General features: G+C 36.6%; 55 protein-coding genes, 2 tRNA genes, 2 rRNA genes, 3 pseudogenes and 1 riboswitch (2 of these 63 running past the window's edge). Of the genes and pseudogenes, 14 read left to right on the forward strand and 48 right to left on the reverse strand.

The window, feature by feature from the left end; all coding sequences use genetic code 11:
* Positions 1–1,263, forward strand: partial view of an SWIM zinc finger family protein gene (locus AC3WVZ_RS25185; RefSeq protein ID WP_000939146.1) — the 3' portion only. Its footprint begins 357 nt before the window's first position; the window shows 1,263 of its 1,620 coding nt (coding positions 358–1,620); its start codon lies off the left edge, out of view; the stop codon is at positions 1,261–1,263.
* Positions 1,247–4,003 carry a DEAD/DEAH box helicase gene (locus tag AC3WVZ_RS25190; protein ID WP_233935568.1) on the forward strand — a complete coding sequence of 919 codons (2,757 nt, stop codon included), beginning with the start codon at positions 1,247–1,249 and terminating at the stop codon, positions 4,001–4,003. Before AC3WVZ_RS25185 ends, AC3WVZ_RS25190 begins: the two co-directional genes overlap by 17 nt.
* Positions 4,004–4,065: 62 nt before the next feature.
* Here the strand turns inward: AC3WVZ_RS25190 and AC3WVZ_RS25195 are convergent, their stop codons facing one another.
* Positions 4,066–4,551 carry a VanZ family protein gene (locus tag AC3WVZ_RS25195; RefSeq protein ID WP_001080707.1) on the reverse strand — a complete coding sequence of 162 codons (486 nt, stop codon included), beginning with the start codon at positions 4,549–4,551 and terminating at the stop codon, positions 4,066–4,068.
* Positions 4,552–4,662: 111 nt separating this feature from the next.
* Between AC3WVZ_RS25195 and AC3WVZ_RS25200 the strand changes: the two genes are divergently transcribed.
* Complete coding sequence (locus AC3WVZ_RS25200; protein WP_000963861.1) at positions 4,663–4,887, forward strand: DUF1659 domain-containing protein; 225 nt, start codon at positions 4,663–4,665, stop codon at positions 4,885–4,887.
* A gap of 116 nt (positions 4,888–5,003) precedes the next feature.
* Positions 5,004–5,219, forward strand: coding sequence for a DUF2922 domain-containing protein (locus AC3WVZ_RS25205; protein ID WP_001197593.1), 216 nt, complete (start codon positions 5,004–5,006; stop codon positions 5,217–5,219).
* Between the two features lie 21 nt (positions 5,220–5,240).
* On the opposite strand, the gene AC3WVZ_RS25210 is transcribed toward AC3WVZ_RS25205, so the two are convergent.
* On the reverse strand, positions 5,241–5,639 hold the full coding sequence (locus tag AC3WVZ_RS25210) for a DUF4359 domain-containing protein (protein ID WP_000731405.1): 399 nt from the start codon (positions 5,637–5,639) through the stop codon (positions 5,241–5,243).
* Between the two features lie 192 nt (positions 5,640–5,831).
* On the opposite strand from AC3WVZ_RS25210, the gene AC3WVZ_RS25215 reads away from it, so the two are divergent.
* Positions 5,832–6,338, forward strand: coding sequence for a competence protein ComK (locus AC3WVZ_RS25215; protein WP_000997459.1), 507 nt, complete (start codon positions 5,832–5,834; stop codon positions 6,336–6,338).
* A gap of 55 nt (positions 6,339–6,393) precedes the next feature.
* Here AC3WVZ_RS25215 and AC3WVZ_RS25220 read toward each other — a convergent pair whose 3' ends face one another.
* From AC3WVZ_RS25220 to AC3WVZ_RS25240, 5 genes are all read right to left on the reverse strand, one after another.
* The gene (locus AC3WVZ_RS25220; RefSeq protein ID WP_002026588.1) at positions 6,394–6,864 is read right to left on the reverse strand and encodes a sigma-70 family RNA polymerase sigma factor; all 471 of its coding nucleotides are present in this window, start codon (positions 6,862–6,864) and stop codon (positions 6,394–6,396) included.
* A gap of 219 nt (positions 6,865–7,083) precedes the next feature.
* The gene (yknW, locus tag AC3WVZ_RS25225) at positions 7,084–7,764 is read right to left on the reverse strand and encodes a YknW family membrane protein (protein ID WP_000387922.1); all 681 of its coding nucleotides are present in this window, start codon (positions 7,762–7,764) and stop codon (positions 7,084–7,086) included.
* A 114-nt stretch (positions 7,765–7,878) separates the two neighbouring features.
* The gene (locus tag AC3WVZ_RS25230; RefSeq protein WP_000054365.1) at positions 7,879–9,081 is read right to left on the reverse strand and encodes an ABC transporter permease; all 1,203 of its coding nucleotides are present in this window, start codon (positions 9,079–9,081) and stop codon (positions 7,879–7,881) included.
* The gene (locus AC3WVZ_RS25235) at positions 9,078–9,758 is read right to left on the reverse strand and encodes an ABC transporter ATP-binding protein (RefSeq protein WP_233935569.1); all 681 of its coding nucleotides are present in this window, start codon (positions 9,756–9,758) and stop codon (positions 9,078–9,080) included. The genes AC3WVZ_RS25230 and AC3WVZ_RS25235 overlap by 4 nt, the downstream gene beginning before the upstream one ends.
* Positions 9,755–10,948 (reverse strand): efflux RND transporter periplasmic adaptor subunit, encoded by a 1,194-nt coding sequence (locus AC3WVZ_RS25240; protein WP_233936606.1) that lies wholly within the window; start codon positions 10,946–10,948, stop codon positions 9,755–9,757. Before AC3WVZ_RS25240 ends, AC3WVZ_RS25235 begins: the two co-directional genes overlap by 4 nt.
* A gap of 236 nt (positions 10,949–11,184) precedes the next feature.
* Between AC3WVZ_RS25240 and tnpC the strand changes: the two genes are divergently transcribed.
* The gene (gene tnpC, locus AC3WVZ_RS25245; protein ID WP_100910632.1) at positions 11,185–12,588 is read left to right on the forward strand and encodes an IS66 family transposase; all 1,404 of its coding nucleotides are present in this window, start codon (positions 11,185–11,187) and stop codon (positions 12,586–12,588) included.
* Between the two features lie 117 nt (positions 12,589–12,705).
* Here the strand turns inward: tnpC and AC3WVZ_RS25250 are convergent.
* The 8 genes and pseudogenes from AC3WVZ_RS25250 to AC3WVZ_RS25285 all read right to left on the reverse strand — a co-directional run.
* Positions 12,706–13,089 (reverse strand): annotated as a pseudogene (locus AC3WVZ_RS25250) (hypothetical protein); the annotation flags it as partial.
* An 11-nt stretch (positions 13,090–13,100) separates the two neighbouring features.
* The gene (locus AC3WVZ_RS25255) at positions 13,101–13,736 is read right to left on the reverse strand and encodes a major tail protein (protein WP_023521134.1); all 636 of its coding nucleotides are present in this window, start codon (positions 13,734–13,736) and stop codon (positions 13,101–13,103) included.
* Between the two features lie 11 nt (positions 13,737–13,747).
* The gene (locus tag AC3WVZ_RS25260) at positions 13,748–14,125 is read right to left on the reverse strand and encodes an HK97 gp10 family phage protein (protein WP_233935570.1); all 378 of its coding nucleotides are present in this window, start codon (positions 14,123–14,125) and stop codon (positions 13,748–13,750) included.
* A complete protein-coding gene (locus AC3WVZ_RS25265; protein WP_233935571.1) occupies positions 14,125–14,454 on the reverse strand; it encodes a hypothetical protein in 330 nt (109 codons plus the stop codon). Before AC3WVZ_RS25265 ends, AC3WVZ_RS25260 begins: the two co-directional genes overlap by 1 nt.
* Positions 14,444–14,773 carry a hypothetical protein gene (locus AC3WVZ_RS25270; protein ID WP_233935572.1) on the reverse strand — a complete coding sequence of 110 codons (330 nt, stop codon included), beginning with the start codon at positions 14,771–14,773 and terminating at the stop codon, positions 14,444–14,446. Before AC3WVZ_RS25270 ends, AC3WVZ_RS25265 begins: the two co-directional genes overlap by 11 nt.
* Positions 14,754–15,014: a head-tail connector protein gene (locus tag AC3WVZ_RS25275; RefSeq protein ID WP_233935573.1), complete on the reverse strand. Its 261-nt coding sequence runs from the start codon at positions 15,012–15,014 to the stop codon at positions 14,754–14,756. The genes AC3WVZ_RS25270 and AC3WVZ_RS25275 overlap by 20 nt, the downstream gene beginning before the upstream one ends.
* 1 nt (position 15,015) lies before the next feature.
* Positions 15,016–16,326: a phage major capsid protein gene (locus AC3WVZ_RS25280; RefSeq protein WP_233935574.1), complete on the reverse strand. Its 1,311-nt coding sequence runs from the start codon at positions 16,324–16,326 to the stop codon at positions 15,016–15,018.
* 1 nt (position 16,327) lies between these two features.
* Entirely contained in the window at positions 16,328–16,909 is a 582-nt protein-coding gene (locus tag AC3WVZ_RS25285) for an HK97 family phage prohead protease (RefSeq protein WP_233936607.1), read from the reverse strand.
* 70 nt (positions 16,910–16,979) lie between these two features.
* Here AC3WVZ_RS25285 and AC3WVZ_RS25290 point away from each other — a divergent pair, with 70 nt between their 5' ends.
* Positions 16,980–17,237, forward strand: coding sequence for a hypothetical protein (locus tag AC3WVZ_RS25290; protein ID WP_233935576.1), 258 nt, complete (start codon positions 16,980–16,982; stop codon positions 17,235–17,237).
* A 172-nt stretch (positions 17,238–17,409) separates the two neighbouring features.
* On the opposite strand, the gene AC3WVZ_RS25295 is transcribed toward AC3WVZ_RS25290, so the two are convergent.
* The 21 genes and pseudogenes from AC3WVZ_RS25295 to AC3WVZ_RS25395 all read right to left on the reverse strand — a co-directional run bounded on the left by AC3WVZ_RS25295 (position 17,410) and on the right by AC3WVZ_RS25395 (position 28,634).
* Positions 17,410–18,573: a phage portal protein gene (locus AC3WVZ_RS25295; RefSeq protein WP_233935577.1), complete on the reverse strand. Its 1,164-nt coding sequence runs from the start codon at positions 18,571–18,573 to the stop codon at positions 17,410–17,412.
* Positions 18,574–18,588: 15 nt separating this feature from the next.
* A complete protein-coding gene (locus tag AC3WVZ_RS25300; RefSeq protein WP_233935578.1) occupies positions 18,589–20,313 on the reverse strand; it encodes a terminase large subunit in 1,725 nt (574 codons plus the stop codon).
* Positions 20,310–20,735, reverse strand: coding sequence for a P27 family phage terminase small subunit (locus tag AC3WVZ_RS25305; protein WP_233935579.1), 426 nt, complete (start codon positions 20,733–20,735; stop codon positions 20,310–20,312). Before AC3WVZ_RS25305 ends, AC3WVZ_RS25300 begins: the two co-directional genes overlap by 4 nt.
* Positions 20,736–20,818: 83 nt before the next feature.
* Positions 20,819–21,211, reverse strand: a complete 393-nt coding sequence (locus tag AC3WVZ_RS25310) for an HNH endonuclease (protein WP_000872558.1) — start codon at positions 21,209–21,211, stop codon at positions 20,819–20,821.
* Positions 21,208–21,522: a Rho termination factor N-terminal domain-containing protein gene (locus AC3WVZ_RS25315; RefSeq protein ID WP_233935580.1), complete on the reverse strand. Its 315-nt coding sequence runs from the start codon at positions 21,520–21,522 to the stop codon at positions 21,208–21,210. The genes AC3WVZ_RS25310 and AC3WVZ_RS25315 overlap by 4 nt, the downstream gene beginning before the upstream one ends.
* Positions 21,523–21,601: 79 nt before the next feature.
* Complete coding sequence (locus AC3WVZ_RS25320; RefSeq protein WP_088029300.1) at positions 21,602–21,799, reverse strand: hypothetical protein; 198 nt, start codon at positions 21,797–21,799, stop codon at positions 21,602–21,604.
* A gap of 427 nt (positions 21,800–22,226) precedes the next feature.
* On the reverse strand, positions 22,227–22,622 hold the full coding sequence (locus AC3WVZ_RS25325) for a hypothetical protein (RefSeq protein WP_233935581.1): 396 nt from the start codon (positions 22,620–22,622) through the stop codon (positions 22,227–22,229).
* Positions 22,623–22,773: 151 nt separating this feature from the next.
* A complete protein-coding gene (locus AC3WVZ_RS25330; RefSeq protein ID WP_233935582.1) occupies positions 22,774–22,947 on the reverse strand; it encodes a DUF3797 domain-containing protein in 174 nt (57 codons plus the stop codon).
* A gap of 375 nt (positions 22,948–23,322) precedes the next feature.
* Positions 23,323–23,531, reverse strand: a pseudogene (locus AC3WVZ_RS25335) (hypothetical protein); the annotation flags it as partial.
* A gap of 8 nt (positions 23,532–23,539) precedes the next feature.
* Positions 23,540–23,770 (reverse strand): hypothetical protein, encoded by a 231-nt coding sequence (locus AC3WVZ_RS25340; protein ID WP_233935584.1) that lies wholly within the window; start codon positions 23,768–23,770, stop codon positions 23,540–23,542.
* Positions 23,771–23,810: 40 nt separating this feature from the next.
* Positions 23,811–24,242 (reverse strand): hypothetical protein, encoded by a 432-nt coding sequence (locus AC3WVZ_RS25345; protein ID WP_233935585.1) that lies wholly within the window; start codon positions 24,240–24,242, stop codon positions 23,811–23,813.
* A gap of 11 nt (positions 24,243–24,253) precedes the next feature.
* Complete coding sequence (locus tag AC3WVZ_RS25350; RefSeq protein WP_233935587.1) at positions 24,254–25,171, reverse strand: DnaD domain protein; 918 nt, start codon at positions 25,169–25,171, stop codon at positions 24,254–24,256.
* Positions 25,172–25,265: 94 nt separating this feature from the next.
* Positions 25,266–25,604, reverse strand: a complete 339-nt coding sequence (locus tag AC3WVZ_RS25355; RefSeq protein ID WP_016109401.1) for a hypothetical protein — start codon at positions 25,602–25,604, stop codon at positions 25,266–25,268.
* Positions 25,537–25,797 carry a hypothetical protein gene (locus AC3WVZ_RS25360; RefSeq protein ID WP_233935588.1) on the reverse strand — a complete coding sequence of 87 codons (261 nt, stop codon included), beginning with the start codon at positions 25,795–25,797 and terminating at the stop codon, positions 25,537–25,539. The genes AC3WVZ_RS25355 and AC3WVZ_RS25360 overlap by 68 nt, the downstream gene beginning before the upstream one ends.
* Positions 25,797–26,509 (reverse strand): annotated as a pseudogene (locus AC3WVZ_RS25365) (hypothetical protein). The gene AC3WVZ_RS25360 and the pseudogene AC3WVZ_RS25365 overlap by 1 nt, the downstream one beginning before the upstream one ends.
* Before the next feature lie 19 nt (positions 26,510–26,528).
* Positions 26,529–26,963, reverse strand: coding sequence for a replication terminator protein (locus tag AC3WVZ_RS25370; RefSeq protein ID WP_233935589.1), 435 nt, complete (start codon positions 26,961–26,963; stop codon positions 26,529–26,531).
* Positions 26,964–26,989: 26 nt separating this feature from the next.
* On the reverse strand, positions 26,990–27,178 hold the full coding sequence (locus AC3WVZ_RS25375; protein WP_233935590.1) for a hypothetical protein: 189 nt from the start codon (positions 27,176–27,178) through the stop codon (positions 26,990–26,992).
* Between the two features lie 11 nt (positions 27,179–27,189).
* On the reverse strand, positions 27,190–27,954 hold the full coding sequence (locus AC3WVZ_RS25380) for a Rha family transcriptional regulator (RefSeq protein WP_233935591.1): 765 nt from the start codon (positions 27,952–27,954) through the stop codon (positions 27,190–27,192).
* Between the two features lie 14 nt (positions 27,955–27,968).
* On the reverse strand, positions 27,969–28,124 hold the full coding sequence (locus tag AC3WVZ_RS25385; RefSeq protein ID WP_233935592.1) for a DUF6906 family protein: 156 nt from the start codon (positions 28,122–28,124) through the stop codon (positions 27,969–27,971).
* Positions 28,125–28,177: 53 nt separating this feature from the next.
* Positions 28,178–28,366, reverse strand: coding sequence for a hypothetical protein (locus tag AC3WVZ_RS25390; RefSeq protein WP_233935593.1), 189 nt, complete (start codon positions 28,364–28,366; stop codon positions 28,178–28,180).
* A gap of 13 nt (positions 28,367–28,379) precedes the next feature.
* Positions 28,380–28,634: a DUF739 family protein gene (locus AC3WVZ_RS25395; RefSeq protein WP_233935594.1), complete on the reverse strand. Its 255-nt coding sequence runs from the start codon at positions 28,632–28,634 to the stop codon at positions 28,380–28,382.
* Between the two features lie 184 nt (positions 28,635–28,818).
* Between AC3WVZ_RS25395 and AC3WVZ_RS25400 the strand changes: the two genes are divergently transcribed.
* Genes AC3WVZ_RS25400 through AC3WVZ_RS25415 form a run of 4 tightly spaced genes read left to right on the forward strand, consistent with a single transcriptional unit; the run spans position 28,819 to position 30,837 of the window.
* Positions 28,819–29,298, forward strand: a complete 480-nt coding sequence (locus AC3WVZ_RS25400; RefSeq protein WP_233935595.1) for a helix-turn-helix domain-containing protein — start codon at positions 28,819–28,821, stop codon at positions 29,296–29,298.
* A gap of 13 nt (positions 29,299–29,311) precedes the next feature.
* On the forward strand, positions 29,312–29,482 hold the full coding sequence (locus AC3WVZ_RS25405) for a hypothetical protein (RefSeq protein ID WP_425594295.1): 171 nt from the start codon (positions 29,312–29,314) through the stop codon (positions 29,480–29,482).
* A gap of 12 nt (positions 29,483–29,494) precedes the next feature.
* Complete coding sequence (locus AC3WVZ_RS25410; RefSeq protein WP_425594296.1) at positions 29,495–29,743, forward strand: ImmA/IrrE family metallo-endopeptidase; 249 nt, start codon at positions 29,495–29,497, stop codon at positions 29,741–29,743.
* Positions 29,744–29,769: 26 nt separating this feature from the next.
* A complete protein-coding gene (locus AC3WVZ_RS25415; RefSeq protein WP_233935597.1) occupies positions 29,770–30,837 on the forward strand; it encodes a tyrosine-type recombinase/integrase in 1,068 nt (355 codons plus the stop codon).
* Between the two features lie 65 nt (positions 30,838–30,902).
* Here AC3WVZ_RS25415 and guaA read toward each other — a convergent pair whose 3' ends face one another.
* The 3 genes from guaA to groES form a co-directional block, all read right to left on the reverse strand.
* The gene (gene guaA, locus AC3WVZ_RS25420) at positions 30,903–32,441 is read right to left on the reverse strand and encodes a glutamine-hydrolyzing GMP synthase (protein ID WP_000743924.1); all 1,539 of its coding nucleotides are present in this window, start codon (positions 32,439–32,441) and stop codon (positions 30,903–30,905) included.
* 164 nt (positions 32,442–32,605) lie between these two features.
* Positions 32,606–32,707, reverse strand: a riboswitch (purine riboswitch).
* 140 nt (positions 32,708–32,847) lie between these two features.
* On the reverse strand, positions 32,848–34,491 hold the full coding sequence (groL, locus tag AC3WVZ_RS25425) for a chaperonin GroEL (protein ID WP_006920745.1): 1,644 nt from the start codon (positions 34,489–34,491) through the stop codon (positions 32,848–32,850).
* Between the two features lie 38 nt (positions 34,492–34,529).
* Positions 34,530–34,814 carry a co-chaperone GroES gene (groES, locus tag AC3WVZ_RS25430; RefSeq protein ID WP_000917311.1) on the reverse strand — a complete coding sequence of 95 codons (285 nt, stop codon included), beginning with the start codon at positions 34,812–34,814 and terminating at the stop codon, positions 34,530–34,532.
* Positions 34,815–35,203: 389 nt separating this feature from the next.
* Here groES and AC3WVZ_RS25435 point away from each other — a divergent pair, with 389 nt between their 5' ends.
* Together AC3WVZ_RS25435 and AC3WVZ_RS25440 are read left to right on the forward strand one after the other, a co-directional pair.
* The gene (locus AC3WVZ_RS25435) at positions 35,204–35,953 is read left to right on the forward strand and encodes a CPBP family intramembrane glutamic endopeptidase (RefSeq protein WP_000745314.1); all 750 of its coding nucleotides are present in this window, start codon (positions 35,204–35,206) and stop codon (positions 35,951–35,953) included.
* Entirely contained in the window at positions 35,950–36,141 is a 192-nt protein-coding gene (locus tag AC3WVZ_RS25440) for a YdiK family protein (RefSeq protein ID WP_001246201.1), read from the forward strand. The genes AC3WVZ_RS25435 and AC3WVZ_RS25440 overlap by 4 nt, the downstream gene beginning before the upstream one ends.
* Positions 36,142–36,170: 29 nt before the next feature.
* Here AC3WVZ_RS25440 and AC3WVZ_RS25445 read toward each other — a convergent pair whose 3' ends face one another.
* The gene (locus tag AC3WVZ_RS25445) at positions 36,171–36,800 is read right to left on the reverse strand and encodes a redox-sensing transcriptional repressor Rex (protein WP_000372699.1); all 630 of its coding nucleotides are present in this window, start codon (positions 36,798–36,800) and stop codon (positions 36,171–36,173) included.
* A 187-nt stretch (positions 36,801–36,987) separates the two neighbouring features.
* On the opposite strand from AC3WVZ_RS25445, the gene AC3WVZ_RS25450 reads away from it, so the two are divergent.
* Positions 36,988–38,913: an ABC-F family ATP-binding cassette domain-containing protein gene (locus tag AC3WVZ_RS25450; protein ID WP_208105341.1), complete on the forward strand. Its 1,926-nt coding sequence runs from the start codon at positions 36,988–36,990 to the stop codon at positions 38,911–38,913.
* Between the two features lie 480 nt (positions 38,914–39,393).
* On the opposite strand, the gene tsaD is transcribed toward AC3WVZ_RS25450, so the two are convergent.
* The 8 genes from tsaD to AC3WVZ_RS25490 form a co-directional block, all read right to left on the reverse strand.
* Positions 39,394–40,410, reverse strand: a complete 1,017-nt coding sequence (tsaD, locus tag AC3WVZ_RS25455; protein ID WP_000414585.1) for a tRNA (adenosine(37)-N6)-threonylcarbamoyltransferase complex transferase subunit TsaD — start codon at positions 40,408–40,410, stop codon at positions 39,394–39,396.
* The gene (gene rimI / locus AC3WVZ_RS25460) at positions 40,410–40,853 is read right to left on the reverse strand and encodes a ribosomal protein S18-alanine N-acetyltransferase (protein ID WP_000367190.1); all 444 of its coding nucleotides are present in this window, start codon (positions 40,851–40,853) and stop codon (positions 40,410–40,412) included. Before rimI ends, tsaD begins: the two co-directional genes overlap by 1 nt.
* 13 nt (positions 40,854–40,866) lie before the next feature.
* Entirely contained in the window at positions 40,867–41,559 is a 693-nt protein-coding gene (tsaB, locus tag AC3WVZ_RS25465) for a tRNA (adenosine(37)-N6)-threonylcarbamoyltransferase complex dimerization subunit type 1 TsaB (RefSeq protein WP_233935599.1), read from the reverse strand.
* On the reverse strand, positions 41,540–42,013 hold the full coding sequence (gene tsaE, locus AC3WVZ_RS25470; protein WP_000049642.1) for a tRNA (adenosine(37)-N6)-threonylcarbamoyltransferase complex ATPase subunit type 1 TsaE: 474 nt from the start codon (positions 42,011–42,013) through the stop codon (positions 41,540–41,542). Before tsaE ends, tsaB begins: the two co-directional genes overlap by 20 nt.
* A 174-nt stretch (positions 42,014–42,187) precedes the next feature.
* Positions 42,188–42,263: transfer RNA gene (locus AC3WVZ_RS25475), tRNA-Asp, on the reverse strand.
* A 3-nt stretch (positions 42,264–42,266) separates the two neighbouring features.
* A tRNA-Met gene (locus AC3WVZ_RS25480) sits at positions 42,267–42,343 on the reverse strand.
* A 12-nt stretch (positions 42,344–42,355) separates the two neighbouring features.
* A 5S ribosomal RNA gene (rrf, locus tag AC3WVZ_RS25485) occupies positions 42,356–42,471 on the reverse strand.
* 50 nt (positions 42,472–42,521) lie between these two features.
* Positions 42,522–43,972 (reverse strand): 23S ribosomal RNA (locus tag AC3WVZ_RS25490) (it continues 1,471 nt past the right edge of the window).

A 43,972-nucleotide genomic window follows, 5' to 3' on the forward strand; every position in this document is an offset into this window, starting at 1 on the left:
CTTCCTCCTATTCGAACTGCAAGACAAGTATTGCAATCATCAGCTTTTGAAGAAACGGATTATAAAAGTTGGGAATCATATTTTGAAAAAGAATATGAATCATTTAAAAAAGAACAAGCTCGCCTTACTTATAAACAAATGTATTTTCTTATGAGTATCTTTACAGATTTCTATACGAAACTTGAGCGGAAAGCTCCGCGCGTCATCGCCATACATGAATTATTCAGGTTACATGCAGTACTTTACTGCTTTCAAAAATTATTAGAAGAAATTCAGGCATTCGAAGCAAACAAAACGTATTCTTATCACCAACCTGTTAATGTCGTTCGCCTATTTGTAGATAAAGTGGAATCCATCGTTCGGGACTTACAATCAGAAGCGATTCCTTCAGAATCTGAAATAATTTTGCAAGAAACAGCTCGTCTTGTTCATGAAGTATTCTTCTCTACCGACGCTTATACGCAAGAGCGATTTTTCATTTATCGCCACATATGGAGTGAACTTTTAAACAATAAAGAGAAAATGCAAGAGGAAGAAAAACGAATCGATACGAAAATTAATCCACTATCTAAAGCGTTAGCGTCTTCTCACCTTCTCTTTTTAAATGAAGAAGATCTACTAGCGATGGACTTACTAAAGAAACAACCTGCTTCTGTTGTGAGTCTATACTTCTATTGGTTAGAAGAACTATTAAGTGCCATGCAGTGGGATCGTGCGAAAAACTGGCTTTCCTTTACGTATAAACAAGTAAAGAAAACGATCCAAGATCACGAAAATACGATTTTTATAAAAGATATCGTTCGGCTATTTGTAATCATGTATGAAACATACGCAACACATACAAATGAACAAGCTGGTTTTGAAATGATCTTGCAGGAACTATTACCGTATAGTTTCACAAACTATGAACAGTACGTACTCGCGAAAAAACAGTATCGTACATGGGCAGAGCTCCATCTCTTATATGGGTTTGAAGCAATTGAACTGTTAAAAGAACCACTGAAAGATATTGAAAAAGAAGCGCCAGAAGCAGCACTTCCTCTTTATCATCTTGCTGCTGTAGAAGCAATTGAAGAACGAAATCGTAAATCATATAGACGCGCAGTTCGTTACTTAAAGAAATTACGTACATTATATAAACGATTAAAACGCACCGATGAATGGGATGCTTTCATTATTCACATCGCCAATCTCCATTCACGTCTGCGTGCACTACAAGAGGAATTACGGAAAGGAAAATTAATCGATGATCAATCAAACTGAAGTAACAATTAGGCTCCAGCATGTTAGTCAAGGTTGGTTCCTTTGGGGAGAAGATGACAGCGGTACTCCATTATCCGTAACAAGTTGGAAACGACATGCATTCACATGGCACTCCACTTCTTTCTACGGTACGTTTCTAAAAGAAGCAACCTTCGAAGGAAAACAAGGTGTGCTACTAACAAATGCACAAGCCTTTGAATACATTGCAAACAAACCGATGAATTCCTTTGCACATATTCAATTGAACGGCCCTATTACAGCACTTACAAAAGATGCAAATGAATTATGGGATGCCTTTACGAGTGGTAGCTTCGTACCAGATATCGAGCACTGGCCCAAACAACCATCTTGGAAAGTTCAAAATACGCCAATTGAAGATGACACATTAGCATCTCTTTTCTCAGCAGCAGTTAATGAAAGCATATTACAAGATAATCGCTCAAATGACGGCTGGGAAGATGCTAAAAGACTATATGAACATTACGACTTTACGAAAAGACAATTGGAAACAGCACTACATGAAGAAGATTGGCTTCGAAAAATTGGTTATATTGAAGATGATCTTCCGTTTACAATCGGACTAAGACTGCAAGAACCACAAGAAGAATTTGAAATGTGGAAACTTGAAACAATCGTGACACCAAAGCGCGGGGCGCATCGCATATATGTATATGAAAACATCGATTCCTTACCGAAAAGATGGCACGATTACGAAGAACGGATTACAGAAACACAAGAAGGTTTTAGTAAGCTCATACCGTGGTTAAAAGAAGGAGATACATTCCGAAATGAGCTCTTTGAAACAGAAGCTTGGAACTTCTTAACAGAAGCAAGCGATGAATTACTTGCAGCCGGCATTACAATTTTACTACCATCATGGTGGCAAAATTTAAAAGCAACAAAACCGAAATTACGTGTTCAACTGAAGCAAAATACAGTACAAACACAATCGTTCTTCGGTATGAATACGCTCGTTAATTTTGACTGGCGAATTTCGACGAACGGCATTGATTTATCAGAAAGCGAATTTTTTGAACTCGTTGAACAAAACAAACGTCTATTTAATATAAACGGTCAATGGATGCGACTAGATCCAGCCTTTATCGAAGAAGTAAGGAAACTCATGAACCGTGCCGATAAATACGGACTAGAGATGAAAGATGTCCTGCAGCAACATTTATCAAATACGGCTGAAACAGAAATTGTAGAAGATGATAGTCCGTTTACTGATATTGAAATTGAACTAGATGGATATTATGAGGAACTATTCCAAAAGCTGCTTCATATTGGAGATATTCCAAAAGTAGATGTCCCTACTTCACTAAACGCAACACTTCGTCCGTATCAACAACACGGCATTGAATGGTTATTATATTTACGAAAGCTTGGATTTGGAGCATTGCTAGCTGACGATATGGGACTCGGGAAAAGTATTCAAACAATCTCTTACTTACTATATATAAAAGAAAATAATCTCAAAATAGGCCCTGCATTAATCGTAGCGCCGACATCTGTTCTTGGAAATTGGCAAAAAGAATTTGAGCGTTTCGCACCGAATTTACGTGTTCAATTACATTACGGAAGTAATAGAGATAAGGGCAATTCTTTTGAAGATTTCCTTCAATCAGCAGATGTTGTATTAACATCTTATGCATTGGCTCAACTCGATGAGGAAGAACTAACTTCATTATGCTGGGATGCTGTTATTTTGGATGAAGCACAAAATATTAAGAACCCACATACGAAACAGTCCAAAGCAGTACGAAACTTACAAGCAAATCACAAAATCGCTTTAACTGGTACGCCGATGGAAAATCGCCTCGCTGAACTTTGGTCCATTTTCGACTTTATTAATCATGGATATCTCGGAAGCTTAGGGCAATTCCAACGTCGCTTCGTCACACCGATTGAAAAAGATCGTGATGAAGGAAAAATCCAGCAAGTTCAACGGTTTATCTCACCATTTTTACTGCGCCGAACGAAGAAAGATCAAACGGTCGCATTAAAATTACCAGATAAACAAGAACAAAAAGCTTACTGTCCTCTTACTGGTGAACAAGCTTCCTTATATGAACAACTTGTTCAAGATACACTGCAAAATGTCGAAGGATTAAGTGGAATTGAAAGACGCGGCTTTATATTACTTATGCTGAACAAGCTAAAACAAATTTGTAATCATCCAGCTCTTTATTTAAAAGAAGAAGAGCCACAAAATGTCGTTGAACGCTCTATGAAAACAAAAACGTTAATGGAGCTCATCGAAAATATAAAAGATCAAAATGAAAGTTGCCTCATCTTCACTCAATACATCGGCATGGGGAACATGCTAAAACGTGTGCTAGAAGAAAAATTCGGCCAGCGTGTCCTCTTCTTAAACGGTAGTGTGCCGAAAAAAGATCGCGACAAGATGATTGAGGAGTTCCAAAACGGAACGTATGACATTTTCATCTTATCCTTAAAAGCTGGCGGAACAGGATTAAACTTAACCGCTGCCAACCATGTCATTCACTACGACCGTTGGTGGAATCCAGCTGTGGAAAATCAAGCAACAGACCGCGCATATCGCATTGGTCAAAAACGATTTGTTCATGTTCACAAACTCATTACAACAGGAACATTAGAAGAAAAAATTGATGAAATGCTAGAAAGAAAACAATCTCTAAACAATGCGGTCATCACAAGCGATAGCTGGATGACTGAACTATCAACAGACGAACTAAAAGAATTACTTGGTGTATAAAGTGAAACTTTAATCAGTGGAGGTTTTACTCCCCGCAAAAAAAGCGCTAATCTCAAATGAGATTAGCGCTTTTTTCTATTCCAAAACCAATTACTTATTATAATTCCCGTTAATCCGCCGCACGTATCAAGCAATGAATCTTGCCACATTGGTGTGCGGTCTCCCGTATACCATTGGTGAATTTCATCAAATGTTGCATAACCCGCAACGAAAAGAAGGGCATATATAAAACATCTTTTCCTCGAATGACCTGATCGATGAAAAGCGTAATAAATCAATGAACCTAGCATAAAGAACACCATAAAATGAGCACCTTTACGAAGGAAAAACTCAATAAATCCGCCTACACCTTTATTCGCAATACTAACAGGGGTTCCTCCACCATAATCAATAGATACCCATGAAAAATGCTCTTTCACAAATTCAACATTTACATATTGTTCAATATCTGAACGCATATCCTGCTTTTTATATGGTTGTGCCGAAGAATAGAAAATCAGCCCCATCCATAGTAATACAGGAATCCAAAATAACCATTTACGATTCATTATCCAGAATTCTCCTCTCTTAATCTTTTAAGGGTACCAAAAAAAAGAAAAAATTTCACGCCAAAACATGACATTTGTACCCTATTTATAAAGTGAAAGGAGGTGATACACATGGCAATTGAAACAATCGTAATGGATTTAACTTTACGTCTTGTCTTAAACAACGGATTAGATAAGAACGGCAAAACAGTTTTCAAGAGCAAACAATTTAAACGTGTTAAAACAAATGCGAGCTTAGATCAAGTACACAACGTAGCTCATGCTCTAGCTTCCTTACAAGCATCACCACTTCACGCTGTACAACTTGTAAGCACATCAGATCTTTCTAAACTATAAAGTAAAACTCGGATCAGTGGGGATTTTATTCATCCCCGCTGAGTATTAGACCGCAATTTAACCGGCAGACCCAAATCCCATAAATAGCTTGATAAATACAAAGGAGGGAATAACACATGCAAGTACTAGAGTTGATTTTCGCAAAAGAAGATGGAAAAACAGTCGTTTTTTCTATCGATACGCCCATCACACCAATCGATGCACAAGTCGTAAATCAAGTAATGGATACAATCCTCGCCTCATCTGTATTTTCATCCATTGATGAAAATACACGAAAAAAGGGAGCTCGCCTTGTAGAAAAAAATGTATCTGAAGTTCCAATTACTCTATAAAATGAAAAAGGCGAATCTGCATCATTTTGCAGATTCGTCTTTTTTCTTCGGCATTTCAATCGGAATAAAAATCTTTGAGAAACCGACGCATACGTACTTATAATGTTCTTCACCTATATCAAACTCAGTCGTATATGTTGAGAAGAATATATAATCATTTCGCTTCGTATAATGATCAATTAATAACCCAACTTGTGGCTCAACATACTTTTTCGCTAACTTTTTACCGGCCGATGCCAAGTCGCCAAGGAGACCCTCTTCATTCTCTTTTTGAACTTCATCTAGCTTCTTACTCACATCATTACGCTTCATAAACTGCTTCGCTGCCCATTCTGTATATTCGCCCTTACTCGGATTACTGTTTGCTAAATATACTAGGAGAACGACAACTAAAGCCATAATAATATACTTTTTCTTCATACTATATCACCGCCTACTCTTTTCTATTTTCATATATATGTACAAGCGATGCAAATTAGAAAGACTATCACCTATTGATTGTAAACGAATAGCCAAAATTTACAATACAAAACAAAATATTAACACCGAGTTTACTTATTCCGTATATAATTATATTCGAAATATTAATTTCATAAGGGAGGACTTAAAATCATGAATGATGAAAATAACATTATTATTTCTAGTTCTACTATGATGCTTGTTCCATACAATCACCCTTATTATCGTACAAAACTTATCGACAGTAGCGGAAATGATCTTCGTTCCTGCCAAACCGCATTACAACTTATCAAAAAATCTTGCTTAACCCATATTCACTCTACTTATCAAGGTAGACGTAATGCAGTCCAAACAAATTTTAGATTCAAACAAAACGTTCCAATTCCAATTAATCATCGGGAATACATTTGTACTTTTCCAACAGAATCTCCTTCATCTCCAAACTGTATATGGCTATTTTATAACCACATACACGATATAGACTTTTGTCAAAAGATTAAAAAGGCTAAAATACATTTTTCAAATGGCACTACAACAACAATATCTATCAGTCCCCATAAATTGCAGCAACAATTATTAAAAGCTGGATACATACTATCTCGTATGAACATGCAAGATTCACTACAATTTAAAAACCCCTTGTTACATTTACTACATTAAACTAACAAATAGAATGGAAAGCAACATCTCTTGCCTTCCATTCTTATATTAATATTTATCCTCTTACACTATCTCGCATTTTCTCAAGTGCTTGCCGATACATCCATCTTACTTGATAATATGTCATTTCCGTCTCTAAAGCGATTTCTCCCATCGTCTTCCCTACAAAAAAACGTTCAAAAATAATATACTTCTCCTTCTCATCTAACACGCTCATAAAATCCTTCACTCTTATTTCAACATCCTCAAAATGAAAGATATCCTCATACTCACCTACACATACACATCTCTCCTGCACTGCGAACTCTTTCTTCAATCTCTCTAATATATAACCACGCACCGTTACAACTGCATATGCAGGGAAATACCCCTTCTTTGCATCAAATCTTTCATACGCATGCCAAAGACCAATTAAACCACATTGATAATACTCTTCATAATCTTTACGAATACCTAATTTCTTTATTTGATTTACAATCATCCCTTCATACAAAACAACTGCCTCTTTAAAAGTCGCTGGCTTCACACAGTACCCGTTTCTAAAAGGTATACCTTTCTAGTATTCCGCGGTACCTTCACAATATAAAAATAAAGAAAAGATTTCACTGTGAGTCATTTCAAATACTACCGACGGAATCTGAAATTACACTATGTAGAATTTGAAATTCTGTTGGTGGTATTTGAAGTAAGGGTAAAAATAAAAAAGGTGACTCTTGGAAGAGCCACCTTTTTCTAAAAGAATAAATTATGCACCAAATTTTGGAGCTAGACCACTTAAACTAGTAAATCCAACTGAAAGAATAAAGAAAATAACAATTAAAATCGTTGCTTGTTTTTTACTTAATCCAGCCGTAATATGTAATCCTAATCCCATTACAACTAATGTCCAAATATTGAAAACTTCGAATGATGAAGCAGCACCATGAGCAACTGTACCTGGCTCAAATAAAGTTGCTAAACTTGTATAAGAAGTTTCAATATCTCCACCAAGAATCATTCTAATAATAAAGTTCACAATTGCACCTAAAATTGAAATCGTATATGTGTAGACATAAATAGATAATAATTTCATGTATGAAGTATCATTACTCATAAACATCATAATCACTTTATAAATAGCTGCCGCAATGAAGAACCAAATCGCAGTACCAAATAGCCCTCCAACAATACCTGCTCCTATTCCGAAGTAACCAACAACTTTAGCCGTTTCAGCATCAGGCACCTCACTCATTACATCAGGATGATTCATTACTTGATACATGCTAATCCCTGCAATTACAGCTGTTAATATAATGAAAAGGAAAAATGCCCCCCATACTGGACTTTTCGTCTTCATTCTCTCAAATTGCTCACCTGGAGAAGTAATCATTCCTAATAATGATGGCTTCTTCGCACCTACATCTTGCGTATTAATATTTGCTTCCATTATAACGCCTCCTTCTATTTATATAACCCGTTCTAACGGGCGGTTCACTTCCTCACGCAAGAGGCTACGAACCGCCCACTAGAATGGTAATGTGTAGTTCTACTACACTATTAATTACTCATAACGCAATGCTTCAATTGGATCTAATTTCGCAGCTTTGTTCGCTGGAATTAATCCGAAAATAATACCAAGTGTCATCGAGAACAGTACGCCTCCAACGACAACTTCCCATGAAACGAGTGGTGGCCATTTTGCGAATGTAGAAACGATATATGCTCCGCCATACCCAAGGCCAATTCCGATTAAACCACCTAGAAGCGTCAACATAACTGCTTCAATTAAAAACTGTAATAAAATTTTACTACGCGTTGCTCCAAGCGCTTTACGTATCCCAATTTCGCGCGTACGCTCCGTTACAGATACAAGCATGATGTTCATAACACCGATACCACCAACGACTAATGAAATACCAGCGATACCACCGATGATCATTGTCATAATGTTAGTAACTTTAGAAACATTTTCTTGGAATTCTTTTAAATTAACCAGTTCATATTTACCCGGAATTTCACTTGGCTTACGGCTATTTAATACATCAACAGCTTGTTTCCCTGCTGCTTCTAAATCGTCTACATTTTTAGCTTGAATTGCGATACTTTGAATTTCATCTGTTCCGTATAAAACAGGCCATAACGTAAGAGGGATTAACGCTTCTTCCATTTCAAATCCCATAAATTCATTATCAGATGTATACACACCGACAATTTGCATCGGTTGTCCTTTCATCTCAATAATTTGTCCTACTGGATTTACACCCTTAAATAACGTCTCTTCTGTTTTTGTACTAATCATCACAACGTTATTTGCATGAGAAATATCTGATTCATTTAAAGTACGTCCCTTTACGACCTTTACTTTATTAACCGCAAAATATTCATTATCAAGACCAATAACATTCAAATTTGCTTTTTTATCATTTACATCAAGCACCTCTGTCGTCTGGTTTGTCGTAATAACATGTGAAACATCTTTCACTTGTTTTACTTCCAAAATATCCTCTTCCGTTAACTTCGGCATTTCAAATCCACCTATAGCAAACTCATCATTAATATCTGGTTTAAATTGAATTGGCATAAGGTTATTACCACCAGAACCTGCGAATTTCGACTTCAGCATCGCTTCTCCGCCTTGCCCAATTGCAACGACTGTAATAATCGAACCTACCCCGATAATAATACCGAGCATCGTAAGAGCTGAACGTAATTTATGAGCTAAAATAGAAGATAGGGCAATTTTTATACTATCTAGTAAACTCATACCGCACACCTTCTATCTTCTGTAACTTTCCCGTCTCGCAGTACAATGCGGCGGGAAGAATACGCTGCCACTTCCTCTTCATGCGTAACCATAACAATCGTCGTACCTTCTGCATTAAGCTTCGTGAAAATATCCATAACTTGCTCACCAGACTTCGTATCAAGTGCACCAGTCGGTTCATCAGCCATAATGAACGTTGGATTATTTGCAATCGCTCTTGCAATCGCTACACGCTGCTTCTGTCCACCTGATAACTCATTTGGTAAATGATGCACGCGATCTGCCAATCCAACTTTACCTAACGCCTCCAAAGCACGCTTGCGACGCTCCGCTTTCTTCACGCCACCATATACGAGCGGAAGCTCAACATTTTCCACTGCGGAAAGACGAGGTAGTAAATTAAAATGCTGGAATACAAAGCCAATATATTCATTACGAATTAAAGCAAGCTTTGACTCGTCTGCTGTTAAGATATTCACGTCATTCAGCATATATTCGCCTTCTGTTGGACGATCTAAGCAACCAATAATATTCATAAGCGTCGACTTACCAGAACCAGACGGTCCCATAATCGAAACGAACTCACCGCTCTGAATCGTTAAACTAATACCATGCAAAATCGGCACCGCCAATTTTCCTTGATCATACGTTTTAGCAATATGATTTAACGTAATCATTTCTCTTTCACTTCCATTCCGTCATACACATCGTCGGAAGGATTTTTAACCACCTTTTGCCCCACTGTTACGCCTTCTACAACCTCTGTCCAGTCTCCATCAGTAGAACCTTTTTTCACATTTTGTTTACGAAGCTTCCCTTTATCCTCAACATAAACAAATGCATCATCGCCTTTTTCTACAATGCTTTTACTTGGAACAGCAACCATCGTCTTATTCTCTAAGTTTACTTGCAGAGAAACGTGATAACCTGGAGATAAACCATCTTGACTATCAAGGCTAGCTTTATATGTATACTGAGACATATTTTGAGTTGCTTCACCCATGCCGCCAGCTTGCGCCATCTCTGCGCTCGTTGGGAACTCACTTACCTCTGTAATCTTACCTGTCCACTTCTTCTTGCTATTTGCTTTTGCAGTTACAGTGACTGTTTGATCCGTTTGAATTTGTGACTTCTGAAGCTCAGTTAACGTACCTTGAACTTGGAATGGATCTTTAGAAGCTACTTGTAAAAACGATTTTCCTTGACCACCTAACGCTTGAGATGAACTTTGCGCCGCATCTTTATCTAACTTTTGAACAACACCAGCGAAATTACTATAAATCGTAAGCTCTTTCTGCTTTTTACTTAACTCTTCTTTCTGCAACTTCCCTTTTTCTTTCTCAAGATCAGTTGTCTTTTGAGCAATCTCTAATTCGTTTACTTGCTCGTCCATCGGATCTGTTACTTCTTTCCCAGCTCCGCTATCTTTTGCCTTCTTAATTTCTTTCTTGAGCGAATCAATCTTCTTCTTTCCTTGATTATAACGCATATCCGCCATCTTCTGATCAAGCTCAGCTTGCTTCATTTGAAGATTAATCTCTTCATTATCATAAGAGAATAACTTCGTACCTTTCTCTACCTCTTGCCCTTCTTTTACCTCAATATCTTTCACTTTCCCTTTGGCTGGATCTGCATAGAAGCTTTCAATATTACCAGGCTTCACCTGACCAGAAATTAACTTCGTATTATTCAGCTTACGCTCCGTTACCTTCTCAAAACTTACAGCATCAGCATTTGTTGATGCTCCTTTCTTCTTACCTTGCATAACAAAAATATTAATTGCCGCTACAATAACAATTAGTGCAATAACCCCGACAATAATCCCTTTCTTTTTTCTTTTTGGGGTAGAAATAATATTTGATTGCATCATATGTCTCCTTTTTAATAATAAATTTTAATTTTATTAACAATTAAATATATCATAACTTTAAAATAATGACAGGATGAAATATTTTGTTTTTTCTAAAAAATGAATATAAATACATTTTTCATTTAATTTACGTAACTACTCAGCCACCTTTCGGTGTCTTTTTTAAATTTTACTAGTTTCATATGCCTCCCATTTGTAAATACTGAGTATATCAAACAGGGGAGGTGAATCTTATGGTCGATCGAAAAATTATTTTAGATACATATAAAAAAGGACCTGAAGCTGTTATTTCTTTATTTGAAGAAACATTTTCTAAGTTAGAAAAACGTATACAAGAACTAGAAAATGCTTCAAAAAAAAACTCCAAAAATAGTCATAAGCCACCTTCTACAGATGGTTTGGGTAAGCCCGTTACAAAAAGTTTGCGCAAACCGTCTCATCGTCAAACGGGTGGCCAGTTGGGCCACAAGGGACATACTCTTGGTTTGACAGCGACTCCAGATCATACGATTACACATTCTCCTACATATTGTACTTGTTGTCATACTTCCTTGAACCACGAGCCTGTAAAAGGGTATCGCATTCGCCAAGTGTATGACTTACCACCTATTCAGATCGAAGTGACAGAACATAAAGTAGAACAGAAAGAATGCCCACATTGCCATTCTATCCAAGAAGCCCAATTTCCTTCGACAGTATCTCGTCCTGTTCAATATGGTCCAAATATAAAAAGACTGATTCCCTATTTAACGCATTATCAATGCATTTCTTTGAAGCGAACAAAAGAATTCTTTCAGGATTGTTTTGGACATTCTATAAGCGAAGGAACCCTGGTAAATCATACACAGGCTTTCGCTTCTCAATTGCAGCCATTCATAAAAGAAGTAAAGGAAAAGATTCTGCAGTCTCCTGTTGTCCATTTTGATGAAACTGGTATGCGTGTAGAAAACAAAACACAATGGTTACATACTGCCAGTACACCGGAGGTGACATTGCAACATATTCATCAAAAACGTGGAAAAGAAGCAATGGATGCTGGAGAAATCTTGCCATCTTTTTCTGGAATTGCGATGCATGATGGTTGGAAATCGTATGATGCGTATACAGATTGTCGTCACGTTTTATGTAATGCCCATCTCTTACGAGATTTACAAGGAATTATAGATAGTACTGGAGAACAATGGGCACAACAGATGCAGAAATTTCTAACGCAAGCGTTGACGATGAAAAAGCAATCCGAAGGTACCATGCCAAAAGCGACGCAAAAGAATCTGTTTATTATGTATCAATCCATATTGAAAGAACAACAGATTCTTTCCACGAAACAAAAGAAGAAAGGAAAGCAGACGCCTTCTCAAAATTTATGGAATCGCTTCGTCAAGTATTCTGACAGAATTCTAGCGTTTTTAGAACATCCAGCCATTCCATTTGATAACAATCAAGCAGAACGGGATATTCGGATGACGAAAGTAAAACAGAAAGTGTCTGGGACTTTCCGAAGTAAGAAAGGCGCAGAATCTTTTTGTCAGATACGAAGCTTTATGAGTACCATGAAAAAACAAAAACAATCGGTCTTACAAGCGATAAACCAAGTCATAGAAACTAGAACGGTTCCTTGGAATAACACGACTTCATAAGAGAATTTCTCTATTTGGCATAGATTCTTTCTCTGATTGGAGTATTTTCTTTTCATGTTTTCGAATCGGAAACATGTATTTGGCCTGTTTTTTTATTTGAAGAAGCTGAGTAGTTACCTTTTTTTCTTGCTGCAGCTTCTCCATATCAGAAGTTTGGAAAGTTTGTCCACTGAAGATTTCGTATACAACGATGAAGATATCAGGTAAATCATTCATAGGAATGGCACCTTTCAATTCAGCTAATGTACATTCTGTACCGCCGCTACGTACCATCGCATAAATTAATGCACGCATCAATTTCGCTTCATTTTCTCCCAGGCTAAATTGACCTTTTCCTAACATATCATTCATTTCTTGTTCAAATTCATGATAGGGTGTTCCATACGCCTCTTCCACATAAGGAAAAGATTCAAAAGTAAAAACAACAGGGATTGAGACACCCTGTATCTTAATGCTGTTTCTAGTTATATTAACGTTAACTAAATCACTTAAACGTGCCATACTATCACTCCTTATTTCCCTGGTGTCGATGTTCCACCAAGTTGCGTTAATTGAGATTCATCACAAATGACTTGTTTTAGGAAATCTTCAGCTTTCATTCCTTTTGCCTCTGGATCGCCAGTATCCAATTCAGCTTGTGTTACATCGTTACATAACAATGGATCTGCTGTAATTGTGTAAGCAATGTCATCCACAGTCATTTCATCACCTTGTGTTTTCCAAGATTCTTCTACTGGAGCAACTGTACATTTTGGATACCAACGTACTATTTTTGTTCCATCATTTAAAGGAAATACAACACCTACTGCGAACTTTGGATACGCCTTTGCCTTCGCTGTTTCAAAAGACACGCCTTTTTTACGTGTTTTTGCAAAGATTTTATCTTTTACTTCACGATTTAGACCAGCAAGATTAAAAGCTAATCCAAACGCTGTATTTTTGACAATGTTAATCATTTTTTTGTTAGATGCCCACTTTGTAAAATTAGTAGAAGTAGTGGAAATCGTTAAATCCGAAATATTCGTTTGTCTATAAACGATATCCTCATACGTTGGTAGTGCACTAGAAGTTTCATTTCCCTTCATCAAGCACAGATATAAATCTTCAATCCCTACGGAATATTGAATTTCTTTATTTTCAATTGTCATGTATATCATCCTCACATTCTATCCATTATTTTTTGTGCCATCATATCAGCAATTTTGTCACCTTCCGCATCAAAGGTATTCTGGACAAAGTGTTTTCCTTTCACACGCCCCTTACCATTTGCTTTTTTATGGCCATGTTCAACTAAATACCAATACCAAGCTTCATCTTTAAACTCCACAGATACACGATCAACTTTCACAACAACCTTTAGGCTATCTCTTAAATGTGTCCGCTTGTTTTTACTGGATGCTTTGATTTTCGGTTTTAATTTACTAGCAAAATACTTCGCTGCTTCGTCCAATACATCTAGTTCGACCTTTTTATTCATCCGTAATAGCGTATTAATATCTTCTAAAGCTTCAGCAAAACCATTGTTATTTGAAGCCATTACTGGATACACCTCACATACGTTATAAACTGCGTTATGGTATCGTCGTTTTCGTCATAACCCATTCCATCAAATTGAGAATAAGACACGCCTACTTCATTAAAAACAGCCTTTAATGGCTCATAATCTTTTTCAGTTCCATTTGTGATAACTGCAATTTGATAAAGTGGCATATCTTTTAGTACCTTATTAGAAGCCCTCTTATGTTGCTCATTCACAAATTCATACACAATATAAGGGTAATCTATCCCTGTAGGAGCACTATCACGAGAAACTGGAATACCAGATTTCTTCATAAAGCTTCGCAACTGTTCAAAATTAATTTGCATACGATAGTGACACCTCCATCAATCGGTCTTCTTCTTTTACATAAATGCGTTCAATGTTATAAATACGGTCACCAACTTTTACACGATAATTCTTTTGATTGTTTTCAATGTCACGATCAATACGAACTTCAATTTTCTTTACAATGTCATTCGTATCTTTTGTTGTAAATTTGTCAGTAGCCGTAACTCCAATATTGTTATAACGAAGTTTCCGTTCTAAAGGATAGCCCATAACAACTCGGTCATTTTCCGGATCAATGGTCTCTCCTAATTTAAGTAGCTCTCCCATCCATTTGAGTTTATTCGTCTTTCTCTTCATCGACATAAACCTCCTGGACAAAGAACGGTGTTAAAGCATCAAGTGCCTCTTCTAATTCTTTTTCAGAGACTCTGTAATCATAGATGATACCGGCGACCATAATAATTAAATACTCGGTCTGTTTGCCTGTCGCATTCTTTACATAAGTCTTTGCTTGTTCAATATAAAAAGAGAGCAAAGAATCATCCATGCCCTCTTCCCAATGAATATGAGATTTTAATTTCTCAATTAAATCTTCCATATTAAGCACCTGGTGTAGTTTGACCTTTCAAGACGTACTTATAAACTGGAACTTCAAATGGAGAATGAATTAATTGAGCATCTAGTAAGTTCCAGATACGGAAACCTACACGGTTTGTACGTGAGAATAACTCAACTAATTTTTGCACTTCTAACGATCCAATGACATCTTGAATATAGAACTTAGAGAAGTCACCGAAATAGAATACTGGTGTATCTGGTGAATCAGGAATGTCAATTGCATCCTCTTCCTCCACTGGATACCCTAATAATGTATAGCCAATACCGCCTTCCGCTTGGTTAAATGGGCGAAGTAATGGGAAACCATCATCTGTTTTCATTGTTTCAATTTTTGTTAATGCTGCTGTATTTAACACCCATCTTGCTTTTTTACGAATTTCTTTAACCGGTGTATTTTTCATTTTTACTAATGCATCATAGAGATTTTTTTCATCTGTTTTAAACTCAACAGCTTTCTTTGCTAATGCACCATCATTGATGTTATTCGCTTCATCACCATTCACCATATATTGCGTTTCTTTACGAACATAGGCTTTTTTCAACTCGTCCATAACGATTTGTTCAATCGGTAAACCTGTACGTGCTAATAATTTTTTCGTCACTGTAGCCAGTGCATCAAATTCCGTTGGTGATAATTCGATTTCATCGAATTCAATATCTGTTTCTGGAATTTCGTTATTTGTTCGCTCATTTTTATGACCTTGCGCTTCTGCCTTTTTAACTAAAACAGGGTACTTAATGTTCTCTTTTGTTTTTACCCCTGTCCCTAATCGGCGTAAGAAGTTTTCTTCTTGCGCATACGTAATAATTTCTTTACTTAGGAAATCTGGAATCGTAACAGAACCGTTACCAGTCACTAACCCTAATGTACGAGCTTCCTTTTCATCAATATTACCTACAATGTAGTTAGCGAATACAGAACGAATTTCCGTTTCTTTGTTTGCACGATGACCTTTAGTAGAAAGAGCTGCTGCAATAGATGCTGAAATAGCTGAACGTTGTTCTTCTGACAGTTCAGTTTTTGCATCGGGATTTTCTTTTGCTGCTGGGTCTTCTTTTTTATCTGAATCTTCATCTTTCTTTTTGTCTGGATCTTCTCCTTTTTCTTCCGCTTCTAATTTTGCTAACTCATCCGTGATAGTTTGTACTTCCTTTGTTAATTCTTCTACTTCAGCTTTAATCGCCGCTAATTCTTCTGAACGAACTTCATTTTTTTCTACTTTCCCTTGTAATTCTGCTAATCGAGATTTCGTTCTTGTTAAAGATGCGTTTAAGATTTCTTTTACATTCATGTTAATTTTCCTCCAAAACTTTTTTTATTTGTTTAATAAGATTATTTCTTTCTTCTGTATCATCTTCCACAACTGTTTTTACAGCTGCTTCTTCACTTCTCATTTCAATCATGGTTGTATTTTCGCCCCTGGTTTCAATGGAAGTAGCAACATAGGCTGGTGTCATATCTAAAATAGAAACTTCTAAGAGTTCTAATTCTTCAATAGATCGTTTTTGAACACCAGATTCGCCCTCTTCCCAAGAATCTTTTTCAGAAACAAAGCCAAATGACCAACCACGCAATTCTTTATTCTTTGCTTTCTCAATTATTTGTTCATCTGTAACTGTAGCGATGGCTCTTAAACCAATATTGTCTTCGTACAATTCCAGATTTCCATTTTCAATAGAACCAAGCTTTCTATTCTTGTTGTGATTAAAAAGCAAGTCCACATTCTTTGCTTTCTTTAACGCTTTTTCAAATGTCTTAGGAACAATTTTCTCTTTGAAATATCCCCTTGGTGAAGGCAACACTCGACTTTCCCTGTCCACAACATTTACGTAACCATCAAGTATGACTTGATTCCCTCGGACCTCAATTTTCATCATTTTCACATCCTTTCATTCCTAGAAATAGTTTTTCTGCTATCATTTGATGAGTAAGAAGGTGATCCCAATGATTTTATCCATCCAAACAGAAAAAGATTTTAAAGAAAATTTTGAGTTTGCTCACAACACGTTAGCGTTTATTGACGAAATTGACATTGAAAATCGCGCCAAATTTCAATCCATTTCACAGATTTCTAAAACAAAGTATTTAATCCGTTTCAAAAGTTATTCTTTTCCTGGTTGTCAAGACTACAGCATAACAGTTGAAGCAATATATTCGGAGAACCAATGGCTAATTTCTCTTTTGAATAAACCCGTAGATTAACAATTTTATAAAACAAATAGGGAGGCTTCTCTTGTTCTACTGAACACATCAAAATGCCATTTCCAGTCCTACAATTTCCAACTACCACATCGAACATTGTAGGACTTTTCTTATGAATTCTAATATCCATGTCTCCACAACTAACATGAATTGTATCTCCCTTCACGTTTAGTCACCTCCTTGAACCATCGGCCGCTTCTTTCTTACCAATTTCGGTTATATCATTTGAAATATAAATAGATTGTGATTCCTTTGTATTTTGTTTAGGGAACCCAAGCATATCGGCAACATTATCAGGTGAAGTAATAGCTGTACGTACAAGGTTATAACCAATATTTGTCTTGTTGCTATAAGTAACAAAATTAAGAATGTTAATCTTGAATTTAATTCGTTTCCCTGAATTTTGGCCATAAAAAAGAAGACTCAAATGGTCTTCAAAATTTTTCATTATTGGTCTAACTGCTTTATTGTGGATATACATCATCGCTTTCTCAATATCTTCTTTAATTAGCTCTGTGTATGTGTCCACATTTATGCCTAAAAATTTACCCAAATCCTTTTTATATACATTTAGATATGCTAGAGTCTTTTCGTCGTCTAACGGGCTTTTAAGCGTGTCAATTGAATACCCTTTTCCAAGAGGAATCATTTTTACAGACCTTGCTTCATCAATTGATTCCAGTTGATCTAAAATTGCATTGATTAACTTTGACTGCGCGCCATTCTGTGGATTGATATGAGCATCCAAGTTTAGCAAGAATGCTAATAGTCCACCCTTTTTATATTTGTCAGTTAAAGTTTTCTCAGCTGACATAACGCCCTCGAGTGTATCTCTTCCTAAATCAAGAATACCTTTTCCTCTTAAATGATCTGCACCAATATTTTTTACATGTCGAATCATAAATGGAGGAATCTCATGACCACCAATATTGAAATGCTCTACTAAATTATCATCTAACTCTGTAAAAACATTTGAAGCTAAATGGATTTGAACGCCATTTAATATCGGGAATGTTTCCCCCTCAAGTAGATAGGTATTCGTCATTAATTTAATGAATTCAGATTGTGTTAGATAATCATTCGGATTCTTTAAAATGCGAAGTGCAATATCATCTTTAATTTCATTACCGAATTCATCTTCCACAACAATATCAGCCAATACCATTTGATTACTAATATCTTGCAACAACTCGTAAACATCGCTAGATTGTAAGATGTTTGAATCTGTAACATACACACCACCATAACGAATACTCTTTCCTAAAACATCATCAAGATAACCACGCTTTTCAGCCTTTTTAAATAAGTAATTTGAAAATCTATCCCTTAAACCCAATTTTTCACCGCCTCTCTATCGATAAATATCGCCAATCAATTCATCCATACCTTCCTCTGTTATGCTATCCATAACCATCATCGTTTCTTTGTGAGCAACTAAAAAAGCCACAAATCCATCAATCTTCTTTTTGGACTGTCGCTTACTTGGGGCTTTCATTCCGTTAATATTTGTTACTACTACAACATTAAGGGCGCAATAAACAAATAAAGGATTGTCTGTAATTAAACGCTTTTCATAAATTAGTATTTCTGAATCATCAAGCATTGCATTCATAACATTTGGATACTGATTTACTGCCATACATTCTAAACCGAGGTTTTCAAGCTTCTCTATTAACTTTTGGGACATAGCTGGATCATAGTTTATTTGTTGTACATCGTACAAATCCATACATTCAACGATATATTCCATAACTTGATCTTGGTCAATCATTTTCCCATCACAAAACGTAGCAAAACCACGTTCAACCATATCAGTATAGGGAACATTATCCTCTTTTTCTTTAAAATCAATATTGTCATTCGGAAGAAAATACATCTGTTTAACTTTTATAATCGACCTTCCTTCATCATTGTGTGAAGGGAAGTTTAAACTCACACATGTTAAGTCTGTTGTTTTAGATAAGTCCAATCCTAAATAACAAATTTCACCTGTAAGATCCCCCAAATCTTCCACAAGAACATGTTGTACTTGATCATGTTCAAAATAATTTTCAGCACCATTTACGAAAACATTTAAATGCTTGGAAAGGAACTCAGCTTTTGAATGTGCCGACTGTTTCGCCTTTTTGAACTCAATTTCAAGTGTTTCCATTGTAACGGAAACACCAATATTCGGGTTAACCATTTCCCAAACTTTACGATCTTCCCAATCATAATTTTTATTCGGCTCCCAGATTGCAACAAACAATGAATCGTCATCGTCATTTTCCAAAACAAGTTTCGCATACTTATAAACACGCATACCGACAGATGAAGCACCCTTACCAGCTGTTGAAATATTAAGCATTATTGGTTGTTCACGAGAAATTTGCGCTGACTTCAAGTTATCATACATGTCCATATTTTCCTGTGCATGGAGCTCGTCATTTAACACAAAATAAGGGTTCTTTCCTTCAAGACCCTTCGTATTTTTCGTTAATACTTTGAATTTATTTTGATATGCTATTCCATTGATGCTATATCGATACATAGCACCACTAACTGTTCCATTCACACCTTTATAAATTTGTGTATGTCGTGCCAGAGGTTCAGAGTTTTCTATCGCTTGTGCAATTGGTTCAGCTGCATTTTGTGCTTGTTCATAATCTGATGCCGCACAATAACAATCCGCTCCAAGTTCAAGTTCTCCATACATAGCATAGAGCAATGCACCTGCTGCAATAATTGTTTTTCCGTTCTTCTTTGGTACTTGCACATATGATTCACGAATAATACGGACTGTTTTTCCTTTTTCGTTTTTATGATACCAACCATACATATTCGCAAAAACAAACATTTCCCAAAGCTCTAATTCCATCAATTGACCTGCAAGTGGTCCTTTCACATGACGGATGAACGATTGAACGAAATCTAACATTTCATTCGCTCGATCTACATCAAACCAAATATCTTTACGCTTTTTCCACTTCTTATAACGTTCTACAGCAAGAATGATCGACTTCGGGTACTTCTTTTTATTACGCATGACGTTATTCGCATACTTATCAGCATAGTTAACGCCTAATGTAATAATCATTGGGTTTTCCGCCATTTATTCCGATGAGCTGCTAATTCGTCTTTAGGCTCATTAGATTGAATATTCCCTGCATTTTCAGGTGTCTTTTGTACACTTTTTCCCTTATTCGTCATTCCTAGAGCTTCTAACATTTTATTCTTCTTATCATTCCACGTTTCAACTTGTTGAGCGAGCGGATGTTTCATTTCATTTACTGCACCAGCCTTGTTTTTATGCGTTTTTGTAGGAGCAAAACCATCGGCTTTCCATTCTTCAAACATCGTTTTATAAATGATAAAAGCATCTAAATAATTATCAATTAATGGTTCTAAGGACGGTGTGAAATTGTCATCTTCAGTCAATAATTTTATGATTCTATTTCGTTCTTCATCCCTTGCAACATCTAGCATTTCTAACTTTTTCTTCTTTGACATTCGAGCCATTTTCACACCCCCCTTCATTTTCAAAAAATGGTGCAACTATTGATATGCCCCCTACGCTACCTATCCTCCCCAGAGGACAAATTTTAATTTTTGATAGGGGGGCTTCCGAAATAACTCGGGAAAACTTTTTTTGGTTTATCTTCATTTTCTTCGATTGTATGACAAACTGGACAAAGTAATCTTAGGTTATTCTCTTCTAATTTAAGAGTTGGATCTTCTTTGATTGGTATTACGTGATGAACATGAGCACGCCTACCAAAGACGAACCTTCCACATCGTTGACAGCAGCCATTCTCTCTTTCGTATACCTTTGACCTAACATACTTCCATGCATCAGTACGATAGAATGGTTTGTTATCATGATGGTAGATGTTCTTCTTATCTTTTTTCTTTCTTGGCTTGTTACGCTTATGCTCTTCACAGTAACGTCCCTTGCTTATCTTGTTACGGCAGCCATTGAAGTCACAGTACTTCATGATAGCAATTCAATGATGTCTTCTTTCTTTTTAATATCAGAAGGGATTTCAATACCTAGCTCATCAGCATACTCACGTAACTCTTTTATTGTCTTATTACTCAAGATAAGTTCTGTACCTGCTTCACCAATTGCCAACGTATCTTTAGTCAAATACCCTCCTGTTGCAAATCCTTTATCAGCAATCATACTCTCCGGATTAACAGTTACTTCAAATCCAGGTACTTCACCGGTAGGAACAAATAAGCTTTTCTTCTGTTCATTATCCCAATACTCAGTACCTGATATTGTTTTTCTAATTTCAGTAATCATTTAAGTTCACTCTCCTTATCTTTTCTTTAACGCTCCTACCAACCTGACCAAAGACCTAAAATCATTGCTACTGTCATAGTCATTGATTTTCTTTCTTCCAATTCTCGAACTCTTCTTTAGCAAGAGCTAATCCTTTATCTAACCACTGTAATTGGATTTCGTTTTGTTCCACAATTTCAGAGCTAGTTTTAATTGTTGCTACAATCTGTTCCCGTCTTGCTTCTTGTTCTTTAATCCATGCATCCATTTGTTTTACATATATCTTTTCTGGATTCATATACTTAACACCTTCCTTTTCAAATGCAACACGCTTGCGCTTATCTTTACCTAGATAACCTCAGGAACTCCCTCATGCCATCTACAACTTCTTTATCATTTTCAACAAGCTTACCTTTAACATAGATATCTCCATTATGAAACGTCAAAGTCATATCTACACCACCTACGTAATTTTCACATAATAAAAATACTCCATAAGGAATGCCTCTTCAATCCTTTGCAAACACTATAGTTTAAAAGGAGCATGTTATGAAATTCTCACAAATACTAATCATTATCTTTGCTGTTATCATTATCATATGGATATGGTTTGTCTAATTAAAAAGAGCAACCGTGCACTTCACACCAGTTGCCCTTTCGTCAAAATCTTATGTTATTACTATAATCGATATTTTCAAGATTTTCGATTCACTTTAGGAGTGAACCTAAATGATACCTTCTCGCTCTACGAATTTAATCAAACGAACTATTTCAGCATGTTTCTTTTTAATATGACTAGAGCTATAACTAATTTCTTCAGCTATTTGTTCCAACGTCATACCATCCACATATTTCATTTTAAGTATTTTATTATCCAACCCCCTAAACCTACTAATTAATTTTTTCAGTTTGTACATATCATTCAATTTATGTGCCAATTCATATTCAATTGCTTCTATACGTTCTTCTACCTTTGCACCTTCCGATTCAGCAGTTAAACGTACCTCTCGCAAATCACCACTGACCCAGCGTTTTAATTCTGCTTTTGTTTTGTCTAAGTTGTACGTTAAGTATGCAATTTTTTCTTCTAATTTCTGATACTCTTTCAGCCATTCAAACAAGCGCCAATTCACCCACTCTCATTATACGTGTCTACCATTTATTTTAAGCGATTGTAACTCCACAGATATGATATTTAAAAAAGATTTTAAGGCTCGTATCGTTAGATTTGTGAAGGTGTTTTTTGATTCTATAGTCTATTTCACAATACCTCTACTTTCTCCCGTCCTGTTCTTCCATCACAATCATCCAGCCACACTTACAAGTACGTGTAAAAACACCATCTTCCACCTCTAACATGCCTTCTCCCTCACCAATACTTTCATTTCCACACCATTGGCACTTTCTATACTTCTTCATCAGTTCTAACATTTTCCAAGCGTCCACTCTTTTTCCTCCCGTATAACATGCTCTCTTTGATGCATACTATCCATAGGCACGATATATAGCCTGCCATGTCTGAAGGTGAAACAAGACATATCCATATTCCTTTCCTCAAATGAGCCGTTAGCGTTTGCTAGCGGTTTCGTTTACTGGTATACCCTTATAACAATTGGATATACTAAACCTATGCCAATTTGTTTTGGTGTGTGCCATCGATTCATGTTTCCTCTTCAGCATCTTATACAAAAGGCTTTTTTTCATAAAACAAGGTACATACACATTCTCTCCTGCATATGGTATACCACGTACTCTTTACATGAAGAGTCTTGGTCAAGGGCACTCTGGCACAGGTGCTCTGTTACATATTTCTGCAACTTCTACATGAGAGGCATATACATCATCCGTTACAACATCAACCGCAAATACTCATGTGGCTTACGGCCCTTTTGAACAAATACACGCCTTACACTTTCTGCGTCGATTTCCTTTACTGTTGCATATCTATATCTTTTTGCATGATTGTGGGCCCAATCACATACAACCCATTGACCTGCAGTGACTTTCTTTTCACCCATCTGTCCATCCATTTTCTCTCCTAGCTGAGTTCTTGAATTTCTTGTAAGGATCGATTAGAAACCGTAATGCTACGAATCTTACAATTATCTTTCCCACGGTATTTTCCCTGGATTTTTGATATCGCTTCTTCTTTCGTTGCAGCTTCACAAAATTCTAATTTGAATCCTGACTTTGTAACAATGTCCACCATGTATGTATCTATTAGTGGTTCATAAATAAAATCATGATCTATTGTGATTTGTTCAGTCATTTGACTCACCCTCTATCAGTTAAAGTGTAATAATCATTTGTTAATCTAACACATTCCCTATCACAGCATTCATCCATAGACTAGGACTCATTTTTCTCATTAAAAATTCGATGACTGTAATTAACTCTTCGATAGATAAGGAAACAAATTCGCCTAAAGGTTCTTGATTGAACTTGCCTCCACGTTTTTCAATCGTTAGAGCTACTTTGTTGTCAATCACGTATCTTTTTGCAGTTACTAAATCGAATTGACGGACTTTCTCGTGACCGAATCCTTTTATTAATTTCTTTAGAACATCATGAATGACACGAAAATCTAACACTTTTACTTTCTGTTCAAGCTGCTCTCTACACTGCTTACATAAGGTCCTCTCCAAACCCAAAATATATATTTTACTCATATCAGATTCAGGAAAAGAATTTTCGCATTCGTAACATTCTTCTCCAATTACACCTTCAAATGGGTTTAACATGTAAATCACTCCTATGCTCTATATTTGTTTAGCACTTCTTGCAATCTCTCACGCTCTTCATCAATAGATTGCGAGTTTTGCTTTTCAATTTCTTTTTTAGTTGGCTCAACATCTTCACGTAACCAATCTGGAACAATTTCTTTTCTATTTGAACGACCTCTCGAACTATTCAATCGCTTGTTCTTACTCATTTCAAAGCGTCTATCTAATGCAGCAACATCATCTAATGTTTTTACTTTTTGCTTTTCCCAGCTTTTCAAAATGGCCTTAATGTAATTCCATTTTGGCTTATTTTCATCAATAGCTTTGTGAGCAGCATGTTTAATTAATTCGCTACCAAACGAATCACAAAACTCTCCTAATTCCGTAATAGCAATTTCACTTAACGGAATTCCTTCACCTTTTAAAAAGTTATAACTGACTTTAAATTCTTCATCGACTAATACATGTGATTTCGATTCTTTATTATCATCATGATAATAATTAGTATTTTGTATATTAGTATTTAATTTATTAGTACTTAGTATATTAGTATTTAGTAGTATCGGATTTTCCACATGTAGGTTTCCCACAAGTGGCTTTTCCACATGTGGAATTTCCATAAGTGGCTCTTCCTCATGTGGCTTCTCCATATCTGGTGTTTCATAGATTTCAGTTTCCCAATTTGTTATCTTCTTGCTCTTTTCATCACGAACAGGATAACGCTTTATATATCCTAGCGCTTTTAACTCTTTAAACCCTGAACGTAACGAATCTTCCCCATCCTTAGCGTGTTGAGATAACTCACTTATATGAAAAGTCCAATTATCAGGTAATGTAAGTGCATAAGCTAAAATCCCTTTTGCCTTCCAAGACAATCTTTCATCTTTTAAACCGGTATTATTTATGACAGAATAATTGCTGTCTTTTTTCACTCGGATAATTCCCATAAAAGCCACCTCATAAATTCTCAAGAACTATATTTAATGCTATACTTATCAAGTAATATTTTTTCTAATAGGACCCGTTGCAGCGGGTTCTTTTTTATGAATTACGTCGAATACTATCGACAACTTCTTTTCTTCCTCCCACTTCTTCCAAACGATCTGCTACTTGTAAAACCTTTTTTCTTTCTTTAGAAGAATCATTTTTTATTTTCTTGAAGTACATAGCTGATAACTCCTTTGATATTTCTAAATCTCTGCTATTTTGCTTTTGATATAAATCATGAAGTTCAACATAAGCAATTTTGTCGCCGTTTCTATTGGCTTGCTCCATTTGTTTATATAAAAGTTGTCGGTTCTGTATACATTCCTTACGCTCTTTTTCTAATTCTGATGCCATCATCAAATGTTCTGGAAGTACTCTGTTTTCGGTTCCCATTGTTTAAACGCTCCCTTTCTAAACGATCACTTTCTAAACGATCACTTTCTAAACGATCACTTTCTAAACGATCACTTTCATCAAACTTTCGTTCAATGAAAGTACCGCCTTTATAAACTCCATACGCAAGTATCGCAATCCCTAATCCAAAGATACAGACATTCGTTGTACTTTCTACCGTTATAATGTCCATTAGGCTAAAATAAACACCTTTTTAGATTCCACTTCTTGCGATAATGCTGTATTTAGGTACTCTTTAATGTTATTCATTGCTTCTAATTTCCAAGCCCCACCGTCAGCTTCAAACAAACCACAACGTGCACCTTCACGCATTCTGAACACAAACTTACTTTCTGGTTGTTCCACTTCAACAAATGTTCTATATGGGCTTAATTGCACTGGATTAGGTACTTTTGCATTCCCTCTACTCGCAACTCCTGTTTTCACCGTTACAGCTGCGATACACCATCATCTCCAATTTCCTTAACATCATTTTCTACAACCGTACCTACTACCTGTAAAACAATATCTCGATGATTATTTTGTACAAAACCTGATTGCAATGCAATATTAAATTCTTCTCTGTCATAAAAACTTCCAAAATTAAAGCGTAGAATGGATGCTTGTGCTTCGATATAAGTACTTCTAGCCTTATCTCCATTAACCGCAGTAAAGTAACTTACCGTTGTTGGATTTACAATATGAATCATTACAGGTTCAGTTGTGTCAAATTCTGATTTCACGTAACCTACTAAACCAGATAAACTACGTACAACAATTTCCGCTGGTGTTGGTTCTTGCACAAGATGTAAGCGTTGCGTTGAATATGTCTGTTCACCGATTTTGTGTGTTTTAATTGTTCCAATCTCTAATACCTTTTCAATTGCTTCTCTTGTCATAGTCATTTTTTATTTCCCCCTTTTCTTAATTAGATTTAGTTTTCAAATAATCGATTACTACTGTTTGCTTCTCAGCAGCCTGATTTTCTTCTTTTTCTTCTACTTCTTCTACAGGTTGTCCAACATCTGTTTTCACATCACCCTGTAGATCCATATAAAACTGTCCCTGGATCCCGGAAGCTAACTCTTGACCAACTAAATTTCCGTTTTGGTCCATATCTAATAGAATCTTAGACTCTATCGCTTCTGTTGGTGCTAGTTTCGAAGTGGCTTGAACCTGACAATTCCATACATCACGCTTTTTATCACCAGCAAACGAAAGTGTTAAAACAATCTTTCTTGCTTTTTTAGGATCAGTATTTAAATCCGCCATATTTTCCATTACACGCTCAAACTCTTGATGAAACCTTTCAGCAAGTGCTCCATCAGCAAATGTATTTAAATCAATCATGACTTCCATTATTTTTCTCACCTAAGCCTTCCTTCTTACAATTCAACATCTACTTGAATATCAATATTCATAGGGATTTCTTGCGTTACACGAATTGATTTTGGACTTACACCTTTTTGAATTAACTTTTTAACTTCTTCTTTCGCAGCATCTTTTGAGTGAAATTCATTGATACCTGGAAAACCTGCGAAATTACTAGTAATTACTAAAATCTTTTGTTGCATGATTGCTCCTCCTACTGAACTTCCGCCATATTTATTTGTGCATTTGTAGCTGTAATTTCTTCTTCTAAAATGATTGGAAGTGAATATTCTTCATGAATGATTTGAATCGCTCTATCTAAATGATGACGTTTAATAGCTTTATAACTACTAATTCCAAACTCTCTATGTAATTGACTATAAATATCGCTATACACTTTTTTTCTAAGGCTAACATCCCGATAAGCATTAGATTCCTTACCACCTAATAGAAGAACACCTAACTTTCTTACAACTTTTGATACTTCATCACATTCGATAGCATATAAAGGGGCGTTTTCTCGTAAATCCTTCACATCTGATTTAATATCTTGGATTTCTTGTTTTTGACCTTCTAAAACATCAAATGTGAGTTTCAAAATACTCATCGGGTCTTTAGGAAGTTGTTGTTGATTTTGTATGTGTTGTTTCATTCGTTTAAACTCTTCTATAAACTTAATTTTCATTCGAACAGCTTCTTTTGTATTGTAACTCATTGCAACCAACGTGAAAGCTTCTTCCGTCATGTCAATTTTAGGATAATAACGTCCTCTGTTCTCATAAGTTCGCTCCGCAAAATTGCTTAGCGAAAATTCATCACCTGCATAATCCATTTGTTTTCTAATATCTCTTAGTACATCAGCGTGATTTTTACAAAACACCTCAGCAATCATTAAACTATCTGTAACAATTTTCCCGTTGCTTTCAAATACTAATTCACTATGCACAACTTTTTCGTTTACTACTGTTAATTGATCCATATTACTTTCCTCCTCTATAAACTTGAAATTACTTTAGTTTTATTTGTATAACGATGTACCAAATGTAATTCATTATTTACCTTTTTGAAGATTAACCAACTATCAGGATTTAAATTATATGATTTGATATGTATTTTCTCTCGTTTGGTTGGTTTTTTACCGTTTTTCAATTAATTCACCTCCTATGGATCTACAACATCAAGACTAATTTCACTTAACTAGCTCACCTTGATTCATCCTTATTTTTAGGTATTTTTGTTCTTTCGTGAAAATACTCTACTGGAACTCGTCCAGCTACCGTGATATACCCTTTTTCTTTTAGTTCATCGTTAAGCTTTTTAATAATTTCTCGCGCTTTTGTCTCCTTCACACTAAATAAATCCATGACATGTTCATATCTATAGACATCCATCAACCACACCTCATTAAGTAATACCGTAAGTTACGAAACGCAACATGCGAGGAAAAAAAATTCGAATTACCTCATTTGGTTCTATTTTTAACTCATTTACAATTTTATTCACTTCTTCTGTATCAAACACTGAGTAACCATTGATCTTATCATTCAAGGTAGTTGGACTTATATCTAATGCTTCAGCTAATTTCCTATAACTAGAATTCTTTTCTCTTATTTTCCCTTTTAATGCTTTTAATTCTGGATACTTACGTCTTTTGTTCATATAATCACCCCTCCCTTTTTTATAAATCACCGCTCTTGTTACGTTTCGCAACACATCCATAGAATACTCCTAAAAAAAATAACTGTCAATACGTTTCGTAACATTTTTATCAATTCCCCCTCCGTTGTTGTTGCGTTTTGTAACAAACTTGTTTATACTATCGAAAAAGGAGGTTGTTACGTAAATGGAACAAAAACAACTTTTAAATAAAGAAATATTCCCTATCAGATTAAAAGAAATCATGTTTGAGAATGACCAAACAATTTATACTCTTTCGGAAAGGATTAATCTTTCGGCAGCCACCGTATCCCGATATTGTAGTGGTAAAATGGCACCAAAACTAACTACTATAGAAGTTATAGCAAAACAATTTGGTATAAACCCTACTTGGTTAATGGGTTATGATGTAGACAAATTTATCAGGAAAACTCAACCAGGCCAAAAATATTATCAAATAACTGAAAAAGACAAAAAAGACATTGCTAAACAATTAGAAAAAATGTTAGAGGGGTTAGGGGATGACAAAAATGGTTTTGCCGCTTTCGATGGCGAACCACTTGATGAAGCTACAAAGATGGTATTAAAAGATTCACTTGAACGTTCGATGCTTTTAGCACGAGAAATAGCTAAGAAGAAATTTACTCCTAAAAAATTCAGGAATTAGGGAGGACTTGGGATTGAAGAATAACATAAAACAACATGCACTAGATCTAGCAAAAGAACACGGCACAAACAATCCATTTAAAATAGCTAAAGAAAGAAACATCGAATTAATATTTGAAGATTTACAACATATTTATGGCTACTATCATTACTGTCGACGTGTTCAACTTATTCATATCAATTAAGAATTTATCCAAATGTATGTCTGCGCCCATGAATTAGGCCATGCTGTTAGACACACTAACGAAGATACCGCTTTTCTTAGTAGGAATACACTCTTTTCCACAGATAAATTAGAAATGGAAGCGAATACTTTTGCTGTTGAATTATTGTTGCCCGATAATGAAGTTTATAATTATCTCCGTTCTGGATACACCATAGAACAAATCGCAGGTGTTTATGGAATTCCTAAACAGTTCATGAAATATAAAACATTTGACTTTTAAACTTATGTGGAAGGAGTTATGAAAGGATGCCTATCTATAAAGACAAAGAAAGAGGAACATACTATGTAAAAATCGTTTATCGCGACTACGAAGGAAACAAAAAGCAGAAAAAAAAACGAGGTTTCAAAAAAAAGAACGATGCTGTCGCGTGGGAAAAAGAATTTCATAAAAAACATAACGAAAGTAGCGATATGAGTTTCTCTAGCCTAGTTGAATTATATATGGAAGATATAGTTCATCGCATTAGACCAAATACTTTCGAAAATAAAAAATATGTTATTAATTCAAGAATACTACCATTCTTTTCAAAAATTGCTATAAATGAAATCAAACCCATGCATATACGAAAGTGGCAAAACAACCTAATTTCTCAAGGATTTAGCCAAACATATCTAAAAACAATTAATAACCAATTAAATGCGATACTCAATTTCGCTGTAAAATTTTACGGACTATCTGTCAATCCCTCAAAGGTAGTTGGCGCTATAGGAAAGAAACAGGCTGATTCTATGAATTTTTGGACGTTAGAGGAATTCAATTTATTCTATGACCAATTAGACAAAGAAGAAAGTAAAGTTATATTCTCTATACTTTTTTGGACAGGAATTCGTTCAGGAGAGTTATTAGGACTGCAATGGAAAGATATAGATTTATTAAGTAACACAATTTCCATTACAAAATCACTCCAGAAGGTGAATGGTACAACTGTCATAAATCCTCCAAAAACACCAAAGAGTAAAAGAATTATTCACATTCCTTTAGCACTAAGTGAATTGATTATAAAATATAAAAACAAATTATACAAACCTAAGCATAACGATTTTCTATTTGATTGTTCTAAGTACTATGTGTTATATGAATTAAGAAGAGGAATAAAAAAAGCTAATATAAAAAAGATACGTGTGCACGATCTTAGACATTCACACGCATCTCTTCTAATTGAATTAGGTTATAGCCCATTATTAATATCAGAAAGGTTAGGTCATGAAAAAATTGAGACAACATTGCAAGTCTATTCTCATCTGTATCCAAACAAGCATGATGCTGTCGCAAAGAAGCTAAATAACTTAATGGAACAAAAAAGTTCCATATGAGTACCACGCTTCTAAAAATATCATTTAAAAGCGTGGTACTTCAATGTTCTTAGCTTTTTATAATACTATTCCCACTCAATAGTTGCTGGTGGCTTACTCGTTACATCATACACGATACGGTTAACGTGTTTTACTTCGTTTACGATACGTACAGAGATTTTCTCTAATACGTCCCAAGGGATACGTGCCCAGTCAGCTGTCATACCGTCGATAGATGTTACCGCACGGATACCTACTGTGTAATCGTAAGTACGCTCGTCACCCATAACACCTACGCTACGCATACCAGGAAGCGCAGTGAAGTATTGCCAGATTTCACGGTCTAAGCCCGCTTTAATAATTTCTTCACGTAAAATCGCATCAGATTCACGAACGATTTCTAATTTCTCTTCTGTGATTTCACCTAATACACGAATACCAAGACCCGGTCCTGGGAATGGTTGACGCCATACGATTTCATCAGGAATTCCTAATTCAGATCCTAATACACGTACTTCGTCTTTAAATAACGTGTTTAAAGGCTCAATTAATTTGAACTGCATGTCTTCTGGAAGTCCACCAACGTTATGGTGAGATTTAATTGTTTGCGCAGTTGCTGTACCACTCTCAACGATATCTGTGTAAAGTGTACCTTGCGCTAAGAAGTCCATACCTTGTAATTTTGACGCTTCATCATCAAATACGTAAATGAATTCGTTACCGATGATTTTACGTTTTTGTTCTGGATCTTCTACACCTTTTAACTTGTCCATGAAGCGGTCTCTTGCATCCACTTTAATAACGTTCATATGGAAGCCTTCGCTAAATGTTTTCATAACGCCTTCTGCTTCACCTTTACGAAGTAAACCGTGGTCAACGAAAATACATGTTAATTGATCACCAATTGCTTTATGAATTAATACTGCTACAACAGAAGAGTCTACACCGCCACTAAGTGCGCATAGTACTTTTTTGTCTCCAACAGTTTCACGAATCTTTTCTAATTCTACTTCAATAAAGTTCTCCATGTTCCATCCTTCAGAACAACCACATACACCGAATACGAAGTTTTTAATTAAATCGTTACCGTGCTCAGAGTGACGTACTTCTGGGTGGAATTGTACACCGTATAAGTTTTTCGCTTCATTGCTCATACCAGCAATTGGGCAAGACTCACTTGTTGCATCTACTACGAATCCTTCAGGTAAACCAGTTACTAAGTCGCCATGGCTCATCCATACAACTTGCTCTTCTGGAAGGTTCGCATATAATTTTGATTCGTTCTCTACTTTAAGAACAGCTTTTCCGTACTCACGGTGATTTGCACGCTCTACTTTACCACCGAATTGTTGCGTCATAAGCTGCATACCGTAACAAATACCGAAGATTGGTAAACCTAGTTCAAAGATTTTTTCATCACAATGTAATGCACCTTCACCGTATACGCTATTTGGCCCACCAGAGAAAATAATCCCTTTTGGATTCATTGCTTTAATTTCTTCTGCAGTAATTGTATGTGGATGAAGTTCACTGTATACACCGAACTCACGAATTCGACGTGCTATTAACTGATTGTATTGACTTCCAAAATCTAAAACGATAATTGTATCGTGTTGTTTCTTCAAAATAATCACCCCAACGTTAGTTCTCGTATATAAATATTTTCACCAATTTGGCGAAAAGCATTACCAATATAATAAAAAAAGCCAGTCCTCCGCCTCTAGTCTCATAACAAAGAAAAGGCAGGGGTCTGGCTTTATAAAGAAAGATAGTCTCCGCTCTTTATAAATATAAGACACACTGCCTTCATAGTCAGGTTGTTTACGGTAACCCGGTAGAGACTCTCAAACCATATCATTGAGGATATATGAAGGATCGTTTTATATTATCTTCCTAGATTCTAACAATGAAGTATCAATATGGTCAAGAGAGAAAGCGACAAAATTCTACAGAAATTCATTTCCTTTTCTAAAAAACATAAAAAAACATCCATTTCTATATAGAAATGGATGTTTTTTAGGACAAACGGAATTACATCATTCCGCCCATACCGCCCATGCCGCCCATGCCCATGCCGCCCATGTCAGGCATTGCTGGTGCATTTGGTTCTGGCTTGTCAGCTACTACAGCTTCAGTTGTTAAGAACATAGCTGCAACAGATGCTGCGTTTTGAAGTGCAGAACGAGTTACTTTAGCTGGATCTACGATACCAGACTCAAGCATGTTAACCCATTCGCCAGTAGCTGCGTTGAAACCAACGCCTACTTTTTCGCCTTTTAGACGCTCTACAACTACAGATCCTTCTAGACCAGCGTTGATTGCGATTTGACGAACTGGCTCTTCTAGTGCGCGAAGTACGATGTTGATACCTGTTGCTTCGTCGCCTTCAGCTACGATAGAAGCTACTTTTGTGTATACGTTCATAAGTGAAGTACCACCACCTGCAACGATACCTTCTTCTACTGCTGCACGAGTTGAGTTAAGTGCATCTTCAATGCGAAGTTTGCGCTCTTTTAACTCAGTTTCAGTTGCTGCACCTACTTTAATTACTGCTACGCCACCTGCTAGTTTAGCAAGACGCTCTTGTAATTTTTCGCGATCGAATTCAGAAGTTGTTTCTTCTAATTGCGCACGGATTTGACCGATGCGAGCTTCGATTTGTTCTGTGCTTCCTACACCTTCAACTACAGTTGTGTTTTCTTTTGTAACAACAACTTTACCAGCGCGTCCTAAAGATTCAACTGTAGCAGATTTTAAGTCACGGCCTAATTCTTCAGTGATCACTTCGCCACCAGTTAAGATTGCGATATCTTCTAGCATTGCTTTACGACGGTCACCAAATCCAGGAGCTTTAACAGCTACTACATTGAATGTACCACGAAGTTTGTTCACTACTAATGTAGCTAATGCTTCGCCTTCTACATCTTCAGCAATGATAAGAAGTGGTTTACCTTGTTGTACCACTTGCTCTAATACTGGTAAGATTTCTTGAATGTTAGAAATCTTTTTGTCAGTAATTAAGATATATGGGTTATCAAGAACTGCTTCCATTTTGTCAGAATCAGTAATCATGTAAGGAGATGCATAGCCACGATCAAATTGCATACCTTCTACTACGTCTAATTCTGTTGTAAATCCTTTAGACTCTTCTAAAGTAATAACGCCGTCGTTACCAACGCGCTCCATTGCTTCAGCGATTAATTGACCTACTTCTTCGTCAGCTGCAGAAATAGCAGCTACTTGTGCGATAGAAGATTTGCCTTCGATTGGTTTAGAAATCGTTTTTAATTCTTCAATTGCAGCAGTAACAGCTTTTTCGATACCTTTACGAAGACCCATTGGGTTCGCACCAGCTGTTACGTTTTTAAGACCTTCACGAATCATAGCTTGCGCTAATACAGTTGCAGTTGTTGTTCCGTCACCAGCTACGTCATTTGTTTTGCTAGCAACTTCTGCTACTAATTTCGCACCCATGTTTTCGAATGCATCTTCTAATTCGATTTCTTTTGCGATTGTTACACCATCATTTGTAATAAGTGGTGAACCAAATTTTTTCTCAAGTACAACGTTACGACCTTTTGGTCCAAGCGTAACTTTTACTGCGTTTGCAAGAGTGTCGACACCGCGAAGCATCGAACGACGTGCTTCTTCACTAAATTTAATATCTTTTGCCATAATAATTGACCCCCTTGGATTTTTTAAGATTTATATAATTAACCGATAACTGCTAAAATGTCACTTTCACGTAAAATCAAGTAGTCTGTACCTTCATATTTCACTTCAGTACCTGCATATTTTGAGAAGATGATAAGATCACCTGCTGCTACCTCTAAAGCAACACGCTCACCATTCTCAAGCACTCGACCAGTACCTACTGCAACAACTTTACCCTCTTGTGGTTTTTCTTTTGCAGTATCTGGTAATACGATACCACTTGCTGTTTTTTCTTCTGCTTGAACAAGCTCAATTACAACGCGATCACCTAATGGCTTTAGCATGAACAATAACCTCCTCATTTTGTTATGTAAATTTCTTTTATTAGCACCCAAGTCATCCGAGTGCTAACACACTTATAATAATAAATAATCTCAATTTCTTTTGCAAGTAAAAAAATCATAATTTTTTCGCAAATCACTATATAAACTTTCTATATACAATACTGCCTTTACTATATGAATCGTTGTTTCCACTGCTCGTATGTTACAATATGAAAGGACACCCTAAGTTGTTTTCGCTACACATACAACTTTCTCCTGTCTTCTATTATAATTTCAAATAAGGATTTACGAAAAAAACATAATTCAAGAGGTTTATATCGTAGGTAGCATATTTACATGTTATCCTAACTTATCTCATACACTATAGTTAGAAAGGATGGTTAAACCATTTGAAGAAACAATACTGGTGGATTATCATTACATACATTTTAATGCAGTTATCTGGCGTTGTTGGATTACCACTTCTCCTAAAAACAGGACTCTATGATAATAGAGGATTTACCATTGAAGAAAAAGGACAAATCATAACGGGACACTGGGCAATCATTAGCTTCTTTATTGCATTATGTATCGTGCTTTGGTTACTTAGAACAGATATTCGTGACAGGCATTTAGATCCAATGCGCTCTTCTGTTCCAGCTACTATTGGATGGATTTTTATCGGGTTCTTCTTAGCAATCATCTCACAATCCATTGCAGGTATGATTGAAATGTATGTATTTGGGGTTCCACGTGGATCTGAGAATACAGACAGACTGATGGACATCGCAAGAACGATACCTTGGTTCCTTATTGTTGTATCTATAATTGGACCTATCTTAGAAGAAATCGTATTTAGAAAAATTCTATTCGGCACGCTTTATAAGAAGTTTAACTTCTTTATCGCAGCTATCATTAGTTCGCTTGTATTCGCAACAATTCATTTTGATTTTACTCACTTATTGGTATACACTGCTATGGGGCTCGTATTCGCCTTCTTATATGTGAAGACGAAACGTATTATCGTTCCGATTGCAGCTCATGTTGCGATGAATACATTAGTCGCTATTGGGCAAATTTTTATGAGCAATGAACAAATTCAAGAAATGATTAAAGAAGCTGAAAAAATGCAAGGCTTTATCGGAGGATTTTTTGTATGAGAAACTCACCATTGTTCATGGCTGCACTATACTTCCTTCTTGGATGTATCTTTACACGCTTCGCCATTACGAACGTGACAGATACAATCTGGAATATGTGGACAATACTATTTGCAGTTATGGCAACAATTGATTTTAATTTGGCACTTCGCCTTATATTAGTTAAATTCACAAAGAAGAAACAATAATAAAACGCAGAGGTCGCTTCCTCTGCGTTTTATTGTGGATAGTTTTTCAAAAAGTAAACTAATGTTTGTAACTCTACAGCTAAGTCAATATGATGAATTCTAATATTCTCTGATACGTTTAATCGCGCTGGTGTGAAATTCAAAATACCGTGCACGCTTGTTTCAGCTAATCTATCTGCTACAGCTTGTGCTACTGTAGCCGGTACTGTTAATATTGCCACTTGTATATCATTTGATAATCTCTCTTCTAATTCATCTAAATGATATACAGGAATGCCCCCGATTTCTGTTCCAACTTTCTCTTCACTAACATCAAATGCCATTTCAATTTTTGTATTATTGTTTTTCGTGAAATTATAATGTAAGAAAGCGGTCCCTAAATTACCTACTCCAATAAGTGCTACACGTGTTATATCATCTTGATCAAGTGTTTCGCGGAAAAATGATAATAAATAATTTACGTTATATCCATATCCCTTTTTCCCTAACGCTCCAAAATACGAAAAATCTCTTCGTATTGTTGCGGAATCTACTTTTACTGCCTCACTCAATTCGGCCGATGAAACACGCTGCTTACCAGAAAGAGATAAGTTTTGGATAAATCGATAGTATAGAGGCAATCTTTTAGCAGTGGCTTGTGGAATCTTTTGCTGATCCATATGACCTCTCCTCTCTTCCTATCTTTATTCATATACTTTAATCAAATACAGAAGTTTAGCACTCATTAAATTCCTTGTATAATAAAGAGAAGAAGTATTCTCTCTTTATTTTAAACTATACACTATTTTTAGTATGATTGAGAAATATAAACATGGCAAAGTTAAGAAATTATTTGAGGTGAAAACATTGATTTTATTACAAGTAAACGCGCTTTCGAAATTATACGGTGCAGAAACGATTCTTGCAAACATAAAATTGGAAGTACAAACAAAAGATCGTATCGCATTAGTTGGAAGGAATGGAGCAGGAAAATCTACATTATTAAAAATTATCGCTGGTGAATTATCTCATGATGGTGGCGAAATTATAAAACCGAAAGATGTCTCAATCGGATATTTAGCTCAAAATACTGGACTAGAAACGTCTTTAACAATTTGGGATGAAATGCTAACCGTCTTTACCCACTTACAGCAAATGGAGACAAAACTTCGAAGGCTTGAGCAAGAAATGGGAAAAGAAGAAAACTTTTCAAACGAAGCTACATATGAAAGATTGTTAGCTGATTATGACCAACTACAACTCAATTATAAAGATCAAGGTGGATATCAATATGAAGCGGATATTCGCTCCATTTTAAGCGGCCTTGGCTTCCCAGTTGAAACGCACCAGACGACGATCTCTACTTTAAGCGGCGGGCAAAAAACAAGATTAGCTCTCGGGAAATTATTATTAACAAAACCAGACTTACTTATTTTGGACGAGCCTACAAACCATTTAGACATCGAAACATTAACATGGCTTGAGCAATATTTGCAAGGTTATCCTGGCGCAATATTAATCGTCTCACATGACCGTTATTTCTTAGACAAACTCGTTACACAAGTATATGAAATTTCGAATAAAGAAAGCAGACGATTTGTTGGTAACTACAGTAAATATTTAGACTTAAAATCAGCATTATATGAGCAAGAAATGAAACGTTACGAAAAACAACAAGATGAAATCGCAAAACTTGAGGACTTCGTTCAAAAGAATATAGCTCGCGCTTCTACAACGAAACGTGCTCAAAGTCGCCGTAAACAACTAGACAGAATGGAATTATTAACGAGACCATTAGGGGATTCTAAGTCAGCATCATTCCACTTCGATATTGAAAAACAAAGTGGAAATGATGTTTTACAAGTAAATGATGCAACCATCGGCTATGATGGAAACCCTATAATTGAACATGTAACTATGCGCTTAACTCGCGGAGATAGTGTTGCTTTAGTTGGTCCAAACGGAATTGGGAAATCCACATTGTTAAAATCCATTGTGAATAAGTTACCACTATTAAATGGTGATGTTTCTTTCGGATCAAATGTATCTGTTGGTTATTATGATCAAGAACAAGCAAACTTAACATCTTCTAAACGGGTTTTAAATGAACTATGGGATGAATATCCACTGCAACCGGAAAAAGAAATCCGTACTATACTTGGGAATTTTTTATTCACAGGAGATGATGTACTGAAACCAGTATCTTCCCTTAGTGGTGGACAAAAAGCTCGATTAGCTCTTGCAAAACTTATGATGCAAAAGTCAAATTTGTTAATTCTAGATGAGCCTACGAACCACCTTGATTTAAATAGTAAAGAGATTTTGGAGAATGCTTTAATTGATTACCCAGGGACTCTTCTATTCGTCTCACATGACCGCTACTTTATTAACCGTGTAACAACAACTGTGGTTGAGTTATCAACAGAAGGTGCACAGGAATATTTAGGGGATTACGATTACTACGTTGAAAAGAAAAATGAAATGATTGAACGTGCAGAACTTGAACAGCAAGAAAGTGACGTTCCTGTTCAAAAGGTGATTGCACAAGAGAAATTAAATTATTTAGAAGAAAAAGAGCGTAAAAAACTAGAGCGTCAACGCACTAGAAAAATTGAAGAGCTAGAACAAAGTATAGTGGAATTAGAAGAAGAAATTGCTACGTTAGAAGATCAACTTTGCTTACCAGAAATATATGCAGATTATGAAAAAGCTAGTGAAATTACAACTAAAAAGCAAACGCTACAAGAACAACTTGAAACTTGTATGGCAGAATGGGAAGAGCTGCATGTATAAGCATATTTAAATAAGGAAGATGTCTCATAAGTCAGGATTTTTGACTATGTGACATCTTTTTTTAGTACTTAAACAATTTTTTGAATATATCTATCGTAACTTAGAATATACTAACGATTTTTTAAATATATCTATTGTAACCCTATATATATTAACAATTCGACACGAAATATCTTTTTAACGACAAAGATTGACAATATTAGCATCTTCTATAATGGGGAGATGTTTCAAAATGTTTTTCGGGGATATCTTCTTGCTTTTTATTTCCCGAAAAAGAACAAATTCAAAGGTCTGACATCAACCTATTTATCCACAAGTTTATACACATATCCACCTTTATAAAATAAACATCAAAATAACTTTTCCACATTATCCACAGTCAGTAAAAAAGTTATCAACATTTTATATACACAATAAAACCCACATTATCAACAGATAATATGGGTTTTATCCACAACCTGTGGTTAATTATGTGTATAACTATGCTTCAATATCTAATCCTGGATTTGCATTTAAGGCTAATGTTGCACGCTTACCTTGTTCATAAGCAATTGTCCCTGCCGCTGCAATCATCGCTGCATTATCTGTGCATAAAGATAGCGGCGGAATAATTAATTCAATGTTTTCTTTTTGTGCAAATTCCTCTTCTAATCGCGCACGAAGTCCTTTATTAGCAGCTACTCCACCAGCAAGAAGTAATTGCTTTACATTATAAGCTTCTGCTGCACGAGCTGCTTTCGTTACAAGTACATCTATTACACTTTCTTGGAAACTTGCCGCTAAATCTTCTGGTGCAATTTCTATACCGCGCTGTTTTGCGTTATGCACAGTGTTGATAACTGCTGATTTCAATCCACTAAAGCTAAAATCATACGAATCCGGTTCTAGCCATGCACGAGGCAAATCAATTGTCGGTTCTCCTTCATGTGCAAGGCGATCAATATGAGGACCACCTGGATATGGCATAGATAACGTACGAGCTACTTTATCATATGCTTCTCCAGCTGCATCGTCTCGTGTTTCACCAATTACTTCGAATGAACCATGTTCTTTCATATAAACAAGTTCTGTATGCCCACCAGATACAACAAGTGATAATAACGGGAATTGAACTTCTTTTACTAAACGGTTCGCATAAATATGACCAGCAATATGATGAACACCGACTAACGGAATATCATGTGCAAACGCTACTGCCTTCGCTGCATTTACTCCAATTAGAAGTGCTCCTACTAAACCAGGACCTTCTGTTACAGCAATTGCATCAATATCATCGAATGTGATGTTTGCTTCCTTTAAAGCTTCTTCTAACACAACTGTAATTTCTTCTACATGATGACGGGATGCAATCTCTGGTACAACGCCGCCAAAACGTTTATGACTTTCAATTTGTGATGCAACGACATTCGCAATAATTTCCGTTCCATTTTTAACAACTGCTACTGCTGTTTCATCACAACTTGTTTCAATACCAAGTATAATCGTATTTTTTTCCATTATATATTCACCCACATTACGAGACCATCTTCCTGATTGTCTGCATAGTATCGTTTACGAATCCCACCATTTTGAAATCCGTATTTTCTGTATAACTGCTTTGCTACTTCATTTGATACACGTACTTCAAGTGTCATTGTTTTTACCCCTAGTTCTTTCGCTTCAGAAATAACTGCTTTCAATAGGGCATCTCCTAACTTTTGACCTCGGTATTCTGGCAAAATAGCTATATTTGTTATATGTGATTCATCAATAATTATCCACAATCCACAATACCCGACTACACGACCATCTTTTTCTAACACAATATAATGTGCATGTTCATTCATCGTTAATTCACGGTGAAAGGCATCTGCAGTCCAAGGAGTTGAAAAAGACGCTTCTTCAATAGCTACAATTTGAGCAATATCATCAAGCTCCATCTTTCTAAATATCATATCCATCTTCTGCAAGCTCCTACTTGTTTTGACTTTCTAACCACTTTGTTTCAGCTTCAGCTAAACGAAGATAGCTTGGAACAAACGTATGCACATCTTGTTCTTCTTTTTGTAATCCTAAGAATGCTAGCTCACTTGGTCTTGGGTTATTTTTAGTAAATGGAGCGAATACAGCTTGATCACCTAAATGTTCTATAATTGTTTCTTTATGCAATTTAACATCGTTACCGATAAATAAAACAGGCTGTCCTTTATCTTTTAACATTTGCAACCAGTCTACAATAAGAATAATTCGGTCTTCTTCTATTGAAGTTAACTGCTCTCCTTCATATGTATATAACCCAGTATAAATTTGCCCACGTCTTCCATCAAATAAAGGACAAATTAACCCGTTAAAGTTAGTACCGTTTGCAGCTACTACCTCTAAACTTGATACACCTACAATTGGTATTTGAAGTGACCAAGCTAATGTTTTCGCCGCTGTCACGCCTATACGAACACCTGTATAGGATCCAGGTCCAGCAGCTACAACGATTTTAGTTAATTCCTTCGGTTTTACGCCACACTCTTTTAACAGTTTCTCTACAGCTGGCATAAGACGTACAGAATGGTTTTTTGCTAAATTTGTAATGATTTCCCCAATTACGTTTCCTTCCTCAATAAGGGATACACCCATTACGTAATTTGAAGTATCAATTGCTAGTACTTTCATCTTGTAATAGCTCCTCACATAATCTAATATAGCGATCTCCAATTGGCTCGAGTATAATTTTTCTTGTGTCATCTCCAGCATGGAATAAACTAATTTGTAACTTTTCATTCGGTAAATATGCTTCTATTAAATGAGCCCATTCTACTACCGTAATTCCTTCACCGTAGAAATATTCATCAAAGCCTAAGTCCTCTTCACTTTCTGCTAAGCGATACACGTCCATATGATATAGCGGTAATCTTCCTTTATATTCTTTGATGATATTAAAGGTAGGACTATTTACAACTCTTTTCACTCCAAGACCTTTTGCTAGTCCCTTTGTAAAAGTCGTCTTACCAGCTCCAAGATCTCCTTCTAAAATAATTACGTCTTGTGCCTCTACGAGCTCACCTAGTTTTTCTGATAACCTTTGTGTTTCCTCAGAAGATTTTGTTGTTACTTCATATTTACTCACAGACTTCACCTACTTTACTCACAATGTTCTCTGCTCTTTATTATACAGGTTTTGAATATATAAAAAAGTCCTTAGGAGTTGTCCTAAGGATAGTTTGACTGTCTTTATTAGTTTTTTGTTAAAACAAATAAAAAAATACGAAACAACTTGTTTCGTTCTTTTCTTTATATGAAATGGCGGTCCCGACCGGGGTCGAACCGGCGATCTCCTGCGTGACAGGCAGGCATGTTAACCACTACACCACGGGACCATTTGGTTGCGGGGACAGGATTTGAACCTGCGACCTTCGGGTTATGAGCCCGACGAGCTACCGTGCTGCTCCACCCCGCGACAATATAAATAGCTTGGCGACGTCCTACTCTCACAGGGACAAGGTCCCAACTACCATCGGCGCTAGAGAGCTTAACTTCCGTGTTCGGTATGGGAACGGGTGTGACCTCTCTGCCATCATCACCAAACTATTGAAGGTATATTCCTTCAAAACTAGATAACATTTGCTACATATTATATGGTTAAGTCCTCGATCTATTAGTATTCGTCAGCTCCACATGTCACCATGCTTCCACCTCGAACCTATCAACCTGATCATCTTTCAGGGATCTTACTAGCTTACGCTATGGGAAATCTCATCTTGAGGGGGGCTTCATGCTTAGATGCTTTCAGCACTTATCCCTTCCGCACATAGCTACCCAGCTATGCCCTTGGCAGAACAACTGGTACACCAGCGGTGCGTCCATCCCGGTCCTCTCGTACTAAGGACAGCTCCTCTCAAATTTCCTACGCCCACGACGGATAGGGACCGAACTGTCTCACGACGTTCTGAACCCAGCTCGCGTACCGCTTTAATGGGCGAACAGCCCAACCCTTGGGACCGACTACAGCCCCAGGATGCGATGAGCCGACATCGAGGTGCCAAACCTCCCCGTCGATGTGGACTCTTGGGGGAGATAAGCCTGTTATCCCCGGGGTAGCTTTTATCCGTTGAGCGATGGCCCTTCCATGCGGAACCACCGGATCACTAAGCCCGACTTTCGTCCCTGCTCGACTTGTAGGTCTCGCAGTCAAGCTCCCTTATGCCTTTGCACTCTACGAATGATTTCCAACCATTCTGAGGGAACCTTTGGGCGCCTCCGTTACACTTTAGGAGGCGACCGCCCCAGTCAAACTGCCCACCTGACACTGTCTCCCGGGTCGATAAGACCCGTAGGTTAGAATTTCAATACAGTCAGGGCGGTATCCCACCAGCGCCTCCACCGAAGCTAGCGCTCCGGTTTCAATGGCTCCCGCCTATCCTGTACAAACTGTACCAAAATTCAATATCAGGCTACAGTAAAGCTCCACGGGGTCTTTCCGTCCTGTCGCGGGTAACCTGCATCTTCACAGGTACTATAATTTCACCGAGTCTCTGGTTGAGACAGTGCCCAAATCGTTACACCTTTCGTGCGGGTCGGAACTTACCCGACAAGGAATTTCGCTACCTTAGGACCGTTATAGTTACGGCCGCCGTTTACTGGGGCTTCAGTTCAGAGCTTCGCTTACGCTAACCCCTCTCCTTAACCTTCCAGCACCGGGCAGGTGTCACCCCCTATACTTCGCCTTACGGCTTCGCAGAGAGCTGTGTTTTTGCTAAACAGTCGCTTGGGCCTATTCACTGCGGCTTTCCGTTAAGAAAGCACCCCTTCTCCCGAAGTTACGGGGTCATTTTGCCGAGTTCCTTAACCAGAGTTCTCTCGCACACCTTAGGATTCTCTCCTCGCCTACCTGTGTCGGTTTGCGGTACAGGCACCTTTTATCTCGCTAGAAGCTTTTCTTGGCAGCGGGGAATCAAAGACTTCGCTCCATAAGGAGCTTCCCCATCACAGCTCAGCCTTTACGATAAGCGGATTTGCCTACTTATCAGCCTAACTGCTTGGACGTGCACAACCAATCGCACGCTTCTTCTATCCTTCTGCGTCCCTC

The organism is Bacillus sp. CPT56D-587-MTF (assembly GCF_058792335.1).

Excerpts from the sequence above, each read along its gene's own strand:
- AC3WVZ_RS25190 (WP_233935568.1), top strand. The coding sequence starts at position 1,247 with ATGATCAATCAAACTGAAGTAACAATTAGGCTCCAGCATGTTAGTCAA.
- AC3WVZ_RS25195 (WP_001080707.1), bottom strand. The coding sequence starts at position 4,551 with ATGAATCGTAAATGGTTATTTTGGATTCCTGTATTACTATGGATGGGG.
- AC3WVZ_RS25200 (WP_000963861.1), top strand. The coding sequence starts at position 4,663 with ATGGCAATTGAAACAATCGTAATGGATTTAACTTTACGTCTTGTCTTA.
- AC3WVZ_RS25205 (WP_001197593.1), top strand. The coding sequence starts at position 5,004 with ATGCAAGTACTAGAGTTGATTTTCGCAAAAGAAGATGGAAAAACAGTC.
- AC3WVZ_RS25210 (WP_000731405.1), bottom strand. The coding sequence starts at position 5,639 with ATGAAGAAAAAGTATATTATTATGGCTTTAGTTGTCGTTCTCCTAGTA.
- AC3WVZ_RS25215 (WP_000997459.1), top strand. The coding sequence starts at position 5,832 with ATGAATGATGAAAATAACATTATTATTTCTAGTTCTACTATGATGCTT.
- yknW (WP_000387922.1), bottom strand. The coding sequence starts at position 7,764 with ATGGAAGCAAATATTAATACGCAAGATGTAGGTGCGAAGAAGCCATCA.
- AC3WVZ_RS25230 (WP_000054365.1), bottom strand. The coding sequence starts at position 9,081 with ATGAGTTTACTAGATAGTATAAAAATTGCCCTATCTTCTATTTTAGCT.
- AC3WVZ_RS25235 (WP_233935569.1), bottom strand. The coding sequence starts at position 9,758 with ATGATTACGTTAAATCATATTGCTAAAACGTATGATCAAGGAAAATTG.
- AC3WVZ_RS25240 (WP_233936606.1), bottom strand. The coding sequence starts at position 10,948 with ATGCAATCAAATATTATTTCTACCCCAAAAAGAAAAAAGAAAGGGATT.
- tnpC (WP_100910632.1), top strand. The coding sequence starts at position 11,185 with ATGGTCGATCGAAAAATTATTTTAGATACATATAAAAAAGGACCTGAA.
- AC3WVZ_RS25255 (WP_023521134.1), bottom strand. The coding sequence starts at position 13,736 with ATGACAATTGAAAATAAAGAAATTCAATATTCCGTAGGGATTGAAGAT.
- AC3WVZ_RS25260 (WP_233935570.1), bottom strand. The coding sequence starts at position 14,125 with ATGGCTTCAAATAACAATGGTTTTGCTGAAGCTTTAGAAGATATTAAT.
- AC3WVZ_RS25265 (WP_233935571.1), bottom strand. The coding sequence starts at position 14,454 with ATGCAAATTAATTTTGAACAGTTGCGAAGCTTTATGAAGAAATCTGGT.
- AC3WVZ_RS25270 (WP_233935572.1), bottom strand. The coding sequence starts at position 14,773 with ATGAAGAGAAAGACGAATAAACTCAAATGGATGGGAGAGCTACTTAAA.
- AC3WVZ_RS25275 (WP_233935573.1), bottom strand. The coding sequence starts at position 15,014 with ATGGAAGATTTAATTGAGAAATTAAAATCTCATATTCATTGGGAAGAG.
- AC3WVZ_RS25280 (WP_233935574.1), bottom strand. The coding sequence starts at position 16,326 with ATGAATGTAAAAGAAATCTTAAACGCATCTTTAACAAGAACGAAATCT.
- AC3WVZ_RS25285 (WP_233936607.1), bottom strand. The coding sequence starts at position 16,909 with ATGAAAATTGAGGTCCGAGGGAATCAAGTCATACTTGATGGTTACGTA.
- AC3WVZ_RS25290 (WP_233935576.1), top strand. The coding sequence starts at position 16,980 with ATGATTTTATCCATCCAAACAGAAAAAGATTTTAAAGAAAATTTTGAG.
- AC3WVZ_RS25300 (WP_233935578.1), bottom strand. The coding sequence starts at position 20,313 with ATGATTATTACATTAGGCGTTAACTATGCTGATAAGTATGCGAATAAC.
- AC3WVZ_RS25305 (WP_233935579.1), bottom strand. The coding sequence starts at position 20,735 with ATGGCTCGAATGTCAAAGAAGAAAAAGTTAGAAATGCTAGATGTTGCA.
- AC3WVZ_RS25310 (WP_000872558.1), bottom strand. The coding sequence starts at position 21,211 with ATGAAGTACTGTGACTTCAATGGCTGCCGTAACAAGATAAGCAAGGGA.
- AC3WVZ_RS25315 (WP_233935580.1), bottom strand. The coding sequence starts at position 21,522 with ATGATTACTGAAATTAGAAAAACAATATCAGGTACTGAGTATTGGGAT.
- AC3WVZ_RS25320 (WP_088029300.1), bottom strand. The coding sequence starts at position 21,799 with ATGAATCCAGAAAAGATATATGTAAAACAAATGGATGCATGGATTAAA.
- AC3WVZ_RS25340 (WP_233935584.1), bottom strand. The coding sequence starts at position 23,770 with ATGACTGAACAAATCACAATAGATCATGATTTTATTTATGAACCACTA.
- AC3WVZ_RS25345 (WP_233935585.1), bottom strand. The coding sequence starts at position 24,242 with ATGTTAAACCCATTTGAAGGTGTAATTGGAGAAGAATGTTACGAATGC.
- AC3WVZ_RS25350 (WP_233935587.1), bottom strand. The coding sequence starts at position 25,171 with ATGGGAATTATCCGAGTGAAAAAAGACAGCAATTATTCTGTCATAAAT.
- AC3WVZ_RS25355 (WP_016109401.1), bottom strand. The coding sequence starts at position 25,604 with ATGGGAACCGAAAACAGAGTACTTCCAGAACATTTGATGATGGCATCA.
- AC3WVZ_RS25360 (WP_233935588.1), bottom strand. The coding sequence starts at position 25,797 with ATGGACATTATAACGGTAGAAAGTACAACGAATGTCTGTATCTTTGGA.
- AC3WVZ_RS25370 (WP_233935589.1), bottom strand. The coding sequence starts at position 26,963 with ATGGAAGTCATGATTGATTTAAATACATTTGCTGATGGAGCACTTGCT.
- AC3WVZ_RS25375 (WP_233935590.1), bottom strand. The coding sequence starts at position 27,178 with ATGCAACAAAAGATTTTAGTAATTACTAGTAATTTCGCAGGTTTTCCA.
- AC3WVZ_RS25380 (WP_233935591.1), bottom strand. The coding sequence starts at position 27,954 with ATGGATCAATTAACAGTAGTAAACGAAAAAGTTGTGCATAGTGAATTA.
- AC3WVZ_RS25390 (WP_233935593.1), bottom strand. The coding sequence starts at position 28,366 with ATGGATGTCTATAGATATGAACATGTCATGGATTTATTTAGTGTGAAG.
- AC3WVZ_RS25395 (WP_233935594.1), bottom strand. The coding sequence starts at position 28,634 with ATGAACAAAAGACGTAAGTATCCAGAATTAAAAGCATTAAAAGGGAAA.
- AC3WVZ_RS25400 (WP_233935595.1), top strand. The coding sequence starts at position 28,819 with ATGGAACAAAAACAACTTTTAAATAAAGAAATATTCCCTATCAGATTA.
- AC3WVZ_RS25410 (WP_425594296.1), top strand. The coding sequence starts at position 29,495 with ATGTATGTCTGCGCCCATGAATTAGGCCATGCTGTTAGACACACTAAC.
- AC3WVZ_RS25415 (WP_233935597.1), top strand. The coding sequence starts at position 29,770 with ATGCCTATCTATAAAGACAAAGAAAGAGGAACATACTATGTAAAAATC.
- groL (WP_006920745.1), bottom strand. The coding sequence starts at position 34,491 with ATGGCAAAAGATATTAAATTTAGTGAAGAAGCACGTCGTTCGATGCTT.
- groES (WP_000917311.1), bottom strand. The coding sequence starts at position 34,814 with ATGCTAAAGCCATTAGGTGATCGCGTTGTAATTGAGCTTGTTCAAGCA.
- AC3WVZ_RS25440 (WP_001246201.1), top strand. The coding sequence starts at position 35,950 with ATGAGAAACTCACCATTGTTCATGGCTGCACTATACTTCCTTCTTGGA.
- AC3WVZ_RS25445 (WP_000372699.1), bottom strand. The coding sequence starts at position 36,800 with ATGGATCAGCAAAAGATTCCACAAGCCACTGCTAAAAGATTGCCTCTA.
- tsaD (WP_000414585.1), bottom strand. The coding sequence starts at position 40,410 with ATGGAAAAAAATACGATTATACTTGGTATTGAAACAAGTTGTGATGAA.
- rimI (WP_000367190.1), bottom strand. The coding sequence starts at position 40,853 with ATGGATATGATATTTAGAAAGATGGAGCTTGATGATATTGCTCAAATT.
- tsaB (WP_233935599.1), bottom strand. The coding sequence starts at position 41,559 with ATGAAAGTACTAGCAATTGATACTTCAAATTACGTAATGGGTGTATCC.